The 57671-nt window shown below is 69.4% G+C and carries 50 protein-coding genes and 2 tRNA genes (1 of these 52 running past the window's edge); 20 read left to right on the top strand and 32 right to left on the bottom strand.

Annotated features, from left to right (window positions below):
- The 6 genes from fxsT to EIY87_RS25680 all read right to left on the bottom strand — a co-directional run.
- Positions 1–1629: the 5' portion of an FxSxx-COOH system tetratricopeptide repeat protein gene (fxsT, locus tag EIY87_RS25705; RefSeq protein ID WP_125312458.1), read on the bottom strand. Its footprint begins 894 nt before the window's first position; 1629 of the gene's 2523 nt are visible here — the first part of the coding sequence; its start codon is at positions 1627–1629; its stop codon lies off the left edge, out of view.
- A 216-nt stretch (positions 1630–1845) separates the two neighbouring features.
- A tRNA-Ala gene (locus EIY87_RS25700) sits at positions 1846–1918 on the bottom strand.
- A gap of 54 nt (positions 1919–1972) precedes the next feature.
- Entirely contained in the window at positions 1973–2818 is an 846-nt protein-coding gene (gene sepX / locus EIY87_RS25695; protein WP_125312457.1) for a divisome protein SepX/GlpR, read from the bottom strand.
- Between the two features lie 162 nt (positions 2819–2980).
- The gene (locus EIY87_RS25690; protein ID WP_125312456.1) at positions 2981–3649 is read right to left on the bottom strand and encodes a GNAT family N-acetyltransferase; all 669 of its coding nucleotides are present in this window, start codon (positions 3647–3649) and stop codon (positions 2981–2983) included.
- Entirely contained in the window at positions 3649–4926 is a 1278-nt protein-coding gene (glp, locus tag EIY87_RS25685; RefSeq protein WP_125312455.1) for a molybdotransferase-like divisome protein Glp, read from the bottom strand. The genes EIY87_RS25690 and glp overlap by 1 nt, the downstream gene beginning before the upstream one ends.
- Entirely contained in the window at positions 4923–5828 is a 906-nt protein-coding gene (locus EIY87_RS25680; protein ID WP_125312454.1) for a UTP--glucose-1-phosphate uridylyltransferase, read from the bottom strand. The genes glp and EIY87_RS25680 overlap by 4 nt, the downstream gene beginning before the upstream one ends.
- 24 nt (positions 5829–5852) lie before the next feature.
- Between EIY87_RS25680 and EIY87_RS25675 the strand changes: the two genes are divergently transcribed.
- The 4 genes from EIY87_RS25675 (at position 5853) to mscL (ending at position 8031) form a co-directional block, all read left to right on the top strand.
- Positions 5853–6443 carry a 5-formyltetrahydrofolate cyclo-ligase gene (locus EIY87_RS25675; protein ID WP_125312453.1) on the top strand — a complete coding sequence of 197 codons (591 nt, stop codon included), beginning with the start codon at positions 5853–5855 and terminating at the stop codon, positions 6441–6443.
- Between the two features lie 86 nt (positions 6444–6529).
- Positions 6530–6829 carry an FmdB family zinc ribbon protein gene (locus tag EIY87_RS25670; protein WP_125312452.1) on the top strand — a complete coding sequence of 100 codons (300 nt, stop codon included), beginning with the start codon at positions 6530–6532 and terminating at the stop codon, positions 6827–6829.
- A gap of 131 nt (positions 6830–6960) precedes the next feature.
- Positions 6961–7587 carry an SAF domain-containing protein gene (locus tag EIY87_RS25665; protein ID WP_125312451.1) on the top strand — a complete coding sequence of 209 codons (627 nt, stop codon included), beginning with the start codon at positions 6961–6963 and terminating at the stop codon, positions 7585–7587.
- 30 nt (positions 7588–7617) lie between these two features.
- Positions 7618–8031: a large-conductance mechanosensitive channel protein MscL gene (gene mscL / locus EIY87_RS25660; protein WP_125312450.1), complete on the top strand. Its 414-nt coding sequence runs from the start codon at positions 7618–7620 to the stop codon at positions 8029–8031.
- A 6-nt stretch (positions 8032–8037) separates the two neighbouring features.
- Here mscL and EIY87_RS48100 read toward each other — a convergent pair whose 3' ends face one another.
- On the bottom strand, positions 8038–8520 hold the full coding sequence (locus tag EIY87_RS48100; protein WP_191984347.1) for a hypothetical protein: 483 nt from the start codon (positions 8518–8520) through the stop codon (positions 8038–8040).
- Between the two features lie 7 nt (positions 8521–8527).
- Positions 8528–9028, bottom strand: a complete 501-nt coding sequence (locus tag EIY87_RS25645) for a MogA/MoaB family molybdenum cofactor biosynthesis protein (protein ID WP_072476233.1) — start codon at positions 9026–9028, stop codon at positions 8528–8530.
- A gap of 122 nt (positions 9029–9150) precedes the next feature.
- Here EIY87_RS25645 and EIY87_RS25640 point away from each other — a divergent pair, with 122 nt between their 5' ends.
- Positions 9151–10251 (top strand): NAD-dependent epimerase/dehydratase family protein, encoded by a 1101-nt coding sequence (locus tag EIY87_RS25640; protein ID WP_125312449.1) that lies wholly within the window; start codon positions 9151–9153, stop codon positions 10249–10251.
- A 98-nt stretch (positions 10252–10349) separates the two neighbouring features.
- Here the strand turns inward: EIY87_RS25640 and EIY87_RS25635 are convergent, their stop codons facing one another.
- Genes EIY87_RS25635 through EIY87_RS25625 form a run of 3 tightly spaced genes read right to left on the bottom strand, consistent with a single transcriptional unit; the run spans position 10350 to position 13502 of the window.
- Positions 10350–11399 (bottom strand): sensor histidine kinase, encoded by a 1050-nt coding sequence (locus tag EIY87_RS25635; protein ID WP_125312448.1) that lies wholly within the window; start codon positions 11397–11399, stop codon positions 10350–10352.
- Complete coding sequence (locus EIY87_RS25630; RefSeq protein ID WP_125312447.1) at positions 11396–12097, bottom strand: response regulator transcription factor; 702 nt, start codon at positions 12095–12097, stop codon at positions 11396–11398. The genes EIY87_RS25635 and EIY87_RS25630 overlap by 4 nt, the downstream gene beginning before the upstream one ends.
- 10 nt (positions 12098–12107) lie before the next feature.
- Complete coding sequence (locus EIY87_RS25625) at positions 12108–13502, bottom strand: hypothetical protein (protein ID WP_125312446.1); 1395 nt, start codon at positions 13500–13502, stop codon at positions 12108–12110.
- A gap of 160 nt (positions 13503–13662) precedes the next feature.
- On the opposite strand from EIY87_RS25625, the gene EIY87_RS25620 reads away from it, so the two are divergent.
- Genes EIY87_RS25620 through EIY87_RS25600 form a run of 5 tightly spaced genes read left to right on the top strand, consistent with a single transcriptional unit; the run spans position 13663 to position 17216 of the window.
- Positions 13663–14307 (top strand): glycosyltransferase family 2 protein, encoded by a 645-nt coding sequence (locus EIY87_RS25620; RefSeq protein WP_125313515.1) that lies wholly within the window; start codon positions 13663–13665, stop codon positions 14305–14307.
- Positions 14304–14987 (top strand): TIGR04282 family arsenosugar biosynthesis glycosyltransferase, encoded by a 684-nt coding sequence (locus EIY87_RS25615; RefSeq protein WP_125312445.1) that lies wholly within the window; start codon positions 14304–14306, stop codon positions 14985–14987. The genes EIY87_RS25620 and EIY87_RS25615 overlap by 4 nt, the downstream gene beginning before the upstream one ends.
- Positions 14987–15613, top strand: a complete 627-nt coding sequence (locus EIY87_RS25610; protein ID WP_125312444.1) for a methyltransferase domain-containing protein — start codon at positions 14987–14989, stop codon at positions 15611–15613. The genes EIY87_RS25615 and EIY87_RS25610 overlap by 1 nt, the downstream gene beginning before the upstream one ends.
- A complete protein-coding gene (locus tag EIY87_RS25605) occupies positions 15610–16728 on the top strand; it encodes a molybdopterin-dependent oxidoreductase (protein ID WP_125312443.1) in 1119 nt (372 codons plus the stop codon). Before EIY87_RS25610 ends, EIY87_RS25605 begins: the two co-directional genes overlap by 4 nt.
- On the top strand, positions 16725–17216 hold the full coding sequence (locus tag EIY87_RS25600) for a hypothetical protein (protein ID WP_125312442.1): 492 nt from the start codon (positions 16725–16727) through the stop codon (positions 17214–17216). Before EIY87_RS25605 ends, EIY87_RS25600 begins: the two co-directional genes overlap by 4 nt.
- Before the next feature lie 139 nt (positions 17217–17355).
- Here EIY87_RS25600 and EIY87_RS25595 read toward each other — a convergent pair whose 3' ends face one another.
- From EIY87_RS25595 to EIY87_RS25555, 9 genes are all read right to left on the bottom strand, one after another.
- The gene (locus EIY87_RS25595) at positions 17356–18774 is read right to left on the bottom strand and encodes a S1C family serine protease (RefSeq protein WP_125312441.1); all 1419 of its coding nucleotides are present in this window, start codon (positions 18772–18774) and stop codon (positions 17356–17358) included.
- Between the two features lie 73 nt (positions 18775–18847).
- Positions 18848–19930, bottom strand: a complete 1083-nt coding sequence (gene galT, locus EIY87_RS25590) for a galactose-1-phosphate uridylyltransferase (protein WP_125312440.1) — start codon at positions 19928–19930, stop codon at positions 18848–18850.
- Positions 19927–20727 (bottom strand): DeoR/GlpR family DNA-binding transcription regulator, encoded by an 801-nt coding sequence (locus tag EIY87_RS25585; protein ID WP_125312439.1) that lies wholly within the window; start codon positions 20725–20727, stop codon positions 19927–19929. The genes galT and EIY87_RS25585 overlap by 4 nt, the downstream gene beginning before the upstream one ends.
- 98 nt (positions 20728–20825) lie before the next feature.
- A complete protein-coding gene (locus EIY87_RS25580; RefSeq protein ID WP_125312438.1) occupies positions 20826–22235 on the bottom strand; it encodes a sensor histidine kinase in 1410 nt (469 codons plus the stop codon).
- Complete coding sequence (locus tag EIY87_RS25575) at positions 22232–22924, bottom strand: response regulator transcription factor (RefSeq protein ID WP_125312437.1); 693 nt, start codon at positions 22922–22924, stop codon at positions 22232–22234. Before EIY87_RS25575 ends, EIY87_RS25580 begins: the two co-directional genes overlap by 4 nt.
- Positions 22925–22991: 67 nt before the next feature.
- Positions 22992–23600: a trimeric intracellular cation channel family protein gene (locus tag EIY87_RS25570; RefSeq protein WP_125312436.1), complete on the bottom strand. Its 609-nt coding sequence runs from the start codon at positions 23598–23600 to the stop codon at positions 22992–22994.
- Positions 23601–24254, bottom strand: coding sequence for a response regulator (locus tag EIY87_RS25565; RefSeq protein ID WP_013230063.1), 654 nt, complete (start codon positions 24252–24254; stop codon positions 23601–23603). It abuts the gene before it with no gap.
- A 220-nt stretch (positions 24255–24474) separates the two neighbouring features.
- Positions 24475–24726, bottom strand: a complete 252-nt coding sequence (locus EIY87_RS25560; protein ID WP_125312435.1) for a hypothetical protein — start codon at positions 24724–24726, stop codon at positions 24475–24477.
- Between the two features lie 46 nt (positions 24727–24772).
- The gene (locus EIY87_RS25555; protein WP_125312434.1) at positions 24773–26791 is read right to left on the bottom strand and encodes a hypothetical protein; all 2019 of its coding nucleotides are present in this window, start codon (positions 26789–26791) and stop codon (positions 24773–24775) included.
- A 167-nt stretch (positions 26792–26958) separates the two neighbouring features.
- Here EIY87_RS25555 and EIY87_RS25550 point away from each other — a divergent pair.
- Positions 26959–27031, top strand: a tRNA-Arg gene (locus EIY87_RS25550).
- A 106-nt stretch (positions 27032–27137) separates the two neighbouring features.
- Here EIY87_RS25550 and EIY87_RS25545 read toward each other — a convergent pair.
- From EIY87_RS25545 to EIY87_RS25530, 4 genes are all read right to left on the bottom strand, one after another.
- Entirely contained in the window at positions 27138–29312 is a 2175-nt protein-coding gene (locus tag EIY87_RS25545; protein ID WP_125312433.1) for a GmrSD restriction endonuclease domain-containing protein, read from the bottom strand.
- 334 nt (positions 29313–29646) lie between these two features.
- Positions 29647–32784, bottom strand: a complete 3138-nt coding sequence (locus tag EIY87_RS25540; RefSeq protein WP_125312432.1) for a type I restriction endonuclease subunit R — start codon at positions 32782–32784, stop codon at positions 29647–29649.
- The gene (locus tag EIY87_RS25535) at positions 32784–34067 is read right to left on the bottom strand and encodes a restriction endonuclease subunit S (RefSeq protein ID WP_125312431.1); all 1284 of its coding nucleotides are present in this window, start codon (positions 34065–34067) and stop codon (positions 32784–32786) included. The genes EIY87_RS25540 and EIY87_RS25535 overlap by 1 nt, the downstream gene beginning before the upstream one ends.
- A complete protein-coding gene (locus EIY87_RS25530; protein ID WP_125312430.1) occupies positions 34064–35809 on the bottom strand; it encodes a type I restriction-modification system subunit M in 1746 nt (581 codons plus the stop codon). The genes EIY87_RS25535 and EIY87_RS25530 overlap by 4 nt, the downstream gene beginning before the upstream one ends.
- 325 nt (positions 35810–36134) lie before the next feature.
- On the opposite strand from EIY87_RS25530, the gene EIY87_RS25525 reads away from it, so the two are divergent.
- Positions 36135–37172 carry a transcriptional regulator gene (locus EIY87_RS25525; RefSeq protein WP_125312429.1) on the top strand — a complete coding sequence of 346 codons (1038 nt, stop codon included), beginning with the start codon at positions 36135–36137 and terminating at the stop codon, positions 37170–37172.
- 13 nt (positions 37173–37185) lie between these two features.
- The gene (locus tag EIY87_RS25520; RefSeq protein ID WP_148106214.1) at positions 37186–37926 is read left to right on the top strand and encodes a prevent-host-death protein; all 741 of its coding nucleotides are present in this window, start codon (positions 37186–37188) and stop codon (positions 37924–37926) included.
- A gap of 70 nt (positions 37927–37996) precedes the next feature.
- Here the strand turns inward: EIY87_RS25520 and EIY87_RS25515 are convergent, their stop codons facing one another.
- Positions 37997–38548, bottom strand: a complete 552-nt coding sequence (locus tag EIY87_RS25515; protein WP_125312427.1) for a DUF6907 domain-containing protein — start codon at positions 38546–38548, stop codon at positions 37997–37999.
- 158 nt (positions 38549–38706) lie between these two features.
- Between EIY87_RS25515 and EIY87_RS25510 the strand changes: the two genes are divergently transcribed.
- Both EIY87_RS25510 and EIY87_RS25505 read left to right on the top strand, forming a co-directional pair.
- On the top strand, positions 38707–39444 hold the full coding sequence (locus tag EIY87_RS25510; protein WP_125312426.1) for a sigma-70 RNA polymerase sigma factor region 4 domain-containing protein: 738 nt from the start codon (positions 38707–38709) through the stop codon (positions 39442–39444).
- A 197-nt stretch (positions 39445–39641) separates the two neighbouring features.
- Positions 39642–40112: a UPF0158 family protein gene (locus EIY87_RS25505; RefSeq protein WP_125312425.1), complete on the top strand. Its 471-nt coding sequence runs from the start codon at positions 39642–39644 to the stop codon at positions 40110–40112.
- Between the two features lie 15 nt (positions 40113–40127).
- On the opposite strand, the gene EIY87_RS25500 is transcribed toward EIY87_RS25505, so the two are convergent.
- The 3 genes from EIY87_RS25500 to EIY87_RS25490 all read right to left on the bottom strand — a co-directional run bounded on the left by EIY87_RS25500 (position 40128) and on the right by EIY87_RS25490 (position 45021).
- The gene (locus EIY87_RS25500; RefSeq protein WP_125312424.1) at positions 40128–43394 is read right to left on the bottom strand and encodes a DEAD/DEAH box helicase; all 3267 of its coding nucleotides are present in this window, start codon (positions 43392–43394) and stop codon (positions 40128–40130) included.
- Positions 43395–43461: 67 nt separating this feature from the next.
- Complete coding sequence (locus EIY87_RS25495; protein ID WP_225440046.1) at positions 43462–44385, bottom strand: hypothetical protein; 924 nt, start codon at positions 44383–44385, stop codon at positions 43462–43464.
- Positions 44386–44427: 42 nt separating this feature from the next.
- Entirely contained in the window at positions 44428–45021 is a 594-nt protein-coding gene (locus tag EIY87_RS25490) for a vWA domain-containing protein (RefSeq protein ID WP_125312423.1), read from the bottom strand.
- Between the two features lie 148 nt (positions 45022–45169).
- On the opposite strand from EIY87_RS25490, the gene EIY87_RS25485 reads away from it, so the two are divergent.
- Entirely contained in the window at positions 45170–48061 is a 2892-nt protein-coding gene (locus tag EIY87_RS25485; protein WP_225440045.1) for an AfsR/SARP family transcriptional regulator, read from the top strand.
- Between the two features lie 47 nt (positions 48062–48108).
- On the opposite strand, the gene EIY87_RS25480 is transcribed toward EIY87_RS25485, so the two are convergent.
- Both EIY87_RS25480 and EIY87_RS25475 read right to left on the bottom strand, forming a co-directional pair.
- Positions 48109–48291, bottom strand: coding sequence for a hypothetical protein (locus EIY87_RS25480; RefSeq protein WP_125312422.1), 183 nt, complete (start codon positions 48289–48291; stop codon positions 48109–48111).
- A gap of 89 nt (positions 48292–48380) precedes the next feature.
- A complete protein-coding gene (locus EIY87_RS25475; protein WP_125312421.1) occupies positions 48381–49625 on the bottom strand; it encodes an MFS transporter in 1245 nt (414 codons plus the stop codon).
- Positions 49626–49708: 83 nt separating this feature from the next.
- Between EIY87_RS25475 and EIY87_RS25470 the strand changes: the two genes are divergently transcribed.
- Positions 49709–50557: a LysR family transcriptional regulator gene (locus EIY87_RS25470; RefSeq protein WP_125312420.1), complete on the top strand. Its 849-nt coding sequence runs from the start codon at positions 49709–49711 to the stop codon at positions 50555–50557.
- Here the strand turns inward: EIY87_RS25470 and EIY87_RS25465 are convergent.
- Positions 50547–51752: an amidohydrolase family protein gene (locus EIY87_RS25465; RefSeq protein ID WP_125312419.1), complete on the bottom strand. Its 1206-nt coding sequence runs from the start codon at positions 51750–51752 to the stop codon at positions 50547–50549. The two genes, EIY87_RS25470 and EIY87_RS25465, sit on opposite strands and share 11 nt — an antisense overlap.
- Before the next feature lie 14 nt (positions 51753–51766).
- Positions 51767–52282, bottom strand: coding sequence for a GlcG/HbpS family heme-binding protein (locus EIY87_RS25460; RefSeq protein ID WP_125312418.1), 516 nt, complete (start codon positions 52280–52282; stop codon positions 51767–51769).
- A gap of 101 nt (positions 52283–52383) precedes the next feature.
- On the opposite strand from EIY87_RS25460, the gene EIY87_RS48470 reads away from it, so the two are divergent.
- The 3 genes from EIY87_RS48470 to EIY87_RS25450 all read left to right on the top strand — a co-directional run bounded on the left by EIY87_RS48470 (position 52384) and on the right by EIY87_RS25450 (position 57540).
- Entirely contained in the window at positions 52384–53529 is a 1146-nt protein-coding gene (locus EIY87_RS48470; protein ID WP_225440044.1) for a sensor histidine kinase, read from the top strand.
- Positions 53526–54149, top strand: coding sequence for a response regulator (locus EIY87_RS48465; protein ID WP_225440043.1), 624 nt, complete (start codon positions 53526–53528; stop codon positions 54147–54149). The genes EIY87_RS48470 and EIY87_RS48465 overlap by 4 nt, the downstream gene beginning before the upstream one ends.
- 148 nt (positions 54150–54297) lie before the next feature.
- Positions 54298–57540 carry a GH92 family glycosyl hydrolase gene (locus EIY87_RS25450; protein ID WP_125312417.1) on the top strand — a complete coding sequence of 1081 codons (3243 nt, stop codon included), beginning with the start codon at positions 54298–54300 and terminating at the stop codon, positions 57538–57540.
- Positions 57541–57671 lie beyond the last annotated feature (131 nt).

The following is a 57671-nucleotide window of genomic DNA, read 5'->3' as shown; positions in this document are numbered from 1 at the left end:
CGGCCAGCTCGGCGGGTTGCTCCAGGGGTTGTCGGGCAGGGCGGCGCAGAGCAGCCGGACTGCGGTGACCGGCCAGGTCGAGTCCGGGTCGCCCTCGGCGATGACGTCGTCGCGGGTGCGTGCCCGCAAGAGTGCGGCGGGGACCCGGTGGAGCTGGATCGTCGTGGTGGTGACTTCGGCCATCCCGCGCGTGCGCAGGGTGGTCGTGATGTCGGCGAAGGCCAGTGGATCTCGCGGAATCACCCTGGCGTCGCCGTTCTGGTGCGTGAGCAGGGTGAACGGAACCGGTTCGGGAGCCAGCCACGCGACCAACGTCAACGTGTGCAATGCGGCGGGGTGATCGCGGCCGAGCTGGTCGAACGACACCGTCCACGCCGCGGCCGGCGAGACGGGGTAGCTGCTGCCCTGCTCACGGCGAGCCATCAAGTCGTGGACGCGCTCGTCGAGTAGTTCGAGGTAGTCCTTGGCGGTCAAGCCGGTGGTCGCCATGAGGCGCGCTGCCTGGTTGACCGCCAGCGGCAAGTCACCGAGGGCCTCGGCGATGCGTCCGGCGTCGGAGTGGGCAAGCCCGGGACAGCGGGTACACAACAGCTCGACCGACTCGGAACGGATGAACTCCCGCACCGGGAGCGCGGTGCCGATGTCGTCCCAGTCGGGGTTGCGAGAGGTGATGATGACGTGCCCGTCGCCGCCGGGCAGCAGCGGCCGCAGGACGGCGGGATCCTCGGCGTTGTCGAAGACCAGCAGCCACCGCCCGCGCGACTGCAGTGCCCCGCGCAACCGAGCCAGCAGGACAGCGGGTGCGTCCTGGCCGGCAGCCAGGTCCAAGGCCCGGGCGAGGTCGGCCAGGTGGCCGGCGACGAGGTCGGGGTCTTCGGCGGGAATCCACCAGGCCACGTCGTAGTCCGCGGCGTGGCGATGAGCGTATTCGATGGCGGTGGTGGTCTTGCCGACCCCGCCCATCCCGTTCAGCGCGTGCACCACCGCCGGCTGCCCCGCGCACAACGACTCCCGCAGCCGCGTCAGCAATCCGTCTCGACCGGTGAACTTGACCCTGCGGGCAGGAATGTTCCAGATCCGCCCGACGAGCTTCGACTCCTGCCCGGGACGTCGCACCCGGGTCAGCGCCCGCTCCAGCTTGGTGGCCAGTTCGCCGGGCGAGGACACCATGGTGATCGTGAGACCGCTGTCCGGCAACCGTTTCCGAAACGCTTCCTGCCGGGCCCCGTACTGCAGATCCCGGAACAACTCCGACGGCCCCTCAGCCCCCTCGGCCACCACGAAAACGAGCCGCTCCATACCGGCGACGGTGGCGATCTCGAATTCCTGCTCGGTGTAGGAAACCTCCGGACGGCCACGCACCGGCATGCCGTACCGGAAACCCGCGATCAGCACGTAGATGTCAGCCTCGGCCAGCATCTCCCGGTCCAGCTGCTCCGGAGTCGCGTCCCGGGCGGTGAACGCGGACATGTCCACCACCGCATCCCCGGCCGCGGCCACCGCGTCCTTCGCCGCCGCCACGAACGACCGCGGCTTCGGCAACTCGTCCAGCTCACTGGTGTGACTGAGGAAAACCCGCCGCGCCGGCGGCTTCCCCGCGTGCCCCTCGGCAGACTCCCCGACCGCCACCACCCGCTCCTTCGCGTCGCCTCTCGGGAAAAGTCTCCCCGATCCGCACGGGCGTTACGGCGCCGGAAAGCAGCGGCGCGGAGGTGTACTCACGCGTTCGCTGCCGAACACCAATCAGATCAACGCAACCACGCGTGGGAGTTCGGGGGCTTGCCCCCACAAGACACGCGGAACAGAAAAGGCTCGCGCTCTCCGTGAGCACGAGCCTGCAATCTGTGGAGCTGAGGGGAATCGAACCCCTGACCTTCTCGATGCGAACGAGACGCGCTACCAACTGCGCTACAGCCCCTTGGTTGTGCTCGTAGAGCTTAGCAGTGCCCTACGAGCACCTTCCGCAGGGGGGTCACTCTCCCACCGCACGCCGATAAGGCCCGGTCCCGGGCTCGTCCAGCTCCTCGAACGCCGGGTCCTCGTCGTCGAGGTCCACGACCACCGCGCTGCGCCGGATCCGCGAAGTCGGGGACGGGCGCCGCTCGACGACCTCGCGGCGGACCGGCTCGACGACCTCGACGGCTTCGGCGCGGTCCTCCTCCTCTTCGACCGGCGCGGACTCCTCCACCGGAACCGAAGCCGAAGAAGCGCGACGAGGCGCACGAGTGCTGTTGAACCGCGCCAGGCGGCGCTGCCGGATCTCCTCCTCGATGCGCACCTGGCGGCGCAGGTACACGAGGTACCCGACGAGCGCGACGTCGACGAGCGCGTGGCCCCACCAGACCAGCGGGACGAGGAAGCCGGCCACCGCGGCCGTCACGACCGCGATCACGAGCAGGATGACGACGACCCGCTGCCGGAAGCCGTACTTCGCGCGGGCCGCGATCTCCGCCGCTTCGGGGTCGAAGCCGCCTCGGCCCGGGCGGTAGCCGGGCCGGTCGCGTTCCGGCCGCGAGCCGCGCTTCGGCTGCGGGAGCGGCTCGGGCTCGGGTTCCGGGTCCTCGAAGTCGTCCTCGAGCTCGAGGTCCGCTTCGAGTTCCGCGAGGTCGTCCTCGACCGACGGCCGGGACTTCTCGGGACTCTCGGACATGGCGAATTCCTCCCGGTCTTCGTTGCGTCCACCACCACTGCGCACGACCCTGGCCGCGAGCGCGGAGTCGGCCGTCCTCGCGACCTGCTGCCGCTTGCGCGCGACCATGGGCACGAGAACGACGAGCCATGCCGCGGCGAGCGCGACGATGATCACGGAGCTGGGCATCTCCCGTCACCTCCCCCGATCCTTCACCTGAAATCACGCTAGTCACAGGAGTAACAGATCGGGCGGAGGCTCGCCGGGTTCGATCACGGAAATGCCTCACCGGATTAGGTGAATCTCACAGCATGTGGTAACGCGGCCACTGACCCAGGTGGGTAATCACGGTCAGGCGTGGTCGGCGCGGCCCGCGGCAACCAGCCGGGACACCAGCCCTGGCCCGGTCTCCTCGCGCGTGACGGCAAAGCAGTAGTGGTCCCGCCAGGCGCCGGCGACGTCGAGGTAGCGCTCGAACAGGCCTTCTTGCCGGTAGCCCGCCTTGGTGAGCACCCGCAGGCTGGCCGTGTTTTCCGGCCGCACGGTGGCCTCCAGCCGGTGCAGCCCGGCCGGGCCGAAGGCATGGTCGGTGACGAGCGCGACGGCGGCTGTCGCGACCCCGCCGCGGACCACTTCGGACGACACCCAGTAGCCGATCCAGGCGGACCGCAGCGACGCCCGGATGACGTTACCCACAGTGATCTGACCGGCGAGTCGCCCGTCGAGGGTGATCGTGAACGGCAGGCACTGACCACGCCGAGCGAGCGAACGCAGCGCCGCCCACTGCGACGGCCATGACCAGAAGGCGTTGCGTTCCGGCCACGGGCCGACGCCGGTCGGCTCCCACATCTCGAGGTGCGCCCGGTCCCGGAGCCGGATCCGGCTCCACTCGCCCGCGTCGCGCAGCCGGACCGGCCGGATCGCGACCACCCCGGCCGGCACCCGCAGCGGGCCGAGCCGTGCCGGCCAGCCCGGGTGCCTGCTCTCGACCGGGTAGGACACGCCGGACACGGAGTTCATCAGGCCCGTTGCGCCAGGAAGGTGACCTGGACCTGCTCGCCGGCCGCGACCTCCGTCAGCTCCTCCGGCACGTTGATCAGGCAGTTCGCCTCGGCCAGCGACGCGAGCAGGTGCGCCCCGGACTGGCCGAGCGGCTGGACCAGGTACTCCCCGTTGGCCTCGTCGCGCAGCAGCTGGCCGCGCAGGAAACCGCGCCGTCCCTCGGTCGACGTGATCGGCGACAGCAGCCGCGCGCCGACGATCCGCCGGTGCGGGTTGCGGGTCCCGCGCGCCGCCCGGATCAGCGGCCGCACGAGCACCTCGAACACCACCAGCGCGCTCATCGGGTTGCCGGGCAGCAGGAAGGTCGGCACCGAATCGGGCCCCAGCCTGCCGAACCCCTGGACCGAGCCGGGGTGCATCGCGACGCGGGTCAGGTCGATCCGGCCGAGGTCGGACAGCGCGGCGTGGACCTCGTCGCCGGTGGTGCCCCCGGCACCGCCCGCGACCACCACGATCTCCGACATCAGGAGCCGTCCCTCGACGATCTCCCGCAGCCGCTTGGGCTCGCTCGACACGATGCCGACCCGGCTGACCTCGGCGCCCGCGTCCCGCGCGGCCGCGGCCAGCGCGTAGGAGTTGACGTCGTAGACCTGCCCGACCGACGGCGTCCGGTCGATGTCGACCAGCTCGTCGCCGACCGACACGATCGAGACGCGCGGCCGCGGGTAGACCAGCACCTTCGCCCGGCCGACCGCGGCGAGCAGGCCGACCTGCGCCGAGCCGATGGTGTCGCCGTTGCGCACCGCGACGTCGCCGATCTGGACGTCCTCCCCCGCCCGCCGGACGTACCCGGCGGAGGGCACCGAGCGGTGCACGGTGACCTTGGCCTGGTGCCCGTCGGTGTAGGCGAGCGGGACGACGGCGTCGGCGAGCGTCGGCAGCGGCGCGCCGGTGTCGACGCGCACGGCCTGGCCGGGCTGGAGCCGCCGCGGCTGGCGCGAGCCCGCCGCGATCTCCCCGACGACCGGCAGCTGCACCGGCTCCTGCCCGGCGGTGCGCACGTCGACGCTGCGCACCGCGTACCCGTCGATCGCGGCCTGGTCGAACCCGGGCAGCGCGTGCTCGGCGACGACCTCCTCGGCGCAGAGCAGGCCCTGGGCCTCGGAGATCGCCACCCGCACCGGCCGGGGCCGGACGGCGGCGTCCAGCGTCATGGAGATCTGCGCGTCGACCGAGCGGAACTCGGCCTCCTCCTCGGCCACTTCGGGCCGTGCCGCGTCGAGGGATTCCGTCATGGGCGATCTGTCCCGATCCGTTCCGTCAGCCACGCCCGTAAAGATGGACCGTACTCGGGCGTTTCAAGCGCGAAATCGACCGCGGCGCGCAGGAAACCACCCGGATTCCCCAGGTCGTGGCGCCCGCCGCGGTGAACGACGATGTGCACCGGGTGCCCCTCGGTGATCAGCAGCGCGACCGCGTCGGTCAGCTGCAGCTCGCCGCCGCTGCCCGGCGTGATCCGCTTCAGCGCGTCGAAGATCGCCCGGTCGAGCAGGTAGCGCCCGGCCGCGGCGTAGGTCGACGGCGCGTCCTCCGGCTTCGGCTTCTCGACCATCCCGTGCACGCGCTTGACGTCTTCGTCGTCGGTGTCGCTGACGTCGAACACGCCGTACGGCGAGATCTCCGCCTTCGGGATGTCGAACGCGCAGAGCACGCTGCCACCGTGCTCGGCGCGGACCGCGCTCATCCGCTCGAGGACACCGGTCGGCAGCACGAGGTCGTCCGGGAGCAGCACGGCGACGGCCTCGTCGTCGGGCGTCAGGTTCGGCTCGGCCTGCGCGACGGCGTGGCCGAGGCCGAGGGCCTGCTCCTGGATGGCGGTCTCGACGGCGAGCAACGCGGGTCCGCGGCGGACCTTTTCGAGCAGCTCGTCCTTGCCCTTGGCCTTGAGGTTCTCCTCCAGCTCGGGCTGCGCCTCGAAGTACTTGACGACGGCTTCCTTGCCCGGCGAGGTGACGATGACCAGGCGTTCCGCCCCGGCGGCGGCGGCCTCGGCCGCGACCAGCTCGATGCCCGGCGTGTCCACCACCGGCAGCAGTTCCTTGGGCACGGCCTTCGTCGCCGGGAGGAACCGGGTCCCGAGGCCGGCGGCCGGCACGATGGCGGTTCTGAACGTCTGGGTGGTTGCGGCGCCCGTCATGGGCGCAAAGCCTAACGTGAGGTCATGCACGCGCTGGGCAATGAGCACCTGAGCAAGGCGGAGTGGCGTGACCGGCTGACCCGCGCGCGGGCGGACCAGACCGCCGAATCGCACGCCCGGGAGGCATCGGCACTGGTCAGCGCGGTGTCGAAGGTCACATCCCACACGGTGTGCGCGTACCTGCCGTTCGGCACCGAACCGGGCACGGTGGCGCTCGTCGACGCGCTCGCGGCCGGAGGCGCGCGCGTGTTGCTGCCGGTCATCGTGTCGCGGACCGATCCGCTCGACTGGGCCGAGTACACGGGCGAGGCCGATCTGGTGCCGAGCCGGTTCCGCGGGATCCGCGAACCGGGCGGAAAACGCCTGGGCAGCGAGGCCGTAGGGGCGGCCGGGGTGATCTTGGTGCCCGCGCTGGCCGTCGACCGCCGGGGCATCCGGCTCGGCCGGGGCGCCGGCCACTACGATCGCTCGCTGGTGTTCGCGGCGCCCGGTGCGGCGCTGCTGGCCGTCGTCCGGGACGAAGAGCTGGTCGAACGGCTGCCGGGGGAACCCCACGACGTGCGCATGAGCGCGGCCTTGACGCCCGGTCGAGGCGTGCTCGAGCTGCCGATGTGAGCAACGAGGAATTGCCTTCGGGGAATGCTTTCAAGCACAATTGGGTTAGCACTCTGGTCGGATGAGTGCCAGCAAAGGAGCCGTCAGTGCCTACGTACCAGTACGCCTGCAAAGAATGCGACCACCGGTTCGAAGCCGTGCAGTCGTTCTCGGACCCCAGCCTGACCGTCTGCCCGCAGTGCTCCGGCACGCTGCGCAAGGTCTTCAGCTCGGTCGGCGTCGTCTTCAAGGGGAGCGGGTTCTACCGCACGGACTCGCGCGACTCGAAGAAGTCGAGCACCGCCGCGACGCCGGCGAAGTCCGAGACCAAGACGGAGTCGAAGTCGGACACGAGCTCGGCATCCTCCTCCTCGGGTACGACGAAAACGACCGCTGCGGCCTCCTGAGCCGCGGAGTTATCCACAACGCCCCGGTTGTCCACAGGTGCCGGACGAGGCCCTTCCGGCGGCCCGTCCGGCTTCCCTAACGTCGATCTCGTGCGGCAAGCCGCCGCACCCGATCCGACCGAGGGGGCACCGTGGACGCACTGGCGAGGTTCCACCCACCCGACTTGTCCCGGCTGCGAGGCCGGCGGACGCGGCTGATCCGCCGCTGGCTCGCCGCCTGCCTGCTGCTGGCCGGCGCGCTGCTGTGCGCCAGCCCCGGTTCCGCGCGGGGCGCGCCGACGAATCCGACCGTCGTCGCCGCGCACGACCTCCCGGCAGGCGCGTCCTTGCGCGCCGCCGACGTCCGGCTGGCCGACTTCCCCGACGACGCTCGTCCTTCGGGCGTGCTCAGCTCCCTCGACCTCGTCGACGGACGCTCGCTGGCGGGTGCTGTCCGCGCCGGCGAGCCGTTGACCGACCTCCGGCTGGCCACCATCCCCGCTCCGGGTGATCCCGGGACGTCGACCGTGCCGGTCCGGCTGGCCGACGCGGCGATCGCCGGCCTCCTGACGCCGGGCAGCCGCGTGGACGTCGTCGCGGCGCCGGAGGCGGGCGCACCCGCTTCTGTGCTGGCAGGCGGGGCCACGGTGGTCGCGATCGGGCACCAGGAACCGTCCGCGGCGAAGGGGCCACTGGTCCTGTTGCGGCTGCCGGAGGCGATCGCGACGAGGGTGGCGACGATTTCACTGGAGCGACCGGTAACGGTTACTCTCCGCTAGCCCCCACCAGCCCGTTCTCGAGGAGAGCAAGTGTTCAAGGGTTTCAAAGACTTCCTGATGCGCGGCAACGTCGTCGACCTCGCCGTCGCGGTGGTCATCGGCTCGGCGTTCACGGCGATCGTCACGGCCTTCACCAACGGCCTCATCAAGCCGCTGATCAGCACGATCGGTGGCACGAACGCCGCCAAGGGCCTCGGCTACCAGATCTTCGACAACAACGAAGCCACGTTCCTGGACTTCGGCGGCGTGATCAACGCGGCGATCAACTTCGTGCTGGTCGCTGCGGTCGTCTACTTCGTGATCGTGCTGCCGGTGAAGCACGTGCAGGAGCGGCGCAAGCGCGGCCAGGAGCCGGGCCCGTCCGAGCCCACCGACGTCGAGCTGCTCACCGAGATCCGCGACCTGCTGCGCGCCCAGGCCCAGCGCGACAACGGCCGCGACTGAGCCCGCTCAGCGGTCGTGGTGCGGTGGCCGGTTCTCCCGGTACCAGTCGTCCGGGAGACCGGTGCGCCGCTCGGGATCGCGCTCGTCGGAGGTCGTCTCGGGCAGGACGTCCCCGAAGATCTCGTCGACCCGGCGGCGCCGCTCGCTGCTGGTCTGGGGTTTCCGCTGTTCGCCCGGCATGACCCCAGTGTCCCACGCCCTGTTCTTTGACAACTCCAGAGCGAACGACAAGCGGCGCGCCCGCACCTCGTCCCGCCACCCGCGGATCTGTTCCTTGCTGTGCAGGAAGTCCGCACCCGGCCCGTGGGTGAGGTCGATGCCCCCGAGCAGGTCGAGCGCCCACAGCTGATGTTCGTCGAGATCGACCTGACCGCCGAAGTCGTCGCCGAGCCACTTCATGGCCCAGCGGTCAGCCGCGTCGCGGCTGATCCGCCCGGCGAGGACACCGTCGAACCAGGCCTCGATCTCGCCCAGGTCCGGCCCGGTCACCTGTGGATCAAACCTCTTCGAGGCCCGAAAGCTCGTCGATCACGTGCGGCACGAGCGAAGTCAGCGTCGCCATCCCGTCGCGCACCGCCGACCGCGACCCGGCGAGGTTGACCACCAGCGTGCTGCCGGACACCCCCGCGAGCCCCCGCGAGATCCCGGCGTCCACCGCGCCGGCGGCCAGGCCGGACGCGCGGATCGCCTCGCTGATGCCCGGGATCGGGCGGTCGAGCACACCGGCGGTCGCGTCGGGCGTCCGGTCGCGCGGCAGCACGCCGGTGCCGCCGACGGTGATCACCAGGTCGGCACCGCCGATCACGGCCGTGTTGAGCGCGTTGCGGATACCCGCGGTCTCGGCCTCGACGACCACGACACCGTCGACGATGAAGCCCGCTTCTTCGAGCAGCTCCGTGACCAGCGGGCCGCTGGTGTCCTCGTGCTCGCCGTGCGCCACGCGATCGTCCACGATGACCACGAGGGCCCGGCCCAGCCGTTGTGCACTCCGTTCCATGGCGCCCACCGTAGTCGGTTTCGGCCACCCGGCGGCGGGAGGTGCCGGGTGAGTTCTGACGATCCGGTGACGTGACCGCGCGGCCCTCGGCAAGCCCGCATGCGGCCCCCTAGCGTGGCCGTGTGCGCGTACTGGTCACCGGCGGAGCCGGGTTCATCGGATCACACATCGCCGACCTGCTCGCCGACGGCGGTGACGACGTCGTCGTGCTCGACAACCTGCTCCCGACGGCGCACGGCTCCCGGACGCCGCCGCCGTACACCGGGCGGCACCGGTTCCTGCGCGGCGACGTCACCGACACCGAGATCGTCGCGGAACTGCTGGACGGCGCCGACGCGGTGTGCCACCAGGCGGCGGTGGTCGGGCACGGCGTCGACCCGTCGGACGCGCCGTCCTACGCCCTGCACAACGACTACGGCACGGCGGTGCTGCTGGCCGCGATGCACGCGGCGGGCGTGCGGAAGCTGGTGCTGGCGTCGTCGATGGTCGTCTACGGCGAAGGCCGGTACGCCTGCCCGGACCACGGCGTGGTGCCGCCGTCGCCGCGCCGTGCGTCCGATGTGGACGCCGGCCGCTTCGAGCCGCGGTGCCCAACCTGTGAGGCCGAGCTGGCGTGGCAGCTGGTGCCCGAAGACGCGCCGCTGAACCCCCGCAGCACGTACGCGGCGACGAAGCTCGCGCAGGAACACCTGGCCGGCGCGTGGGCCCGGCAGACGGGCGGCAGCGTGTGGGCGATGCGCTACCACAACGTCTACGGCCCGCGGATGCCGCAGAACACCCCGTACGCCGGCGTGGCGTCGCTGTTCCGTTCGTCGCTGGTGCGCGGCGAAGCCCCGCGGGTGCTGGAGGACGGCCGCCAGCAGCGGGACTTCGTCCACGTCCACGACGTCGCCAGGGCGAACGTCCTGGCACTCAGGACGGACGGCCCGGCGGGCGACCTCACCCCGGTGAACGTCTGCTCCGGCACCCCGCACACGGTGGGCGAGCTGGCGATCGAGCTGGCCAGGGCGTGCGGCGGCCCGGCACCCCAGGTGGTCGGCGGCGCCCGCGCGGCCGACGTCCGCCACGTGGTGGCCGACCCCGCCCGCGCCCGCGAGCTGCTGGGCTTCACGGCGGAAATCGGCTTCGAGAAGGGCATGGCGGACTTCGCGACGGCGGAGCTGCGCGACCCGGTCCGGGCTCAACCGGCGAACGCCTCCGCGACGGAAAGGCTGTCCTCGTAGCCGAGACCACGGCCGGGCCGGACCCGACGGGCTGGACCGAGGTCGAGATCCCCATCGAGTCGGTCGAAGCCGCCGTGCCGGGACCGCACGGACGACCGCTAGGGCATCGCCAGCGGCAGCCGCACCTCGAACCGGCACCCCGGCCCGTGGTTGTGCACGCCGATCTTCCCGCGGTGGGCCTCGACCAGGCCCTTGGCGATGGCCAGCCCGAGCCCGCCGCCGCTGGTGGTCCCGCCGCGTTCCGGCGTCCGCGCCTGCGTCCCGCGGAAGGCGACGTCGAAAACGCGGGTGATCTCGTCGTCCGGGATGCCGCCGCACGAGTCGTCGACGGCGAGCAGGGCTTCGTCGCCGTCGACGCCGATCTGCACCGCGACCGTCCCGTCGGGCGGGGTGTGCCGGATGGCGTTGGAAACCAGGTTCCGCACGATCCGCGCCAGCTCCGGGTCGCTCCCGGTCACCACCGGCCAGGTCGACGCGTTGGCGAGCACCCGCACGCGCTTCCGCTCGGCCACCGGGGCCTGCGCGGCGACCGCGTCGCTGACGACGTCCTGCAGCGGTACCGCGGACATGGTGAGTTCGAGGGCGCCGGCCGTGATCCGCGAGAGCTCGAACAGGTCGCCGACCATCGCGGACAGCCGGGTGGTCTCGCCGGTGATCCGCTGGGCGTAGTCGGCGACCTCGTCGCGTTCGGACACCACGCCGTCGGCCAGCGCCTCGGCCATCGCCTGGATGCCCGCCAGCGGGCTGCGCAGGTCGTGGCTGATCCAGGCGACCAGCTCGCGGCGGGACGCCTCGGCCGCGCGTTCGCGTTCGCGCGCTTCCCGCTCCCACACGCTGCGGCGCGCGACGGCCCGGCCGAACACGATCGCCGCGGGCACGGTGACCAGGGCGACGAGCAGGCAGACCAGCAGCATCGTGGTCAGCGCCGGGGTGAACATGAACCCGCTGATGCCCAGCACGCCGACCAGCGTGGCGACCACCGGGATCAGCACCAGCACGGTGAGCGTGGTGGCCAGCGAGCCGCGGCGCAGCACGTAGAGCACCACTCCGCCGAGCACGGCCACCGGGAGCGCGAAGAGCAGCGCGAGCGGCAGGATGTGCCAGAGGTGGGCGACGATCTCGTCGAAGGACTCGCCGGGTTCGATCACGGCTGCTCCCGGTCGTAGCGGTAGCCGACACCCCAGACGGTCGCCACCCGGGCCGGCTTGGCCGGGTCGCGCTCGATCTTCTCGCGCAACCGTCGCACGTGGACGGTCACCGTGGACTGGTCGCCGAAGTCCCAGCCCCACACCTTCTCGAGCAGGTCCGCGCGCGAGAAGGCGACGCCGGGGTGGGCGAGGAAGAACGCCAGCAGGTCGAACTCCCGCGTGGTGAGCGGCAGTTCGACGCCGCCGAGCGTCGCGGTGCGCGCGTTCATCTGCAGGCGGAGGTCGCCGTCGGCCAGCACCGCGGCGGCCGGCTGCGGGCGGGGCATCCGCGCGCGGCGCAGCACGGAGGCGACGCGCAGCGCGAGTTCCTTGGGGCTGAACGGCTTCGTCACGTAGTCGTCGGCGCCGAGCTGGAGCCCGGCGATCCGGTTCTCCTCCTCGCCGAGCGCGGTGAGCATGACGATCGGCACCTGGCTGACCTGGCGCAGCCGCTTGCACACCTCGAGGCCGTTGATGCCCGGCATCATGACGTCGAGCACGACGAGGTCGGGCTCGTGGGCGGCGAACTTGGCCAGCCCGTCCGCGCCGTCGCCTGCCTGGTCGACGGTGAACCCGGCCACCTCCAGGTAGCGGCGGACGACGTCGCGGACCGTCTCGTCGTCGTCGACCACGAGCACCCGCCCGGCCTGATCGTTCATCACGTCTCCCTCACCAGCCGGTCAGCAGCAGGTGGTTGACCGCCAGCGCCGTCGCCGCTTGCGCGGCCAGCCACCACCGGCGTCCGGGCCGCGGCAGCAACGCCGTCAGCGGCAGCAACCACACCCCGAACGGTAGCCAGATCCGTTCGGTCTCGGCTTTCGACAGGCCCGAGACGTCGGCGAAGACGATCGCGAGCAGCGCGGCGGCGCCGAGGAGCAGCACCGGGTCGGAAAGCAGGCCGCGCCCCGCGCCGGCGACACCCCGGCGGAGGGCGGCCACCACCGCGGGGCCGAGAGCGACGGTCACCGCGGCCAGGTCCGCCCACACCCAGTACGAATAGGGCCGGACCAGCGCGACGCCTTGGTAGTAGCGCTCGACGACCAGGTGGTAGCCGTCGAGCCACCAGAAACCCGCCCAGGCGAAGAGGCCGACGACCGCCAGCGCCCCGGCGATCGCGAGGGCCGCCGCGCGCCACTGCCGCGCGAGGACGGCCACGGCCACCGCGAGCAGGCCGAGCAGCACCAGGCCGTAGGAGAGGAAGATGCCGAAGCCGAGCAGGAGCCCGGCGGCCACACCGGCCGGCACGGCGTACCGGCGGCCGTCGGCGAACCCGCGCCCGGACAGCGCGAGCAACGCCAGCCCGGTGGCGGTCACCCCGGCGAACAAGCCGTCCGCGGACACGCCGATCCACACCGCGCCGGGCGTGAGGACGGCGAACGGCAGCACCGCGCGGGCGGCCTCGGCCCGGCCGAGCAGGGCGACGGTGGCGGGCACGGCGACCGCGACCAGGCTGCCGGCGAGCACCACGGCAGTGGCCGCCCACGCGCCGCCGTGCAGGCCGATCCGGTCCAGCCAGACGAAGACGAGCGTCGCGCCCGGCGGGTGCCCGGAGACGTGCGTCGTCCACGAATTCGGCTGGAAGTCGAGGATGCGGGAGGAGAACTCGCGCAGCATCCGCGGGATGTCCGTGATCCCGGGTACCTCGTGGAGGTATTCCTGCGGAATGGTGAGGTGCCCGGCGAACCCGCGTTGCCAGCCGTCGACCATGGTCAGCGAGAAGATCCAGGCCAGCGAAGCCAGGTAGCCGGCGGCCAGCGCGCGGCGCCACGGCAGGCGGGCGGCCAGCGCCGGGCCGTGCAGCACCACCGCGACGGCGATGAGCACGGCGAACACCGAGCCCGGGCCGACGTGCGGCAGCCAGTCGGCGAACAGCGGCGGCGAGGAAACGAAGATGACCACGCCGGAACCCGGCCGGTTGTAGTACAAGCCGACCGCGGTGGCCGCGGCGACGAGCACCACCGCCGCCGCGACGGCGAGGAGGTCGGCGCGGCGCCCGGTGACCGGGGCTTCGGGTTCGCGGGCAGGCGACTCGGCGAGCCGGGCTGCCGATTTCGGCTCGCTCATCGCTGTCCACCATAGGTCCGCGAGCCGCGGCGCGCGCTCCCGCGGAAGCGGCCGTAACGACCCGGTAAGAACCTCGTCACCCGTCATGATTCAGTAAGGACCGCAAGGGTTTTCGGCCGTCCACCGCGGACTTACGGTCGGCGCCGTGACTGACTCAGGAGTGGACGTCGTCCTCCCTTGCCTCGACGAAGCCGGCGCGCTGCCCGGCGTACTGGCCGGCCTGCCGCCGGGCTACCGCGCGATCGTGGTCGACAACGGTTCCGCCGACGGCTCGCCCGAAGTGGCGGCCTCGCTCGGCGCGAAGGTCGTCCACGAACCGCGTCGCGGCTACGGCGCGGCGGTGCACGCCGGCCTCGAAGCCGCCACCGCGGACATCGTGTGCTTCGCCGACGCCGACGGGTCTCTCGACCTCGGCGATCTGCCGCGGCTCGTGGCCGAGGTCGGGCGCGGCGCCGACCTCGCCGTCGGGCGCCGGGTGCCGACCGGCCCCGGCGTGTGGCCGTGGCACGCGAGAGCGGGCAACGTCGTGCTGGCGCTGCTGTTGCGCACCCGGGGGCTGCCGGTGCGGGACATCGCGCCCCTGCGCGCCGCGGACCGGCGGGCCCTGCTCGGCTTGGACGTCACCGACCGGGCGTTCGGCTACCCGCTCGAGCTGCTGATCAAGGCCCGGCGCGCCGGCTGGCAGGTCCGCGAGTTCGACGTCCGCTACGGCGAGCGCGCCAAGGGCACGAAGTCGAAGGTGTCCGGTTCGGTGCGGGGCACGCTGCGCGCGGTCCGCGATTTCGGGCGGGTGCTGGCCCGATGACGTCGTCGTTCGTCCTGCTGGTCGTGGCCAAGGCGCCGGTGCCCGGCCTCGCCAAGACCCGGCTCTGCCCGCCGGCGACGCCGGCCCAGTCGGCGGAGATCGCCGCGGCGGCACTGCTCGACACGCTCGACGCCGTGTGCGCGGTGCCCGGCGCCGAGCCGGTCGTCGCGATGACCGGCGACCTCGGCGCCGCGGCCCGGTCCGCCGAGATCGGCCGGGCACTGCGGCGCGCCACCGTCGTCCCGCAGCGCGGCTGGGACTTCGGCGCCCGGCTGGCGAACGCCCACGCCGACGCCGCCGCGGTGCACGCGGGCCTGCCGATCCTGCAGATCGGCATGGACACCCCGCAGGTCACCCCGGCGTCGCTCGCCGCGGCCATCGCGCCGGTGCGGCACGGCGAGCACGACTCGGTGCTCGGCCCGGCCGAAGACGGCGGCTGGTGGGCGCTGGGGCTGGCCGAACCGCGGCACGCGCAAGTCCTCGCGGGGGTCCCGATGTCCCGCGACGACACCGGCGAACGCACGCTGCGCGCGCTCAGGAGATGCGGGCTGCGACCGGCATCGGCTGTCCGGCTGTCCGATGTGGACACCATGGCGGACGCCCGCGCGGTCGCGGCCGCGTGCCCGGACGGCCGGTTCGCCCACGCCGTCGCGGCCGTCGGCGGACGGGCGGTCGCGTGATGCCGACCCTCGCCGGCCACGAGTTCGACCTCGGACTGCTCGGCCACCGCTGCTGGCTCGAACTGGCGACCGGCGAGCGGATCGAGCTGCCGGTCGAACGCTGGACCGAGCCGTCCGAAGGTGACGACGTCCTGCTCGACGCCTGCTCCGGCCCGACCATCGACCTCGGCTGCGGTCCGGGCCGGCTCACCGCGGCGCTGGCCGGCCGCGGCGTCGTCGCGCTCGGCGTGGACAGCTCTCGCACCGCGGTCCGCCTGACCCGCCACCGCGGCGGAAGCGCGTTGCACCGCAACGTGTTCGACCGGCTGCCGGGCGAAGGCCGGTGGCGGCACGCCCTGCTCGCCGACGGCAACATCGGCATCGGCGGCGACCCGGCGGCCCTGCTGCGACGCACGGCACGGCTGATCGCACCGGACGGCGACGTCCTCGTCGAACTGGAGCCACCCGGCCACGGCCTGCGCCACGAGCGCGTCCGGCTGCGCCCGGGTCACGCCGACGTCGCGTGGTTCACCTGGGCGTGGGTCGGCGTGGACGCCATCGCCGAAGTCGCCGTGCGCGCCGGCCTGCGCGTCGACTGGACCACCCGCCACGGCCACCGCTGGTTCGCGCGATTGGAGCGCCGGTGAAACTGCCGATCCCGAAGGAAGAACAGTTCCGCGCGCCGGCGCACGACGAGCGCGTGACGTCGAAGATCGGCCTGGCGCTCGCGATCACGTTCACGACGTGCTTCGTGACCGGGTTGATCAGCCACCTGATCCAGCACCCGCCGGGCTGGTTCTGGTGGCCCAGCCGCCCGGTCGGCCTCTACCGCGTCACCCAGGGCCTGCACGTGATCTCCGGCGTGGCGTCGATCCCGTTGCTGCTGGCGAAACTGTGGAGCGTCTACCCGAAGCTGTTCGGCAGGCCGCTCGTCCGCTCGCTCCCGCACGCCTTGGAGCGGCTGTCGATCCTGGTGCTGTCGGGGGCGGCGTTCTTCGAGCTGAGCACCGGACTGCTGAACGTGGCGCAGAACTACCCGTGGGGGTTCTACTTCCCGCAGGTGCACTACGCGGTCGCGTGGCTGGCGATCGGCTCGATCCTGGTGCACGTGGCGGTGAAGCTGCCGATCATCCGCCGCGCGCTGACCCGCACCGCCACCGAGGAGCCCCCACCGCGGACCGGCCTCTCCCGCCGGGGCTTCCTCCTCACCACTGGCCTGGCGACGGGTACCGCGGTCGTCGCCACCGCGGGCGCGACGGTCCCGTTCCTGCGCGGGGTTTCCGGCTTGTCCTGGAAGACGGGCAAGGGCACCCAGAACCTCCCGGTGAACCGCACCGCGGCGGCCGCGGGCATCGCGTGGTCCCCGTCCTGGCGGCTCTCGGTGACAACCCCGCGCGGCACGACGAAGTTCTCCCTCGACGAGCTGCGCGCGTTGCCGCAGACGACGGCGGAACTCCCGATCGCGTGCGTGGAGGGCTGGAGCCAGTCGGCCACCTGGCGCGGCATCTCCCTGCCCACCCTCCTGAAAGTCACCGGCGCGCCACCCGGCACCGCGCTTCGAGTGTCCTCAATGGAGCGTTCCGGGCTCTACGGCGTCAGCACCCTCCCCGGCGAGCACACGGCCGACGAGCTGACCCTGCTGGCCCTGGAGCTGAACGGCGAAGTCCTCGACCTCGACCACGGCTTCCCGTGCCGGATCATCGCCCCGAACCGCCCGGGCGTGCTGCAGACGAAGTGGGTCACGAAGCTGGAGGCGCTGTGAAGACCGCCCGTGCGCTCCTCGCCCTCCCGGGCCTCGCGGCCTTGGCGTGGGGCGTGGTGCTGTTCGCCGAGTACGCGCTCCCGGTACGTCCGGACGTGCTCGCGACGGCCACCTGGATAGTCGGCGGCCCGGTCGTCAACGACGGCGTGATCGCGCCCCTCACCGCGGTACTCGGCATCGTGCTGGCCCGCGTCGTGCCGAGCCCGTGGAAAGCCCCCGTGGTAGCGGGCACGGTGATCACCGGCGTACTGGCGATCCTGGCGTTCCCCTTGCTCTGGCGCCCGTACGGAACCCCGCCGATGCCCGGTCTCCACGACGGCGATCCGGCCCTGGGCCTGGCCCTCACGGTGGCGGCGGTCTGGCTCGTGGTCATCGTGACCGGCTTGACGATCCGCATCGCCCGCACGAGATCACCTGCCGCACCGGCCGCGCCTCCCCACACCCCGGCCGACCGTCCCGGCACGCCGCCAGCTCCTCCCGGCAAGTGACCGCCCCCGCAAATGCGGCCACGCGCGACCGGCATCGGATGCCTGGGTCGCGCGTGGCCTTGTGGGTCCGGCCCCGGTTTCGGGAGTCGAGCCGAAGCTGGTCTCGGCCGCGCCAGGGCGGCCGAGCGTCTGGAAGGGATCAGTTGGGCTGGACGGGCTGCCCGCCGAGCGTGACCTCGACCGTGCGGCCGTCGGCGAGGGTGAAGGTCGCCTTCTCGTCCGGGGCGCGGGTGCGCACCGCCGCGACCAGCGTGTCGGCCGAGTCGATGGTGCGGTCGTCGATCTTCGTGACGACGTCGCCCTCCTTGAGGCCCGCCTTCTCCGCCGGGCTGCCCGCGGTGATCGCGCCGAGCTGCGCGCCGCCCTGCGGGGCGTCCTTGACCTGGGCGCCGATGTAGGTCTGCACCGCCTGGCCGGTCTTGATGATCGTGTCCGCGGTGCGGCGGGCCTGGTCGATCGGGATGGCGAAGCCGATGCCGACGTTGCCGCCCTCGGACGCGCCCTGGCCCTGGCCGCCCTGGCCGGACTGCGGGCTGTAGATCGCGGAGTTGATGCCGATGACCTGGCCCGCCATGTTCGCCAGCGGGCCGCCCGAGTTGCCGGGGTTGATCGCCGCGTCGGTCTGGACGGCGTCCATCACCGTCGTCTGGTCGCCGGTGCTGCCGCCCGCGCGCACCGGCCGGTGCAGCGAGCTGACGATGCCCGAGGTGACCGTGCCGGCCAGCTCGAACGGCGAGCCGATGGCGACGACCGACTGGCCGACCCGCAGGTCGTCGGAGCGGCCGAGCTCCACCGGGGTCAGGTTGTTCACGCCGGTGACCTTGACGACCGCGATGTCGGTCGTCGGGTCGCGGCCGACGACCTTGGCGGCCGCCTTCCGGCCGTCCTGGAGCACGGCCTGGATCTGACCGCCGTTCGCGGCGACCTCGACGACGTGGTTGTTGGTCAGGATGTAGCCGTCGGTGCTGATGACGAACCCGGAGCCCTCGCCTGCCCCCTGCTGCCCGCTCACCTGCAGCTCGACGACGCTCGGCGACAGCTTCTGCGCCACGGCCTCGACCGAGCCGGCGGGCGCGTTGCCCGTCTGCTGGGCCGGCTTCGGCGCGTCGAGGGCGTTGCTGCTCGGGCCGGACGAGCCGCCGGTCAGGTACCCGACCGCACCGCCCGCGATGCCGCCGACCAGCAGCGCCACCAGCGCGACACCGGCGAGCAGCTTCCCGCTGGATCGCTTCGGCTGCGGCGGGGCCGGCGTGCCGTACGCGGCTGTCCCGGGCGCCCCGTACGGGTTCGCCGGCGGGTAGACGCTCTGCTGGGTCTGGCCGGACGGCAGCTGCGCGCCCTGGGCGGACCAGGGGTTCGCGTTCTGCGCGCCGTACGACGGATCGGCCCCGGTCACCGCGTGGTAGGACGGCTCGGAGTACTGCGGCGCACCGCCGGACTCGGGCTTGGCCTGCTCACCGTACGGGTTCCCCGCCCAACCGCCCTGAGCCGCCTGCTGGCCGGTCTCGGGCTGCCGCGGCGCCGCGGGGTCGTGCGTGCTGGGGTCGTTCTCGGTCATGTCATCACCTTGCGGGACGGTCCTGAGAGGTTCCTGAGCCGAACCTGTGCATCGGAGATGAGTATGGCCGGGATCAGCCCGCCGCGCGGAGCCGTTCCGCGATCTGCTCGGGCGTCGCGTCGTTGATCCAGACCGCCATGCCCGATTCGGACCCCGCCAGGTACTTCAGCTTGTCCTTCGCGCGCAGCACGGAGAACAGTTCCAGGTGGAGCCAGCCGAGTTCGCGGTCCTGGCGCACCGGCGCCTGGTGCCACGCCGCGATGTACGGCAGCGGCCGGTCGTACAGCGCGTCGCAGCGGCGCAGCACGTCCAGGTAGACCTCGGCGAAGTCGTCGCGCTCGGCGTCGGTCAGCGCGGGGATGTCCGCGACCTGCCGGTGCGGCACCACGTGCACCTCGACCGGCCAGCGCGCGGCCGGCGGCACGTACGCCGTCCAGTGCTCGCCGGACGCCACCACGCGCGCACCGGACTTCTGTTCGGCGGCCAGCACGTCGCCGAGCACCGGGCGCCCGTGCTCGGCCTGGTAGGCGCGGGCGACGTCGAGCATGCGCGCGGTCTTCGGCGTGACGAACGGGTAGCCGTAGATCTGCCCGTGCGGGTGCGAAAGCGTTACGCCGATTTCCTCGCCGCGGTTCTCGAACGGGAAGACCTGTTCGACACCGGGCACTTCGGACAGCGCGGCCGTGCGATCGGCCCAGGCGTCCACCACGGCCCGCACCTGCTTCGCGCTCAGCCGCGCGAAAGAACCGTCGTGGTCGCTGGTGAAGCAGACGACCTCGCAGCGCCCGCGGCCGGGCGCCACCGGCACCAGCCCGAAACCATCCACAGTGGACGGTTCGCCGACGACGTCCTCGGCGAAGGACGGGAAGCGGTTCTCGAAGACGACGACGTCGTAGTCGCTTTCGGGGATCTCGCTCGGCTTGCCGGGCTTGGTCGGGCACAGCGGGCACAGGTCGGCCGGCGGCTTGTAGGTCCGCGTCTGCCGGTGCGCGGCCATCGCGACCCATTCGCCGGTCAGCGGGTCGCGCCGGATCTCCGACGTCGCCGAAACCGGCGGCAGGTCGCGGGCGTCCTCGGCGACGCGGTCGGGCGCGCCGGGCTGGTCGAAGTAGATGATCTCCCGGCCGTCGGCCAGGTGTCGTACGGTGCGCTTCACGCTTCTTGGGCCTCGTCCGTCTCCGCCGTCTCGGCGATCATGAGTTCTCCCGCCCGTTCGGCGAGCCTTTCCTTGGCCTCGTCCGGGATCCCGTCATCGGTGACGACGACGTCGGCCTCGTCCAGGTCGGCGATCGTGGAGATCCCGACGGTGCCCCACTTGGTGTGGTCGGCGAGCACGACCAGCTTGCGCCCGGCCTCGACCAGCGCGCGGTCGGTCTCGCTCTCGGTGAGGTTCGGCGTCGTGAACCCGGGCCCGTCCGCCATCCCGTGCACGCCGAGGAAGACGACGTCGAGGTGCAGCGACCGCAGGCTGTGCACGGCGACCGGCCCGACCAGCGCGTCCGACGGCGTCCGCACCCCGCCGGTCAGCACGACGGTGCGATCGGGCTGCGTCGAGCCGCGGAGCACGTCGGCGACCTGGATCGAGTTGGTCACGATGGTGAGCCCCGGGATGGCGTCGAGCGCCCGCGCCAGCGTCCACGTGGTGGTGCCGGCGGAGATGCCGATCGCGGTGCCGGGCCGGACGAGCGTCGCGGCGAGTTCGGCGATGGCTTCCTTCTGCGCGCGCTGGCGCACGGACTTGGCCTCGAACCCGGGTTCGTCGGTGCTCTTGCCGACGACCGAGGTGGCGCCGCCGTAGACCTTCTCGACCAGCCCGCGCCCGGCGAGCACGTCGAGGTCGCGGCGCACCGTCATGTCGGACACACCCAGCCTGGTCACGAGGTCGCTGACCCGGACCGCACCGGTCCGGCGTGCCTCTTCCAGGATCACCGCCTGTCGCTGACGCGCCAGCACCGTTCAACTCCGTCCCCGTCTAGCCCAACCACACAAAATCCTACACGATTCAACACAGGATCTGCTGGGTAGATCGGGGTGAACTTCGGAACCGCAGGTCAGCCGGGCGCCCCCGGCAGCCGAATCGTCATCAACGCGCCGCCTTCCGGCGCCCGCGAGGCGTACACCGCGCCACCGTGCCGCTCGGCCGCGTGCTTCACGATCGCCAGCCCGAGCCCCGAGCCGGGCAACGTCCGCGCCTCCGACGAGCGGTAGAAGCGGTCGAACACCTTGGGCAGGTCCTCTTCGGCGATGCCCGGGCCGGCGTCGGCCACCTCGACGACCGCCGTGCCGTCGCCGAGCGGGTACAGCCGCACCCAGACCGTCGACTCCGGCGGCGAGAACTTCACCGCGTTGTCGAGCAGGTTCAGCACCGCGCGCTCGATCGAGCTGTTGTCGCCGGTGAGCACCCACGGCTGCAGCGACACGTCGAAGTGGATCTCGCCGGCGCGCCGCCGCGCCCGGTCGAGCGCCCGCTCGACGACGTCCAGCAGCTCGACGCGCTCGAAGCGCTCACGCGGCTCGTCCTGGCGCGCGAGCTCGACGAGGTCGCCGATGAGCTGCGTCAGCTCGTCGAGCTGGCCGCTGATGTCGGCGACGATGTCGGCCCGGTCGGCGTCCGGCAGCGGCGGCGCGCCCGGCTTGCTGGCGGCGAGCAGCAGCTCGAGGTTGGTGCGCAGCGAGGTCAGCGGCGTCCGCAGCTCGTGGCCGGCGTCCGCGACGAGCTGACGCTGGCGTTCCTGCGAGTCCGCGACCGTGCCGAGCATGGTGTTGAAGCTCGTGGTGAGGCGCGCGAGCTCGTCGTCGCCGCTGACCGGGATCGGCCGCAGGTCGCCGGTCTTGGCGACGCGCTCGGCGGCCGACGTCAGCCGCTCGACCGGGCGCAGGCCGGTCCGCGCCACCGCGGTGCCCGCCGCGGCCGCGACCAGGATGCCGGCGCCGCCGATGAGGAACAGCACCAGCGCGAGCTCGTTCAGCGTGCGCTTGGTCGGCCCCATCGACTGCGCGAGCACGATGGCTTCGCCGTGCCCGGTCGGCAGCGCGACGACGCGGCTGTCGGTGCGGAAGTCCGTCCGCATCGACTCGGCCGAGTCGCCGTTCGCGACGGCCAGCTCGTCCTGGCCGAACGGCGGCGCCGAGCTCGACAGCGGGTACGTCATCACGGCGTGCGCGACGTCGGGCGCGGCGCTGAGCTGCCCGATCTGCAGGTCGGCGCTGGCGAGGAACGCGCCGGGCACCTGCCGCAGCTCGGTCTGCACCTGCGGCGAGTCGGCGGCGGCCTGCGCGCGGGCCATCAGGCTGTCGTCGAGCTGCTGGTAGAGGTTGCTGCGCACGACCATGTACGCGCCGATCGACACCAGCGCGACGGCACCGGCGACACAAGCGGCGGCCAGCAGCGTCACCCGGCCGCGCAGGGAGAACCGGCGCGTCCCCCAGCGCGTGCCCCGGGGATCGCCGGGCTCGATCACGGCGGGGTTTCCCTCAGGACGTACCCCACCCCCCGCACCGTGTGGATCAGCCTCGGCTCCCCCTCGGCTTCCGTCTTGCGGCGCAAGTAGCCGACGTAGACCTCCAGCGCGTTGCCCGACGTCGGGAAGTCGTAACCCCATACTTCCTCCAGGATCCGGCCACGCGTGAGGACGTGCTTCGGGTAGGACAGGAACAGTTCGAGCAGGGCGAACTCGGTCCGGGTCAGGCTGATCTCCCGGCCGCCGCGGCGGACCTCCCGGGTGCCCGGGTCCAGCGTCAGGTCCGCGAAGGACAGGATCTCCGAGGCCTGCCCGTTCTGGGCGTCCGGCGAAGCGCGGCGCAGCAGCGCCCGCAGCCGGGCCAGCAGCTCTTCCAGCGCGAACGGCTTCGGCAGGTAGTCGTCGGCGCCGGCGTCCAAGCCGGACACCCGGTCGGAGACGGTGTCGCGCGCGGTCAGCACGAGGATTGGCAGGTCATCACCGGTGCTGCGCAGCCGGCGGGCCACCTCGAGCCCGTCCAGCCGCGGCATCATGACGTCGAGGACCATCGCGTCCGGCCGGTCGGCGATGATCGCCTCCAGCGCCTGCGCACCGTCGCTGGCCAGCTCGACCTGGTAGCCGTTGAACTCCAGGGACCGCCGAAGCGACTCACGGACGGCGCGGTCGTCGTCCACCACAAGGATGCGCATGGCGATAGTTTTACTCAGCGTGCTGAGACTCGCCTAAGAACACACACAGAACACACAAAGAGAATGCTCACTCCGGCGCCCGCGCGACCGGCGCGTTCCAGTGCCGCCAGAGCGCGACCATCCGCACGGCGACCACGACGGCGGCCGACACCACGGTGACCGGCCCGGCCGGCAGTCGCAGAGCGTGGCCGACGGCAACGAGCACCGACCCGGCCAGCGCGGCCACGGCGTAGATCTCCTTCCGCAGGACGAGCGGTATTTCCCGGAGCAGGAGATCGCGCACGGCGCCGCCCCCGATCCCGGTCGTCATCCCGATCAGGCACGCGGCGTAAACGGTCGCGCCGGCGTCGATCGCGATGGTCGTCCCGGCGGTGGCGAAGACACCGAGCCCGAGCGCGTCCGCCAGGAGGACGCCCCGCCGCAACCGCGCGACCTGCGGGTGGAAGGCGAAGACGACGAGCGCGGTCCCGGCGCAGACGGCGAGGTAGGGCCAGTTCCGCAGCGTCGTCGGCGGGTGGATGCCGAGCAGCACGTCCCGGATGACCCCACCCCCGAGCGCGGTGGTCAGCCCGACCACGACCACCCCGAAGACGTCGAGCCGCGCCCGCACGGCGGCGAGCGCCCCGGACGCGGCGAAGGCGACGAGCCCGACGAACTCAAGCGCCGTGAGCAGCATCTACTGGTCGAGCAGCCCACCGCGGTAGGCCAGCAGCGCGGCCTGCACCCGGTTCGCGGCCCCGATCTTCGAGAGCACGGCGGAGACGTACCCCTTGACGGTGGCTTCGGAGAGGTGGAGCCGCCCCCCGATCTCGGCGTTGGAAAGCCCTTGCCCGATGAGCGCGACGACCTCACGCTCCCGTTCGGACAGCGAGGCGAGCAGCTTCCGCGCGGGCTGAGCAGCGCGTTGTTCGTCCCGGTGGGACTGAACCATCCGAGCGGCCACCCCCGGATCGAGAACGGCCCCACCCCGGCTCAGATCCCGGACGGCCCGGAGCAGCGCGGCGGGATCGATGTCCTTCAGGAGGAAGCCGTTGGCCCCGAGCCGCAGCGCGAGGCTGACGTACTCGTCGATGTCGAAAGTGGTCAGCATGGCCACGGTGGGCGGATCGGGCAGGGCGAGGATGGCCCGCAGCGCGCGAATGCCGTCGTCAGGGGCCCGCATCTTGATGTCGAGCAGGGCAACGTCCGGGTGGTACCGCCGCGCGACCTCCACCGCGGATCTCCCGTCGGAGGCTTCGCCCACGATCTCGATGTCCTGGGCCCCGGACATCATCGCGCGCAACCCCGAGCGCACCAGTTCCTCGTCGTCGGCGAACATGAGCTTGATCAACGAAGCCCTCCGCAACAGCCAGTAGGAGGCGGCTCCCCGCGTCCCGTTAACGAAGGTTACCTACTGTTGTTCAGCAGTTCGAAACCAGACACGACCAGGTGACCGACTGGTCCGTCCAGGTCAGGTGCGGTGGGCTGTCCGGCGGGGTGTACCGAGCTGGCTCGGGCGCGAGGAGAACCACTCACCTGGGTGACGACGAGAGTCGGGCCACCCGCCGGGATCACCGATGACGACGAGACGCGCCCCGCTCCCACCAGTCGATTGTCTCGCCCTCGTCAGCCATGAGCTCGATGGCATGTGCGGTGATCTCGGCGCGCGAACCGGACAGCTCGCAGAATGTCCACAGCTTCCGCGTGGCGCGGTGGTACTGGTGGATCACCTCGTCGACCCTCTCGACCAACTCGGCGAGCCGCGCCTCGTGGTAGGCGGCGACCTTCTCACGAGCTGCCCGCCGCTCGCTCTTCGTGCCCATGCCGGGCACGCCACCGAGACCGGTTGTGCCTCACCGGAAACCCGGCTCACCTACGGCGTTTCTTGCTCTTTCCCTTGGCACCGCCGGACCGCTTCAAACCACCCAGCGGGTGCACGGTGCGGACCGGCCGAACCTGCTCGAACACCTCGGCCAGTTCGGCGAGCCCCACGTGATCCGGGTGGCCCGAACCGAGGATCGCTTCCGCCAGGTGCGCGCGTTCGCCGTCGGGCACCTCGATCAGCGTCGCGGCGGTCGCTTCCGGTCCGGCCGTCTCCAGCAGGACGAGGAACTGCTCGGCCATCCCGAGCAAGGCCTCGCGCCCATCGAGGCCTTCAGGAGCCAGCTCGCCGCGCTCCACCAGCAGTTGTGTCGCGATCGGTCCCAAGGCCGGGTCGGCGCGTAGGCCGTGCATCACCGCGTCACCGTCAGGAAGGGAACCGGTGAGAATTTCGAGCATGACGGACGCCCGCGTGCGGAACGGGCACTCGCGGACCGCGTCCAGCAGCAACGGCAGTCCTGCATCCCGGCCGCCGTGCGCGGCAAGCCAGCCGGTGATCTCCGCCGCGGCGGCGTCTTCGGTGTAGTGCTCCGCGACCACGCCGAGCACGGCCGCAGCGGTTGCGCCGGAAAGCTCGCCCACCAGGGGCGCGAACCGGCCTTCCCGCAGCAGCCGGGCCCGGACGGCCCGGGTGGCCAGTGGGGTGAGGGTGACCAGATCGACCGACGGGGCCTCGAGCGCGACCCGCAGGCGCTCCTGGACGTCCGGTGGGATTTCGGGGTTCTCCGGCACCAGATCCATGCTGAACATCGGGTCGGGCGGCCCCACGGTCAGGTCGACAGCGCCGAACTCGGCCAGCTTCGTGAGCAACCGGCGAAATTGACCCGCGAGCCCGTCCCGCCAGAGCGGCTCCATCGACGGCTCGAGATCGAGGTAGTAGTCCTCGGTACAGGCCAGCCACACAGTTTCGGCAATCCGGACCACGGGAATCGGCTCCGGCATGCCGTAGATCGTGTTGAGCACGTCCGGCAGCACGATGTCGAGGTTCTCGTCGAGCAACAGGGCGTAGCCCGGGGCCACAACGCTGTCCTTCACCAGCAGACCCGGTTCGGCGACCGCGTCGAACGCGGCTGTCCACAAGGCGAGCGCGTCCTTGACCAGCGGCGCCGCCTTCGCCACGCGCACCAGCTTGCCCTTGACCACCCGCACGAGGCGCGCGCGTTTGGCCAGCTCGAACAGGATGGCGAGGCTGGGCAGATCGGCGCTGGTGCGCACCGTCTGGACCTCGCCGGCAAGGTCCCGTTCGAATTCGTCGCCGGTGTCCAGCAGCGACACGAGCTCACGGGCGTCGGCGAGCTTGAGGGCACCGGTCCCGGTCAGCGCCCGGCCCTCACCCACCCACTCGACGAACTTTCGGAGCTTGATCACGAGCGAAGAGCGCTCCGCCGCGGCTTCGAGCTCCGAGTCCGGCGGCAGCGAGACCGGCAGCTGGGGAAGAGCGCGTTCGGGCTGCTCGCCCGCCTGCCGGGCGGCGATTTCCGCGAGGAGTTGGGCGTCGTAGGCATGCTTCCCCTCGCGCACCTCGGCGAGGAACGTGTTCATAGCGTCCGAGTCCTCAGCGTCGACACCGTTCCGGAGGGCGGTCATGACCCAGTACTTGCCGACACCGAAGTTGCGTTCATCGGCCATCGCGGCCGGGAACTCGGCGGCCGCCTTGGCAACCGCCCCCTCGAGATCCGCCGGCGCCTCGCTCATGGGATCTTCCAGCCCGGCCTCGTGCAGGTAGCGGAGGAAGAGCTGCAGCGTTTCGGGCACGAGAACGGCGTCGTCTGCGGTGGCCGAGAGCGTGCGCGGTACGTACGTCAGCAGGAAGTCCCTGACCAGCTCGCCGGTCCAGTAGGCAAGCCGCCCGTCGATCGAGGTGTGCCGGAACTGGAGCGCAGAGATCACGGCGTAGGGGTCGATCTCCCGGCCCCTACCGGCGGCCCAGGTGCTGAAGCGGCGGACCAGGAGGTCCTGCCCCGCTTCGTAGCCTTCGTAGTCGTCCTCGTCGTAGTAGGTTCGCACTCCGGATCCCATCGTCGCTTACCGACAAGGTAGTGACGGAAGCCATACCGGGAGCAGCGGGGCAGCGACCCGACCGGCCAAGCGACTCACGGCGGCCCGGCGTTCACCCACCTGCGGGCCTTGCTGACCTCGTACCGCATGTCGGGTAGGCTGCCCGGGGTATGCAAGCCCTCGTAGCTCAGGGGATAGAGCACCGCTCTCCTAAAGCGGGTGTCGCAGGTTCGAATCCTGCCGGGGGCACTTTGACGGACGGACCTCCGCCGGTCACGGCACCTCCAACAGCCGACACATACGGAGCATAGCGAGGTCGAACCGGCCACCAGGCTGGCTCCCCACCATGGCGGGCTCAGCCGATTGGCAGCTGAGCCGACCGCTCCAGACTCCCCGACGCGAGGAGCTTGGCACGAAGGTCATGCAGCGTGCTTTGCCCGTCGCGGTTAAGACGCCAGAACGTCCATCCATTGCACGACTGGCGGTCCATAACGAACATCGCGGCACGAGACGGGTTCGGGAACAACTCCCCCGAGGGAACACTTATCCTGCCATCCCGTTCGATCGTCGCCGAGTAGTCATTTCCCTTGTTGCGCCCGACAAGCTTGTCGCCCGACCTAAGCAATCGAGCAGCAAGCAATTCCGCGATCGTAACATCGTACCGGGCACGGGTACGACGAGCTACTCGGCGCTGAGGACTAACCGTCTTAGGAACCGTGAAACCCAACGTTTCAGGACGCCAAATGATCTCACATAGCTTTATGTAGAGCAACTGTCTTTCTTCGATAGATTCTTTTGTGAACTGGTCATAGTGTTTCATGAATTTTCTAAGATTATACTTGTCAAGAAATCTGCGATAAGCGGGAAACTTTGAGTAACTATGTTTGCTTAGCGACTTGACCAGCATGTTCTGGCGAAAATAATAGGGCAACTTATCAGTGTAGCTATCAGCATTATAGCTAGCATTGTCAGACTTCGGCAGCAATAGCAGACCGCCCAACCTGTTCCGCGTCGCCTTGAACGCTTGCGGCGTCTTCACTTCGACCTGATGACGATCGAACTTATTAGCCCAAATGTGTTCGATTTCATAGGGGTGTTCGCGATCCACATATGCGGGAAAGTCATTGCTGCCGTCACATTCGGCCTCCACGAAGGCTGTTACCCTAGCAAGGAGATACCTCACTTGCCGCGAATTATCCGGCTGCAGCCCAAACTTCACCATACCGGTGAACTCGTCGTCGAGTTCTGCGATTCGTCTCGAAAGCAAGGTGCGCAGCTCGCCCACAGACTGCGTTTTTCGGGCCAGGGGCACCAACTCGTAAATATCTTCGTCGAGGTCAGCCGGCTTACTAACGGAGCCGTTTACCAGCTTTCTGATGTACGTCAGATCCAAGAAATACGCGACCAGATTTGCCTTTTCCCAGAAGATCGACTCGTTGTCTTCCGCCTTAACTGCAGCAATGATCAGCAGCAGCTGTTTTTCCATTCCGGTGACCGCGTTATAGTAAACCGGCCGCAATTCAGAAGTGAAATTCATTGTCGCCCAAACAAGCGACTGATAACGCTGGGACAGTTTAGCGACGGTAACCTTCAAGAACCTTCGGTAATCCTCAGCCGTATGCAGTCCCATCTTGCCAGAATTGACCCGCACCCATTCGTGCGCCGCATTGTCGACCTCGTCACGCTCGGAACGATCGTTAACATCGGCATACTTCGCGAGCAGCAGCGTGCTCAGGAATTCACCCGGAACCCGGGCCCCCAGCGTTGACAGGTTGCTGAGCATCTCGCGCCATTGCGTATTGAGGTCTGTGGCATCCAAGCGAGCCATCTCGATGAGATGGCCTTTAAGGAGGTCAATCGGCGCCAGCCGAACGCCCCGATCATTCATCGTGACGAAGATTTCCCATCCATGCCGCTCACTCTCTGCCTTGATGCCGACCAGGCAAACCCGATTCAGGAACCAGTCGGTAAACGGGAGCAGGCTTTCCCCGCGAAGATCTTCCGGAAAGTCTTCCACGAGGTCCCGCGCTCGTTGCGCAAGATTGCGAACAGACGGACTCGGATTAGCAGGCAGGTCGTAGTCACGCCCATGAACCAGCGCTTCGAGCAGTTCCCTCCGCTCGGACGCGTTGACGGTGAAAGTTGTCTCGCCGTAGTTGACAGTCCAGATTAGATTCGCGACCTTTGTGGCATCGACCCGCTCCTCGGCTTCGTCCAGCAGTCGGTACAGGTGAATTAGCAGCAGGTGCAGGGATGTCATCCGCTGCTGGCCGTCCACCAGGACGGTGTTGTCATCCGCTTCAACGTAGACGTAGGGACCAAGGAAGTACGGCTTATAAGTCGCAGTCTCCTTCCGGCCATCACCGGTCTTGCGCGACGACGAGAAGCTCTTATACAGATCGAGTACCAGCGTCGCGACGTCTTTGCGCTCCCACGTGAACTCACGCTGGTAGTTATCAACCCGGAAACTTGCGCCGGAAAAGAGCTGGTGGACGGTCTTCGAGAATCCCTGAATCGGCGCGTCCGGCATCTACAACCCCTCGATCAATTACGTCAGCGTCAAGACATAACACATCAACAGCTCATCACCCATCCGCTGTTCGGGTGACGTGCGACTCCGCAGATTGCCAGATCAAATCCGGTAACCAGGTTCTCGACCCGGACGGCCCGGCATGGACATCATGCACACAGATGGCATGCTTGGTGGCTTGAACTGGCTGCCTCTCCTGCCCGTCTCTGCCGAGCAGATCAACGCCTTCCTCCCCGGCGAAGAGCCGGCGCGCCTCGTTCGCTGGCGACGGCTACGTTGCAGTCGCCGTACCTCTCGACCTGTATCGCACGATCCCGTTCCGAACCCAAGCTGCTCACACGGCCGTCCCGTGATCGATGGCGGCCTCGTAGAAGGCGTCCGCGAGGGCCACGATGACAGCGCTGATGGCAGGCCCGTCGCTGAAGAAGTAGTCGGCCATGGTGTTGTGGGCCTCCTGGTTCTCAACCACGGCCTCAATGACTGCCGCCTGGAAGTCCTGCGACTCCATGAACTGCTTCTTCGAGTTCACCTTGGTCTGGTTGATCAAGTCCGGGTAGGCGAGCAGCCGCTGCACCAAGCCCTGCACAAACTCTCGGACCTGCGACCCAGTGAAGGACTCGGCGCCGAAGAGGTCATTCATCTTGTCGATGACGACCTGGAGTGCGACGTACTTCGGTTCCTTCCGGGTGCCGGTGCCCGCGGCGCTGATCCCCTTCAGCTCACCATCGCCGGTCAGCGAGATGTCGACCGCAGTCCCCTTGGTGTGCTTAACACCGACCAGGACCACATCGGACAGATCGACCTCCGCGGCCCAGGATGAGTCTGCGATGACCTTCTCCAGGAGCCGCAAGAAGATCGATAACATCTCCATGTAGGCATCGCCGTAGTCGACGATCTGGCTCATGAAGTCGTAGAGCCGGACGAGGGTGGAGACGTCCTTGCGGAACAGGTCCAGGGTGTTGATAGTGACCTTGTCGTCGGCCTCGATCGCGGCCGCGTAGCGGCGAGCGAACTCGTTCTTGGCTGGGCTGATCGCCGCCGAGAGCGCATTGTTGCCCTTCCGGGTGACCCACAGTTCGGCGACCTCGCGCACGTGCTCTGGTGCGTAGATCCCAGCCTGGGCGAGCTTATTGGAGAGGTGGAAGACGGCGTACGGGTCGGTCTCTGTTTCCAGGGTGGCGTTGGTGAAGTACGGCTCGAACGCAGTCCGGATCTCCTCGGGCTTGTTCACGAAGTCGATAACGAACGTCTTGCGCTTCTGCTCCCCGCCTGCAGTGCGATGGGTGCGGTTGAGCCGCGAGAGCGTCTGCACAGCAGTGACCCCGGAGAGCTTCTTGTCGACGTACATCGCCGAGAGCAGTGGCTGATCGAACCCTGTCTGGTACTTGTTGGCGACCAGCATGATCTTGTACGTCGCGCCTTTGAAGGCACCGGCCAAGTCCGAGCCGGCGCCGGGGTTCATGTTGGCTTCGGTGAACTCGTCCTCCTTGCTCGGCTGCGGCCCCCAATCCGAAACCCACTCCTCGTCCTCGGCCATCGTCACCGAGCCGGAGAAGGCGACCAGGGTGCGGTAGTTGTACGAGGCGTCCTTGGCGGCCCGCTTGGCGATGTAGGCGTCGATCGCCTTCTTGTACTTCACCGCGCTCTTGCGGGAGTCGGTCACGACCATCGCCTTAGCCTTGCCCTCCAGCAGATGGGCGACGTTGGCGTGGAAGTGCTCGACGATAATCTGCACTTTCTGGCTGATGTTGGTCGGGTGCAGCTTCACCCACCGCATCAGCCCCTTACGCGCCGCGGCCTCGTCCACCACCACGTCACCGTCGCCGCTCTCCGCCTGGCCGGCGATCTTCAGCGCGGTGTCGTAGGACTGGTAGCCCTTGAGCACGTCGAGGATGTAGCCCTCCTCGATCGCCTGCCGCATCGAGTAGAGGTGGAACTCGATCGGCTTGCCGTCCGGGCCCTTACGGCCGAAAAGCTCCAGAGTCTTGTTCTTCGGCGTCGCGGTGAACGCGAAGTAGGAGATGTTCTCCGACTCAGCCCGCTCGGTCATCTCCGAGGCCAGGACCGACTCGACAGCGACGGAGCCGCCCTCCTCGATCTCCTTGACCTCCTCAGCGGTCAGCACGGCCTTGAGCTTGGATGAGATCTGCCCGGATTGCGATGAGTGCGCCTCGTCTGCGATCACCGCGAATCGTTTCCCCTTTAGCCCCTTGTCGGCCCGGATCTCGTCGAGTGCGAACGGGAAGGTCTGCACCGTCACCGCGATGATCAGTTCCCCGTTCTTCAATGCGGTCGCCAGCAGCCCGGACTTCGACTTGGCCCCCGCCTTGCGCACGTCCTCCGGACTGATCGTGGCCACGATCTTCCCGGACCCGTCGATCTGCCGGATCGCCTCCTGCAGCTGCCCGTCGAGCACAGTGCGGTCGACGACCACGATCACCGAGTCGAAGACCTTCTCGTCGTTCACGTGTAGCCGTGCCAGCCGGTGCGCGGTCCAGGCAATGGTGTTCGTCTTCCCCGACCCTGCCGAGTGCTCGATCAGGTAGCGCTGACCCACCCCCTCCTCACGCACCGCGGCCACGATTTTCGTCACGGCCTCCCACTGGTGGAACCGGGGGAAGAGCATGCTCGTACGCCGCACGGACGTCCCAGTCGCGACGTCCCACTCTTCCTTGGTCTCCACAATCATCAGCCTGCCGATAATGTTGAGCCAGGCGTGCTTTTCCCAGACGCGCTCCCACAGGTACGCCGTCGCCGACCGCCCACCCTCGCCGGGCGGGTTCCCCGCGCCACTGTCGTGGCCCACGTTGAACGGCAGGAAATGCGTCTTCTCACCCTCCAACTTGGTGGTCATAGCAGCCAGGTCGTTGGAGACCGCGAAGTGCACCAGCGCCCGGTGCCCGAACGACAACAGCGGCTCCGGCCGCCCGTTGGTCAGTGGGTTCCGGTTCTTGCGGTACTGGTTGATCGCGTCATCGAGCGACTGGGTGAAGTCAGTCTTTAACTCGACGGTGGCGACCGGGAGCCCATTGATGAAGAAGGCTAGGTCGACGCTGCGCTGGTCAGCAGTGGAGAAGTGCACCTGCCGCATCACCCGCACCCGCATCGCAGCGAACTGCTCGTTGGTGGTCGCGTTGAGACTGGTCTCGGGGCGGAACTGCGCCATCTTCAGTCGGCCGCCACCGATATACTGCACGCCGTTGCGCAAGATGTTTAGCGTACCGCCACCGTGTTCGAGAGGCTTGTCGAGCGCAGTGGTCAGCACGTCGAGGAACTTCGCCTGCGACCCGGCAGCCTTCAAAGCCTTCTCGTACGCCGCCTTCTGTGTCCCCTCTATCCAGGCGAACAGGTCCTCGGAGAAGAGCGCCCGCTCCCGGTCGTACCCGGTGTCATCGGCCGAATAGAGCCACCCGTGGTCGGCCAGGGACTCGCAGATCTCGGTCTCGAAGACACCCTCATGGTGGTCCGCCATCACACCCTCTCCCGCACGTCGATCTGTCCTGTTACCGCCGCCGTGATCAGCGCTGACCTGCGCTCTCTCGAAAGCTCAATGAACCGCTCGGTCTCGGCGATAAGCGAGTCGATCTTCGCAGTCTGCTCGTCAAGATAGGCGACGATGCGCGCCTGCTCACTGAGAGGCGGCAGTGGCAAGACGATCGCCCGGACATCGCTAGCTGCCACCTTGTACGTGCCGACAGCTGTTCGGGCCCGAGTCCCGATCTGCGCACGAGTCGCTGCGGAGTTGAACGCCCACACGAAGAACTCGGGAAGCATCGAGGCACCAACCCGAAGGCGGATTAGCAGGTCAGGATAGATGTACTCCTTGTCATCGAACTCTGATCCGACCAGACCCGCGCGGCCAACAAGATTCACATTTCCGTTTCCCCGAACGAGCAGGACGTCACCGGCTCGCAGCCGAAGGTCGTTCAACCTTGGCACTGAGGCACGGTCGACGAACTTCGTTACGTTGGGTCCCATGCTGACTCGTCCGTCCCGGACCGCACCCAACGACAGCGTTCGTAGATCGCCGACTGAGCTGGCCTCTGGCGATATGCCATTCGAAGGACCGAAGGATAGCAACCGCTTAGTCGCGACAGCTAGCCAGCCGACAGGCAGAACAGGCAGCCAAGGGTCGCCCGTCTGAACCAGCTCGGCTTCTAGGCCATGGGAAAGCGCCCGATCGACGACAGCGTTGCGCCGCTCGCGGAGCAGCCCGATCAGGCGCTGCTGCTCCTCGATGAGCGTGTCGATGCGCGCGGTCTCACGATCGAGGTAGCCAGCGATGGCACGCTGCTTTTCCGGTGACGGCAGCATGACGGGGAGAGCGCGAATCGCCGACACGTTGATGCGGCGAAACGTACTTCCAATCATCGCCGACTCGATTGCGTGGACCGCTTCCGCCCCCACCAGTGCGTATCGGAGGAATGTAGGATCGACGTCCGAGGTTCTGCGAAGAAGGACCGTTTCCTGGCCGATAGCGAACTCAGGGACACCTGGTGCTACCTCTGATACAAGGCCCACCGACACGTTGCGAACGAAAAGCAAGTCGCCGACCCGCGGTGCACGGTCTCCCGCTCGCAGGTGATCAAAGAACTCCTGAGTCGTGTAGTTGCAATCGGACAGGTCCACATACGGACCTTGGCACTCTCGGATACTCGCGACCGGGAAACGGCGGTCGTCGTCGACGAACTTCGCAGTGACGTGAGCGCAATCGATGACGTCAACGAGTCGCCTGAGTGGAACCGTTTTGGTCATCCCTCCACCTCATGGAGCAGGTCGAGGATCTTGGTGATCTGCTTCTCCAGGTCGGCGTCGATCTCCGCGAGAGGACGCGGCGGAGCGTATTTGTGGAAGTGGCGGCTGAAGGGGATCTCGTAGCCGGTTTTGACCTTAGCCCAGTCGATCCAGGCGTCAGAGACATGGGGCGTCACCTCGGCGTCGATGTACGCCTGGATCACCTCGGCCTTACCAGCCGCACCAGCGGTCGAGTCGCCGTAGCTGAACGGGACGTTCTCGGTGTCACGCTTCTTGGGGTCCGGCTTGGGCTTGCCCTTGCGGTCGACGATGGGGTTACCGTCATCGTCGAGAAGGGGGCGTTCGACAGTGATAGTCCAGTAGCCAAACTCGTCGTTACGCAGCAGCTTGGAGTAGTCGGGGTCGGCGTCGGCGAAGTCGGCGTACATACGCACGATCTTTGCGCGGTCATCCTCGCTGAGCTCACGATTCTTAGAGCCGAGACTCTTGCGCATCTTGGTCCAGAACGCGGTGCCGTCGATGAGCTGAACCAGGTCCTTGCGGTCAGGGTGTTTGGTGTTGTCGAGAATCCAGATGTAGGTGGCGATGCCGGTATTGAAGAACATGTTGGTCGGCAACGCGACGATGGCATCGACCAGGTCGTTCTCCAACAGCCACTTGCGGATGTTGGAGGGGCCGGACTCGGCGGCGCCGTTGAAGAGCGGCGAGCCGTTCATCACGATGCCAGCCCGCCCGCCGCCGTCCTCGGGGGCACGCATCTTGTGGGCCAGGTGGAGCAGAAAAAGCATCTGCCCATCCGAGGTCGACGGGAGGCCGGGGGCGAACCGGCCGTAGGGGCCGGCTTCGTCGCGCTCGTTGGTGACCGCCTTGGCGTACTGCTTCCAGTCGACGCCGTACGGCGGGTTGGACATACAGAAGTCGAACTGGCGGCCCTTGAAGGCGTCATCTGTAAGCGTGTTGCCGAAGGCGATGTTGGTCGCATCGTGGCCCTTGGCTAGCAGGTCGGACTTGCAGATTGCATACGACTGCGGGTTGTATTCCTGGCCGTACAGGCTCAGCTTCGCGTCGGGGTTCTGTAGGAGTAGGTGCTCCTCTGCCAGGGCGAGCATGCCGCCGGTACCTGCGGTGGGGTCGTACAGCGTGCGGACGATGCCAGCCTCGCTCAGATCGACGTCCTTCTCAGCGAAGAGCAGATCGACCAGCAGCCGGATCGCGTCCCGCGGTGTGTAGTGGTCGCCGGAGGTCTCGTTCGCAGCCTCGTTGAACTTGCGGATGATGTACTCGAACGCATCACCCATGTCAGCGTTGGAGACGACGTCCGGATGTAGGTCGACGCGCTTGAAGGACATGATGACCTCGCGCAGGAGCTCTGCCTTCTCCAGAGCGAGGACCTCCTTCTTGAAGTCGAAGTACTCGAACACGTCGACATCGGGTGAGAACCGGTCGATGTAGTCGGTCAGGTTGTCAGCCAGTCCGTCGGCGTCAGCGAGGAGGTTGGCGAAGGAGTAGTTCGAGGTGTTGAAGAACGAGCGGCCAGTCGCCTTCTTGACCTCGATCCTGAGTCGGTTCGGGTTGTCGTACTTCGCCGCCAGTTCGCGCACTATGTCCCGGTCGGGTTCGAGGATGCAATCGAGGCGACGCAGGATCGTGAGCGGAAGGACCACGTTGCCATACTGGTTAGGGCGGTAGGGACCCCGAAGCTGGTCGGCGATCGACCAGATGAAACTACCGAGGGTGCTCACAAGGCTCCTTACGAGGCTCACTCGACGCTGAATGTCGGCCGCCCAGCGCGCGTCCGTGCACGCCGCCTGGGCAAGCGGTGCACAGTCTGCAGCTGCTGGCACGTCACACAAACATCATTGCGTATCCCAACTCTGCGCATGCCCATAGTTACATCTACGCAGGTCAAGGACGGAATGTTACTACTACACATGAACAGCTTCCTCGAGGCTGGCGACATACCGCAGGGTCACCCAAAGTAACTTATAGCATACTATTAGTTGATCACGGCGTTACTGTTCGGCGTTCTCGCTTGACCGAACACCGAACACCTGAGATGATCGAACCATGCCCGTCGATCGGCGCCGAGCCATCGATGCCGTGATCGCTGCGTTTACCGCTGTTGGCGTTACGGCAGCAAGTTCGGCGGAGGACCTCGCCGCCAGCCTCACGGTTGAGGTAAATGGTGTGCGCTTGAACATCGACGTCGAAGTTGCCGCGACCGTGACGCCGGAGTCTCTGACGAACCAGCTTCATCTGCATTCCGACTCGAGTCTTCAATCCGTCCCGGCTCGCCTGCTCGTCGCTGATCGGATCGTGGCAGCCGCCCGCGAAAGGCTCCGGGAGCACGGCTGGAGCTGGCTCGACTTGCGGGGCCACTTGCATCTTTCCGGCCCAGGTGTACTGGTCGATACCGCAGTCCCTCCAGCACCCGACCTCCCCCGCCCGGTCGATCTCTTCGCTGGCAAAGTCGCTCTGGAGGTCGCCTGCGCTTTGCTCCTCACCCCTGGACGTCCGGGGTCAGTACGCCAACTCGCGCGAGAACTAAACCGGTCCCCCAGCTCGGTCTCCGTCGTGATGAACTCGCTACGAGAAGCTCAGCTAATCGACTCCGAGGGGTTGCCGGTGGCGCCGGAGCTGTTCTGGGAAGCAGCGAGCGCCTGGCGACCAGCAAAGACAACGGTGGCGCGTGTGGCGCTCCTTGCCGACGCCACGATCGCAGGCGCGTTGCACACTGGCTGGGATGAGCCGCTGACCGGCGTCGGCTGGGCCTTGACAGACACGATGGCGGCTGCCGCCTACGGCGCTCCCGCCGGTGTCCGGGCCGGCTATCCACCGGACTTCTACGTCCCCGACACGACGACGGCACACAGGGCCGAAACCCTCCTGGGCGTGCCGACATCCGACGCCGCCCGCGGGGCGACCATCCGGATCGCGCCAGTACCCCAGGTGTGTTCCCTGAGGTTCCCGGCATCACCGGATGGGCCGCCGTGGCCCCTGGCACATCCACTGTTCGTGGCTCTCGATCTGGCCGCCGATCCCGGCCGCGGCCGGGAGATCCTCGAAGGATGGAATCCACCGCAAGAGGTAACGCGTGTCTGGTGATCGACCCGGGGTAGTGGAGCTCTTCGGTCCGGTCACGGCGTCCCTGGTCCAGGCACTCCCGGAGATCGAACGGCGACTCGCTCGAAGGATCACCGTGGTCGGCGGCCTCGCCGTCCTGTCCCGTCTCGGTTCGGCCGCGCATCGGGTGACCAGTGACGTCGACACGGTCAATCGGCGGCTCGGCGGGGAACCGGGTCAGCTCGATGTCCTGCTCGCCACCGGGGCTACCGCAATCGACGGAGCGGGCGCGATGGTCGCCACGCCCGCCGGCGATGTTCGGGTGGATGTGCTCGAAGTCAGCGAGGAGCAGCTCGACGATCTCCCCGAAGATCCGACCGATCGGCTCTACCTGCTCAGTCACGACTGGGCCCTACGTTCGGCGACACCACTGCATATCCGTGCCGTCGGCGGGGGCACCACAAGTGAACACACCGTCCAGGTCGCCGAGCCGGGACCGCTCGTCGCGACAAAGTTGCAGGCGCTACCGAACCGGGCACGCGACAAGGAAGCGACCGACCTGCTCGACATCGTCCGGCTCGCCCTCGACGACGAGACCGGACCGGTCGTCCGCGCGCAGCTCACAGCCGCCGATCTCGTGCTGAAACAGGACGCAGCGCTGCACGTCGACCGGTGGTTCCGGGCGGCCGCCGAGCGGAGCTTGCGCCTCATCAGGACAACACCCAGTGGCTCCGACACCACGCCGGACACGGTCGCCCTGGTCGGCGAACTTCTCCTCGCTTCAATCGCGCACTGAGGACATTCAGACGGTGCCGGCGTTGAGTTGGCTCGGGATGCCGCGCGACATGCCGAGCCAGCTCGTCGTCCTACGCCGCGACGATGCCGAACGGCAGTTGCAGCTGACCAGCCAGCTCACCCGCAGCCAAGTTAGCCGCGGCCGTCAACGTCACGGCGAGGCGACGGGCCTCGTCCTCGGTCAGGTGCCAGCCCTGATTGGTCGCTCCCTTGCCGCACCAGATCCGCGGCGCGTCCTCGCGGACGCCTTGGTCGAGGCTCACGACCGCGTACTCGGGCTGCCACCCCAACCCCGGCCCCATCTCCTGGGCATCCTCCAAGGTCAAGGGCACCTGCTCCTCCCAGCTGGAGAAGTGACGACGGTCCGGGCCGGCGTCGCGATCGTCGTGTAGACCGTTGCACCACTGTGGGCAGGGTGTCGCCAGCCAGAACACCGGCCGCGAGCAGATTGCGGCATCCTCGCCGGAGCAGGCGATCAGATCTGGCGCGCCGACCTGCGTCAGGTCAACTCGATGAAGCGGAACGCGTCCGCAGCGGACGCAAGTATGTCCTTCGCGCTGCGCCGCATCGAGCGCGCTCAGATCCACCTCGGGCACGTTGCCCAACAGGGCCTTGTTCTTCATACCGTTCTCCTTCAACGCGCTTGACGTAGACAGATGGTCGAGCAATGCAGCGGAGCGACACGCCGTACAGGCGTCGCACAATCGAGTGGTTCCTTTCATGATCGCGCCGCAGATTCCGTATTAGGGGGTGTCGACCTCCCCGACAAGGAAGGCAAGCAATGCCTGACCATCAGCGGTCGCTCACCTCGCTGGAGATCATCGAACGACGCTTCAACGAGCTGACCGCGCAGCCGACAGCACTGTCACTCGACGGACGCGTCATCGGATTCGGCCTCCCCGACCGGCCGATTCCCCTGGACGAGCTCCGGATCACCCTCCTCAAGCGCCAGACCAGCAACCACGTGAAGAACGCGGTCTGGAGCGAGGTCGTGCGACGCGCACAGGAACAGGGCGATCCCTGGACCACGGCGGCACTCGGGTTGATGATGCCGGGCCTGAAGAAGGTCGCCGGCAGCATCGCCCGCAACTTCCGCGGTGACATCGCCGACTTCGACGCCGAGATCGTCGAAGGTTTTCTCCAGGCACTGAACTCGCTGGACCCCGACAAGCCGATGCTCTACTCGTCACTGCGGTTCATGGCCCACCGCTACGGACTGGAGGCTCGCGGAAAGGAAGACCGGATCAACGGAACACGCTCCACGTACGACGAGAGCACGTTCGTCAGGTACCGAGCCCGGACAACCGGACATCCGGACCTCGTCCTGGCGCAAGCCGTCAAAGACGACACCCTGACCGAAGACGAAGCCAGCCTCATCGGACGAGTACGGCTCGACGGCGAGGGCGCCGCATCCGTCGCCCACGAACGCGGCGTCTCCTCCTACCAATTCCGGCAACAACTGTCACGAGCCGAGCGACGACTGACAGAATCCCTCACTCACCATTCCGCCGCGGCATGAACCCTCTGGTGGTGTCGGCGGCCAAGTCCGGCCGCCGATGCCACCAGCGATGAAGGCTTCTCGGCCTCTCATCCCAGAAGGCACCGCCACGAGTGATCGACCTGCGCGCACGGCGCCCACCGCCGTGGCACCCGGAAGATTCTTCGGTCGTCGCGGCCTGCCGGAACTGGAGTGCCGGCTCGGCGTAGGCTCTCCGCATGCTCGGCTTGGAGAAGTTCGACCTCGAAGAGATCGCGGGGGCTCTGGAGGACCAGACCGACTACGAGCACTTCCACCTGGTCGACCCGCGGACGGGTGAGATGGGGTACTGGACCCGGGAAGGCGGGATCGACGGCGAGCACCCGGTCGACCTCGACGAGCTGGACCTGATCCCGATCCGGCCCCTGCCGTCCTACGTCTGGTACGAGGACATGGCGGACTTCGCCGACGGGATCAGCGACGAGCGGGCAGGCCGTCGGCTGGAGCGGGCCATCCGCGGCCGGGGTGCGTTCCGCCGCTTCAAGGACGAGCTGCACGAGGAGTACCCGGAGCTTCTCGAGTCCTGGTACAAGTTCCGGGACACGCGCGCGCAGCGTCGCGCCGTCGAATGGCTTGCCGACAATGCGCTCGTCGACCGTGAAACCGCCGCCCGATTCGTCGCCGAGCTCCCCGACCCGGACCTTCCCTGAGCGCTACACACACGCTCAGCCGAACAGGCCGCGGATGTCGTCAGCGTCCAGGCTGCCTCCGAACGCGTTTCCCTCGTCCATGACGCCGGCGAACAGCGCGGCCTTGCGGGCTTTGAGTTCCATAACCTTCTCTTCGATGGTGCCCTTGGCGATCAGCCGGTAGACCATGACGTTGCGGGTCTGGCCGATCCGGTGCGTTCGGTCGATGGCCTGGGCCTCGGTCGCCGGGTTCCACCACGGGTCGAGGAGGAAGCAGTAGTCGGCCTCGGTGAGGTTGAGCCCGAAGCCGCCCGCCTTGAGGCTGATCAGGAACACCGGTGCGGTGCCGCTCCTGAACTTCTTCACCACTGCGGCCCGGTTCCGGGTTTTGCCGTCGAGATAACAATATTCGACGTCGGCGTTCTCCAGGTTTTGGCGCACGATGTCGAGGAAGCCGGTGAACTGGCTGAATACCAGGGCACGATGTCCGCCGTCGGCGACTTCCCGCAGCTGTTCGAGCAGGGCGTCGATCTTCGCGCTGGGGATGTTCGCGTGTTTCTCTTCGATCAGCCCGGGATGCAGGCTGAGCTGGCGCAACAAGGTCAGCGAACGCAGGATGGTGAAGCGGTTTCGGTTCAGGTCGTCGATCAGGCCGAGTACCTTTTGCCGCTCACGCTGCAGATGAGTCTGGTAGATCTTGCGGTGCCGCGGTGCGAGGTCGACTTCGAGCACCTGTTCCTGCTTCGCCGGCAGGTCCGCGGCGACCTGTTCTTTGGTGCGCCGTTTGACCAGCGGCTTGATCCGGCGGCGGAACCGGGCGAGCAGGTCGGTGTCGTCCTGCTTTTCGATCGGGCGGGCGTAGTACCCGGCGAATCGGGCCGGGTTGGGGAACAGTCCGGGCGCAGTGATCGACAGCAGCGACCACAGCTCCATCAGGTTGTTCTCCATCGGCGTTCCGGTGATGGCGAGTTTGAACGGCGTCGCGAGCCGGCGCACGCACTGGTAGATCTTCGACTGGTGGTTCTTGGCGAACTGGGCTTCGTCCATGATCAGGCCGGACCACGAAAGCTCGGCGTACTCGTCGAAATCGAGCCGGAAGAGCGTGTGTGAGGTGACGACGACGTCGGCGCCCGCGACCGTCTCCGCCAGGGTGCTGCCACGCCGCCGCATCGTGTCGCCGACCGTCACCACGGACAGTTCCGGCGCGAACCGGGCGGACTCGGCTGCCCAGTTCGAGACCACACTCGTCGGGGCGATGATGACAAAGGGCGCCGATGCCGGGTCGACCCGCTTCGCGTGGCAAATCAAAGCGAGGGACTGCAGGGTCTTGCCCAGGCCCATGTCGTCGGCGAGGATGCCGCCGAGCTGGAACTTCCAGAGGAAGGCCAGCCATTGGAAGCCTTCCAGCTGGTACGGGCGCAGCTGTGCGTCGAGGGTGGCAGGCGGCTCTGCCACATCGTCTTCGTCGATCGAGCGCAGTGCGGCGAGCTGGCGTTGCCAGGCCGTGGCCTGTCGGCCGACGACCCCGAGCGCGGCCAGCTCGTCCCACAGGCCGACCTGGTAGCGGCTGATCCGGAGTGAGTCGCCGTCCCGGTCCTGCAATTCGCGGGCTTCCTCGATCAGTTGACGCAGTGTCCGCAGTTCCGGCTTTTCGAGGGAGAAGTACGCGCCGTCGTCGAGGAGCAGATGCGACTGGCCGGTGGCCAACGCCGCGAAAACCGAGGTGAAAGGGACTTCCCTGCCCTCGACGCTGATCGTGATGCCGAGGTCGAACCAGTCCGTCTCGCCCGCGATGTCATCGGTCGAAATGCTGACCGACAGCGAGTCGCCGGCTTCGCGATAATCGGCGGGGCTGCCGCTGACCTCGACCGCGACATCGGGCAGGTCGGTCAGCAGGGGCAGCAGCTCGGTGGTGAATCGCATCGTTTCGATGCCGCGGAGCACGACGTCGGACGCGGTCGGCGTCAGGCCGAGCTGCTCCGCCGGGAAGTCGAGGCGGGCGAGAACGGCGCGTTCCCGCTCGGGGTCGCGGAAGCCGTCCTCCGGCCGGGCCGGCGTCAGTGGAGCCCGTACCCGGGACTCGCCGACCTGGTACGCCCACTCCCAGCCGAGTTCCAGGGCGTGACCGTCGTGATAGAACGCGTTCAGCGTCAACGTCGGCGCGGAGATCGCCGGCGGTACAAAGGTTTCGTCGGATGAGACGACCGGCGCGATGTGCCGCAGCCGCGGGTAGTACTCGTCCCGGAAACGGGAGACCTGGCCGGCGGGAATCTTCAGGCGCTCGTCGGCCAAGAGCATGCGTTGCAGCCGGGGCGCGGCCGGGGTCGCCAGCCGGGCGAGCCGGATGTGCCAGCGACTGGGATCGTTACCTGCCTCGGCATCCGCCCGATCGGTGTAGACGAGGCCGTGGCCGTCCGCACCGAGGAACCGCACCGGGACGACGCCGGTGTTGCCCTCGATGGTCAGCGTCGGAGCCACCGCGAGCGAACCAGGCTCGGTGTCTTCGGTGACGTCCAGGCACAGCTCGGCGGTCTTGTACGGTTTCACGTCGCCGAGTGCTTTCTTCGCGTGCACCAGGCGAATTCCGGCAGCTTCCACTTCGTCGAGGATCGGCCAGAGGCGGCTGCTCTGGTAGTCGGTGAGGTCGATCGACTTCACATCCGAATAGGAGTAGTAGCCGGTACTCCGGTCGTTCGACCGGTAGACCGCGTAGAGCTCGCTGAGCACCCGCACCTGGGCGGCGCGGTAGCCCTGGTAGGTCAGCGTACTCAGCTTGCTCCAGCTCAGGGCAGCGCCGACCCAGCCCGTCCGGCCCGGCTGCGCGAGCCGGGCGGACACCGCCGGCGTACGGGCGTCCGGGGACAGCGACAACTCGATCGCCAGCGGAATGGCTTCCTGGCTGTGCGACGCCCCGGCAGCAGGGGTTCCGAGGAGGGCACCAAGAGACTGTTCCCAGCTCGGCGTCTTCCCCGCGAGACTCGTCCTCGTGACCGGCGGCTGGTCGGCCCCGATGGCCGCGATCACCAGTGCCGCGACGTGTTTGCAGTTGAAGCCGACCGGGCAGCTGCATTCGCCGTGCTCGAACCCGTAGGGCAACCCGTCGACGGACTCGAAGTAGGCTGACGTCTCGTAGACTTCGCCCCGGCCCAGTACCTTTCCGTGCAGCGCGTTGTCCCGGGAACTCCATCGGCTGCGGAGGACCGCGTTCCGCCGCGCGTAGTCGAGGCCCCGGACGTAGAAAGTGCTGCCCACCACTGCTTCGAGCTCGTCGAGGTCGATGTCGAGCGTGGTGACTTTCTCCATGGTGGACAAAGTAACCGCAAGCACCGACAAGTTTCGGCCGACATGCCTGACGTCGAGCGCTGCCCTCTCATGCAGAGCTCCGATCGTCCCATCGCGCCCCGTACGCCAGCCCCGGTGTGAGGCGCTGGAACCTCAAATGGATCTCCCCCGACGGGTCGACCTCGTGCGGGCGCCCCCGATACCCCGGGTCCGACACATCCCGCTGGAACGCTCCCTCCAGCACCCGCACCTCCGGCTGCCCCTCGAACCGAACCCGCAGATCGAACGACTCGCACGGCTGCCGAGGCACGCACACCATGTGCGGCCGCAACGCCGCAACCGACGGCAGCCGGAACAGCAGAGCCGACTCCCAGGACTCGCCTCGGGACAATGGCCGGGGCAAGTCCAGACGAAAACCCCAGCGGTCGGTCGCCTCCATCCCGCGGTCCACCAGGCGGCCGCCGTAAAGCACCGTCGTCGACAACGACGAACGACCGGCCGGAAGCGAAACAGCCAGGTCCAAGGACCGCAGGCCGTCCCGGTCGGCCACGATCCGACGCTGCTCGAGGATCAACGGCGCTCCCTGGTCCAGCACCATCGACACCGCGAGCGAAGCCGTGTGCCAGCTGTCGGCCGACGGGGCAGCCGACGGCGAAGACGAAGCCAGCTCCGCCAGCACCTCGATCGCCTCGTCCACCCTCCGGCGGACCGTTCGGGGGTCTCGGTCCAGGAGGGAAGCCGCCCAGCGGACGCGGTCCTGGTACAGGGGCTGGCGGGCCTCGGACGAGATCGCGAAGGCCGCCAGCGCCGCTACCCGCAGGTCCTCCGGCAGGTGCGAGGCCAGCGACGACAGTCGGCCCGCGACCTTCTCGCGGATCGCCACCATGCCGTCGTCGGCCGCTACCGCGCAGGCCGTTCGCAGGTACGGGCCCACGCGGTCCTCCAGCCGGCCTGCCAGGCCGCGGCCCTTGCGCAGGGTCTTCAGCTCCTGGATCAGCTCCGCGCGCTCCACCATCGTTCTCCTTCAGTGCGTTTCCATGGGCCGGCACCCCCTTCAGGACAGCCTGCGATCGGCCGGTGGACGAGAAGTGGACAGAACGTGCATCACCGCGGCGGTCAGGGCCGTGCCCAGGCGGATGCCGTCGCGGCTGAGGTAGGTGCGGTACGTGCCGATTCGGCCCAACGCGGCTTCGTCCGCGTCGCCCACGCCGAACGCCACCATCCGGGGGCGGTCGGCCCACGAAGGATCGACGAGCGAAGAGAAGGCCGACGGCCAGGTGACCGGGTCCGTCGGCTGGCCGTCGGACAGGAAGAACACCAGCGGGCGGTGGACCCACAGGCGGTGGGCCGCCAGCACGCGCGTGTCGGACTCGATCGACTCGCGCAGGAACGTGAACACCGGGCCGAAGTCGGTGCCCGCGGAGACGCCGGGGGCGGGCAGGTCGGCCAGCGCGTCCATCGGCAGCAGGCGCTGGACCAGGGACGGCTCCGCGCCGAAGCCGATCACGCTGCAGAGGACCCGGTCGAGCAGCGACTCGTGGACCGCGCCGCGGAACTCGCGCAGGCCGGCGTTCAGTTCGTCGATGTGGTCGGCCATCGACAGCGAGAGGTCGCACGCCACGTAACACGGCAACACGTCGGACCCCATACCCGTTTCTCCTTCACCCCTGGTTCGACCGGGCGCAGCCTCGCAAGCGCGCGTGTATCGAACGTGGAAGAAATGCGGATTTTCGAAACCTTGACGGCCGTTTGCGCGATGTGAAAAGAGGACAGCAAGCTGACAGCGGGGAGGCCGCGTGGAGTTCCGGATGCTCGGCCCGCTCGAGGCGTGGCACGACGGCGCGCCGGTGCCGCTGGGTGACCAGCAGCAGCGGTTCGTCCTCGTCGTGCTGCTCCTGAACGCGAACAAGCCGGTGTCGAGCGCCCGCCTCGCCGAGATCGTCTGGACCGGCCGCGAAACCAAGCCCACCCTGGTGCGCAGCTACGTCAAGCGGCTGCGCGACATCGGCGTGAGCATCGAGACCACCCCCACCGGTTACCTCCTGCGGCTCGGCGACGACCAGCTCGACACCGCCCGGTTCGACCGGCTGCGCGCCGAGACCGGGCGGGCCGACGACCCGCGGCGGAAGATCGAGCTGCTGCGGGAGGCCGTCGGGCTGTGGCGGGGACGGTTCCTCGAGGACATCGACATCGACCGCGTCGGCGGGCCCGAAGCCGGCTTCCCGGAGGAGAGCCTCTCCGACGCCGTGGGCGACCTCGCCGAGCTGGAGCTGGGCATCGGCGACCACCGCCCGGCGCGCGACCGGCTGCGGCCGCTCGTGCGGACCGATCCGGCCAGCCAGAAGCACGCCGGGCTGCTCATGCGCGCCTTGCTCGCCGGGGGTGACCAGGTGGGCGCGCTGCGCGTGTTCGAGAGCACGCGGGCCGCGCTCGCCGAGCTGCGCATGGAACCCGGGCCCGTGCTGCGGAACCTCGCCGCGCGCGCCGAGCACGGTGATCCGCCGAGCTCGCTGCCGTCGCGGCCCGGGGCGTTCACGGGGCGGGACCGCGAGCTCGCCAAGATCGAGACGGCCGCCGCTTCCGGCAAGCGCGCGGTCTGGGTGAGCGGCGCGCCCGGTGTCGGCAAGACCGGCCTCGCCGTCGAAGCCGCGCACCGGCTGCGCGACCGGTACCCGGACGGCCAGCTCCTGGCCCGGCTCAACGGGTTCACCCCCGGCGTGCCCGAGACCAGCGTCGGCGACGCGCTCACCGAGCTGCTGCTCGAGCTGGGGGTGCCGGCCGAGCAGATCCCGGCCACCGTCGGCCGGAAGGTCACGCTCTACCAGACCACCCTGTACGGCACGCGCACGCTGGTCGTGCTGGACAACGCCGCGTCGGCGGAGCAGATCCGGCCGCTGCTGCCCGAAGACGGCGGCTGCCTCGCGATCGTCACCAGCAGGCGGATGGGCGACACCGGCGAGCCGGTCCGGCTGGCGCCGTTGCCGCCGGACGAGGCCGCCGAGCTGTTCACCGCGCTGACCGACGCGCCGCGGGTGCGCGGGCGTGCGGCCGAGGTCGCGCTGGTCGTCAAGCGGTGCGGGTTCCTGCCGATGCCGATCCGGGTGGCGGCGGCGCTGTTCCGGCGGCACGACAAGTGGCCGCTGGAGCACCTGCTCCACCTGCTCGAACAGGGCGGCCCGCTGGCCGAGGACGACGGCATCGCCGCCGTCCGGGTGTCCTACCAGCAGCTCGGCGAGCCGCAGCGAGCGATGTTCCGGCTGCTCGGCGGCCTGCCGGGGCCGGACGTCGACGTCGCAGGCGGCGCCGCGCTCGCCGGGTGCGACGTCGTCGAGGCCCGGCGGCTGCTCGACGAGCTGCACGAGGTCAGCCTGCTGGAGGAGGCCGCGCCCGAGCGGTACCAGATGCTGGACCCGCTCAAGGCGTACGCCGCCGCCGAACCGGCGCCCCGGCAGGCCCTGGTGCGCCTGCTCGACTTCTACCTGGTCACGCTCGCGGCCGCGGTCGGCGCCGCCTACCCGTTCGACCAGGCCCAGCAGCCGGCGTCGGACCGGTCCTGCCCGGTCGCGCCCGCCTTCGCCGACGAGGCGGCCGGCCTGCGGTGGATCGCCGCGGAGCGGGACAACCTCGTGGCCGCGATCCGCTACGCCGCCCGGCACGACCTGCCCGAGCACACGTGGCGGCTGGCCGTGCTGCTGTGGCGCTACTTCAACACCACCAACCAGTTCGAGGACTGGATCGGCACGCTCGAGCTGGCGTGGCGGACCGTGTCGGCCGATCCCGGCAACGACTACGGCCAGGCGCACGTGCTGCTCCGCCTGGCGACCGCGAACGACCGGCGCGGGCGGCTTGCGGAAGCGCTGGAATTCGCCGCCCAGGCACTGCCGAAGTGGCACCGGCTCGGCGACGTGCGTGGCGAAGCGGCGACGCTGTGCGCGCTCGCGATCCCCACGATGGAGCTGGGCAAGCACGCGCAGGCGATCGCCCACCTCGAGGCCGCGCTGGCGAAGTACGAACAGACCGACGACCGCCGGGGCGAAGCCCACGCGTTGAGCATGCTCGGCTACCTCAACGAACTGCACGGCAACCTCGAAGTGGCGCTGGGCCAGCACGGCGCCGCGGCGCGGATCCTGCGGGAAATCGGGCACGTCCAAGGCGTCGCGCACGCGCTCAACAACCTCGGTTCGGTGCAGGAGAACCTCGGCCGGCTCACCGAGGCGCTGGGCAGCTACACCGAGGCGCACGCCCACGCCGCCGAAATCGGCGACCACTGCGTCGAGGCCTACGCGCTGAACAACATCGGCAACGTGCACCGCGAGCTGGGGCGCTACCCCGAAGCCGTGCGCTACCACGACAAGGCCAAGGAGGTGGCGGCCAACGTGCCGGACGCCGACCTGCGCACGCAGCTCTACCTCGACCGCGGCGCGACCGCGCTCGCCAGGGGTGCGCACCGGGACGCGCTCGTCGCCGGCCGGGCCGCCCTGGACCTGGCCGCCGGCGACGGGAACCGCACCTACCAGGCCCGGGCGCACCAGCGGGTCGCGGAAACGCTGCACGCGATGGGCGAACACGGTGACGCCGTCGAGCATTGGGACGCTGCCGTCGAGGCGTTCACCGAACTCGGTTTGCCGGAGGCCGGGGAATTGCGCACCGAACGCGCGGAATGGGAATGCGCCTGCGCTTCCCGCTGAAAAGCGTTCCGGGCCGGCCGCCCCTGGCCCGGCCGGCCCGGTCCGCGTCAGCCGTGCCAGGGGTTGCCGTCGGTACCGGCCGGGGGCGGCGTGGTCGTGGTGACCGGCGGCGGCGTGCTGCCGTCGCCGTCCGCGAACGCCGTCGTGGAGCCGATCAGCGGCGCCGCCGCGACGATGCAGAGCGCGAGCACCGGGCCACCGATTCTGGCCAGCTTTCTGGGCAAGGACATGACGAGTCCCTCCTCGGGAATGGTTGTTTCAGGGGATTCCGGAGGATTTCCGGCCCTGCAACCAGGATTCGTCACGCGCCATTTCGCGACTAGGGGTTTCCCGTTTCACGCAGGAACAGGAAACAGGAAACACCGCCGGCGAACAGGAGCACGGCGGCCGTGGTCAGCGCGAAAGCCGTCGATGTCCCGGACGCCAGCACCCCGAGGACGGCGACCCCCAGCACCGCGCCGGTCTGGCGGGACGCGTTCAACGCGCCGCCCGCGATCCCCGCCAGTTCCGGCGGGGCCGAGCCGACGACCGCGGTCAGCAGGGACGGGATCGCGAGCGAGACGCCGAAGCCCAGCAACGCCAACGCCAGCACGGAAAGCACTGGCGAGCACGCCTCGATGAGCGTTCCCATTGCCATCAGGGAAAAGCCCGACACCGCGGGAATGCGCGGGCCGACGCGGGCGACCAGGCGGCCGGTGAAGATCGGGTTGAACGCCGTCGGGATGGTCAGCGGGAGGAACGCCAGGCCCGTCGCCGAAGGGGCGTAGCCGCGGGTTTGCTGGAAGTACAGCGACAGGACGAACAGAACGCCGGACAGGCCGAAGTTCACGATCGCGCCGGCCAAGAGACCCCAGGAAACGAGCCGTCGCGGGAGCATCGCGTCCGGGCGGCGCTGGGCCCGGAGGAACACCAGCGCGGCCACCGCGGCGGGGATCAGGGGCCAGAAGACGGCTTCCACCAGCGCATACGTCAATGTCGACAAAGCGATAACGGCGGACACCTGGCTGACCACGTCCAGCCGGCGCGGCTTGGGTGGCGTCGACGGCGCCGAGCGGGACAGCGCCAGCGCGAGCAGCGCCACCGGGACGTTCACCACGAAGATCGCGCGCCAGCCGAACGCCTCCGTCAGCACGCCGCCCAGCAGCGGGCCCGCCACCAGGCCCGTGCCACTCACCGCCGCCCACACCCCCATCGCCTTGGCACGCGCGGCAGGCACCGGGTAGGCCGTCGCGATCAGGGACAGCGACGACGGCACCAGCAGCGCTCCGGCCACGCCCAGGAGGGCGCGCAGGCCGATCAAGACCGTCGGCGACGCGAGCGCGGAAAGGCCCGACAGCAAAGCGAAGGAGACCAAGCCGGTGAAGAACACGCGGCGGGCGCCGAAGCGATCGGACCACGCGCCCGCCGTCAGGAGGAACGCCGCGAACGTCAGCGTGTAGCCGTTCGAAATCCATTGCTGGTCCACGAGTGCGGGCGACAGCGACGGGAGCGCCACCGTCACGATCGTCGTGTCCAGCATGACCAGGAAGTAGCCCAGCGAGAGGCCGGTGAGGAGTCTTGCCACACCGGAAACCCTGGACTCTCCGTGACACCGGCGGAAGCAGGGAGTTACGATGGCGGGTATCGGGAACTCCGATGGGGGATGCCATGGAACTGCGCCACCTGCGCACCTTCCGCGTGGTCGCGCGGACGCTCAACTTCACCCGCGCCGCCGCGGAACTGCACTACGCGCAGTCCAGCGTCACCGAGCAGATCCAGGCGCTGGAAGCGGAACTCGGCTCGAAGCTGTTCGACCGCGGGCGGCAGCTGCGGCTCACATCCGCCGGCGAACGCCTGCTCGGGTACGCCGACCGGATGCTTTCCCTCGCCGAGGAAGCCAAGGCCGCGGTCGAGGAGAACCGGGGTGAACCCGAAGGCGAACTGACCGCCGGCGCGCTGGAAACCCTGTGCGCGCAGTGGATCCCGGACGTCTTGAGCGAGTACCGGGCCAAGTGGCCGCGCGTGCGGCTGACGCTGAAAGAAGGCGGCCGCGGTGAGTTGTACCAGGCCGTGCGACAGTCCGAAGTGGACGTCTGCTTCACCTTCGGCAGCCCGCCGGACGACCCGGCGTTCGCGAGTGAAAGCCTCGGGGACGAGCCGCTCGTCGTCCTGGTTCCGCCCGGGCACCCGTTGTCGGGCAAGGAAACCCTCGAACCCGGCGATCTGCGGGGCGTCGGTTTCCTCGCCACGCCGAAGGGGTGCGGCTTCCGGGAAATGCTCGACCGGATCGACGGGCCCGTCGTCGACGCGGAAGTCGGCAGCATCGCCGCGCTCGGGCGGTGCGTGGCCGCCGGGATGGGGTGCGCGCTCGTGCCCGCGCTGGCCGATCACGGTGACGCGGTCGCCGTGCCCCTCGCCGGGGAGACGACCGCCGTCACCATGACCTGGCGCAGGCGGGACGAGCACAAGCCGAACGTCGCCGCGCTGCTCGCCACCGCGCGCCGCGTCAGGGCTTGAGCACCTCGAGCCCGTCGGCCACCACGACGCCGTCGTGCAGCACGGTCCGGTCGCGGCCGCGGTCCATCACCGCGCTGGTCGGGGTTTCGCCGTCGACCAGCACCAGGTCCGCGCGGTCGCCGGCGGCCAGGCCCGGCCGGTCGTCGAGGCCGGCCAGGCGGGGGACGTCGTGGCTCATGATCGACGCGCCGCCCATCGTGGCGACCGCCAGCGCCAGCTCGATGTCCGCGTCGCGGCGGAACCCGCGCGTGAACGCCAGCTGCCACGTCCGGTCCAGCAGATCGCAGTTGCCGTACGGGCTCCAGTAGTCGCGCTGGCCGTCCTCGCCGAGCCCGATCCGCACGCCGGCGGCCACGAGGTCCAAAAGGGACAGCTGCCCGGCGGCGGACGGCGCCACCGTGGTCATCGCGACGTCCAGGTCGGCGAAGTCGTCGATCACCCGGCGGCTGACCGACTCGGAGATCGAGCCGAGGTCGTAGGCGTGCGACATCGTGACCTTGCCCCGCATGTCGAGCGCGCGGACGCGGTCGAGCACCAAGTCCGTCGAGAACAGGCCGAGGTGGCCCGGCTCGTGCAGGTGGATGTCGATCTCCGCCTGGTGCTTCTCGGCCAGGCCGAACACGGCGTCCAGGTGCCCCTTCGGGTCCTTGTCCACAGTGCACGGATCGATGCCGCCGATCACAGTCGCACCGGACCGCATGGCCGCGTCGAGGACGTCCAGCGTGCCCGGCTCCCGCAGGATGCCCGCCTGCGCGAACGCCATGACGTGCACCTCCGCCTGGCTCGCGAACTTCTCGCGCGCGGCCAGCACGGCGTCGAGCTTCTCCAGTCCACAATCGACGTCGACCTGCGCGTAGCTGCGCACCCGCGTGGTGCCGTTGGCGATCATCCGCTCCAGCGTGCCCGCCACCCGTTCCGGCAGCGGGACCTCCGCCGAGCGCCAGTTCTCCCGGTCGTTCGTCATCATCGCCCAGACGCCCGGGCCGCCGGTGTGCGGCCGGAACGGCAGCCCGATGCGCGTCGAGTCGAGGTGCACGTGGACGTCGCTGAACGCCGGGAACAGCAGGCGGCCACGGCCTTCGACCGCACCGGGGACCGGCGCCGGATCGTGCGGGCGGACCGCCGCGATCCGGTCGCCGTTCAGCTCGACGTCACTGCGTTCGCCGCCCCATGGCCGGACATCTCGGATCCACATGGGAGCCACGGTAGTCACTTGCCGAGCGCGTCCACGCCGGCCTGGGCGAACGCCTCGTCCTGCGCGCCGGAGGGCGCGCCGGCGACGCCGATCGCGGCGATCGGGGCGTTGCCCGCGGTCACCGGGACGGCGCCGGCCAGGAACAGCGTGCCGTCGATGTCCTTCAGCGTCGGGGCCTGCTGGAGGCGGCCGGCCAGCTCGGACGTCTTCGCGTTCCACGAGACCGCCGTGAACGCCTTCTGCTGCGCCGAGCTGTAGGACTGCGGGCCCGCGCCGTCGCCGCGCAGGGTCAGGACGGTGTTGCCGTCGCGGTCCACCACGGCGACCGACACGCGCTGGCCGGCCTTGGTGGCGGCGTCCAGCGCGGCCTGGGCGGCCGTGGACGCGGCCGCGATCGTCAGGTGCGAGGTCTGGAAGGTGTTCTTGGGCGTGGCCGGGGCCGCGGTGGCCGAGACGGCGCCGACGGTGGTGGCGCCGACCGCGGCGAGGCCGGCGACGGCGGCGGCGATGCGGGTGCGGGTCGAGATCATGGCGTGCTCCTCAGGTCGGGGTTCGATGGCTCCAGCTTCACCCCGCGACCAGGGGGTTCTCATCGGCGTCCCGGCCGACACCGGGGTCATCCGATCGGCTGATGCGCGGCCCGCCGGCCGGGTCGACGCTGGTGCCGGACGAGGAAGGAGCCAGCATGGAGGGCATGGCCGAAGCCGATACGCGGTGGCTCGCCGCCGTCATGCACTCGGCGTTCCTCCTGCTGGTGCTCGCGTCGGCGGTGCGGTTCCTGACCCGCCACGAAGGCACGCCCCTGCAGCCGTGGGTGATCGGGTTCACCGCGGCGCTGGTCGTCGCGTACGGCGCCGGCCTGGTCGCCGGGCGGCACCTGCTCTGGCTGACCGTCGTCCTGGCGCTCTGGATCGTCCTGGTGGTGCTCGCCCCCAGCTTCGCCTGGTCGGCGATCCCGCTGCTGGTCACCGGCCTGCGGACGCTGCCGACCGGGCAGGCGCTCGCGCTCGTCGGCGTGATCACCGCGCTGGTCGTCGTGTCGCAGAACCGGCTGGCCGACGGCTTCGACCCGAACCTGACCATCGTGCCGATCGCCATCGCCGCGGTCACCGCCGCGGTGATCACCTTCATGCGGCGGCAGGCCGAGCGGCTGCGCGAGTCCGAGCGCCGCGCCGGCGTGCTCGCCGAGCGCCACCGCGTGTCGCGGGAGCTCCACGACGCCCTCGCGCAGGGCCTGTCCAGCCAGGCGATGCTGCTGCAGGCCGCCGACCAGGCGTGGGACCGGCCCGAGCTGGCCCGCGAGCACCTGCGCGCCGCCCAGCGCGTCGGCGCGGGCAACCTCTCGGAAGCCCGGCGGCTGGTGCAGGACCTGGCGCCCGCCGACCTCGCCGACGCCACGCTCGAAGAAGCGTTGCGTGCGGTCGCCGGCCGGGCCGGGCTGCCGGTGGACGTCCGCATCGACGGCGACGAGCGGCCGCTGCCGGAACGCGTCCAGTCCACTGTGGTCCGGATCGCCCAGGGCGCGCTGGCCAACGCGCGCGAGCACGCCGAGGCCGGCAGCGTCGTGCTCACCCTCACCTACCTCGACGACCAGGTCGTCTTGGACGTCGCCGACGACGGGCGCGGGTTCGTCGAGCGGGCGCCCGAAGGCGACCGCGGACACGGGCTGCCCGCCATGCGCGTCCGGGCCCAGCAGCTCGGTGGCAGGCTGACCGTGGAGTCCGAGCCCGGCCAGGGCACGGTCATTTCGGCTGCGATCCCGCTGGAGGCCCCGTGACCATCCGCGTCCTCGTCTGCGACGACCACACGGTCGTCCGCGCCGGCCTGCGCGCTTTGCTGGCGGGCGCCGACGGCATCGAGGTCGTCGCCGAGGCGGCGAGCGGGGAAGAAGCCGTCGCGACCGCCGCCGCCGTGCACCCCGACGTCGTCCTGATGGACATCCAGCTCGGCAGCGGCATCGACGGGATCGAGGCCACCCGCCGGATCCGGAGCACCGCCGGCGCGCCCCGGATCCTCGTGCTGACGACGTACGACACCGACGCGGACATCAGCCGCGCGATCGCCGCCGGCGCCACCGGCTACCTGCTGAAAGCCGGGTCGGCGAACGAGCTGTACGCGGCGATCGAGGCCGCCGCGGCCGGGCGGACCGCGGTGTCCCCGCCGGTCGCCGACCGGATGATGGCGCAGCTGCGCGCCCCGCGGCCCGCGTTGACCGCCCGGGAGCTGGACATCCTGCGCCGGCTGGCCGAAGGGCTCGGCAACCGCGAGATCGCCCGCGCGCTGTTCATCAGCGAGGCAACGGTCAAGACGCACCTGAGCCGGATCTACAGCAAGCTCGAAGTCGACACGCGGTCCGGGGCCGTCGCGGTCGCCAAGGAACAGCGGCTGCTGGACTGATCGGGCTTTGTCCACAAGGGACAGATGCGCGAAGCGGCCGGTTGAGGTCTTCCAAAAGCCGCATCCAGGTGGCAAGGTGGCTCACCGACCGCGGGCCTGACCGTCGGTCGACGTTTGACAACGTTGTCATCTCCTGGGAGGTGCGCCCATGTGGTCGCAGAGCAGACGGCTGGCCGCCGCGGTGGCCGCGGGGGTGGTGGTCGCCGGCCTGGCCCCCGCCGCGGCGCAGGCCGCGCCCGCCGCCGCGGACCCGGTCAGCCTGGTCAACCCGTTCGTCGGCACGCAGAACTTCGGGAACACGTTCCCCGGCGCGAGCGCGCCCTTCGGCATGGTGCAGGTCAGCCCGGACACCGGCGGGCAGGGCGGCTACGACTACCTGCAGAACGCGATCTACGGCTTCAGCCAGACGCACCTGTCCGGCGTCGGCTGCGGCGTGATGGGCGAGCTGCCGATCATGCCGACCACGGGCGCCGTCGACAGCGTCGACAAGAACGCCTACAAGTCCGAGTACAGCCACGACGACGAGCACGCCGAGCCCGGCTACTACCGCGTCGGCCTGAAGAAGTACGGCGTGAACGCCGAGCTGACGGCCACCCCGCGCACCGGCTGGCAGCGCTACACGTTCCCCTCGACCGGCCAGGCGAACGTCCTGTTGAACACCGGCCAGGCCAACCAGTCCGTCAAGGACTCCGAAATCCACGTCGTCGGTGACCGGACGCTCGAAGGGCGTGTCAAGGCGGGCGGGTTCTGCGCCGGGCACGACGAGCACACCGTCTACTTCACCGCCACCTTCGACCGGCCGTTCAGCTCGTTCGGCACCTGGCGCGGTTCGACGCGCACCGCCGGCAGCCGCGACGCCGCGGGCACCGGGAGCAACGGCGCGTGGGCGAGCTTCGACGCGACCACCGACCACGACGTCGTCCTCAAGGTCGGCCTGTCCTACACCGGGCTCGACGGCGCGCGGAAGAACCTCGCCGCCGAGACGTCGGACTACGACTTCGACGCGACGCGCGCTGCCCTGCACCAACAGTGGGCCGACCGCCTCGGCGCGATCAAGATCGCGGGCGGCACGACCGAGCGGCAGACGGCGTTCTACACCGCGCTCTACCACGCGCAACTGCACCCGAACCTGGCCGGTGACACCGACGGCGCGTACACCGGCTTCGACGGCAAGGTGCACACCGCGAGCGGCTACACGCCGTACCAGAACTTCTCGCTGTGGGACACCTACCGGCCGCAGAACCAGCTGCTTGAAATGCTGGAACCGCAGGTCGCGCGGGACGTCGCGCTGTCGATCGTGGCCATCGGGCGGGACGGCGGGTGGCTGCCGCGCTGGGCGCTGGCCGAGAGCGAAACCAACATCATGACCGGCGACCCGGTGACGCCGTTCCTCGTCGAGGCGTGGTCGAAGGGCCTGCTCGCCGGGCACGAAGAAGAGGCGTACGCACTGCTCAAGAAGAACGCGACGAGCACGCCGCCCGCCGATTCGCCGTACAACGGGCGCTCCGGCGTCGACTACTACAACGACCGCGGGTACCTCCCGGGCGGCCTCGAACTGGGCAAGGACTGCGCGGCCAAGGGCGGCGACAACGACTGCGAGCACCCGGCGTCGGCGACCATGGAGTACGCCGCGGCGGACGCGTCGCTCGCGCTGATGGCCCGCGGGCTCGGCCACGACGCCGACGCGAAGCTGTTCACCGACCGCGGCCAGTGGTACAAGAACCTTTGGGACTCCTCGATCCAGCAGTTCCGGCCGCGCACGACCGAGGGCACGTTCCTCACGCCGTACAACCCGGTCGACGCCGACCACCAGTTCCACGAAGGCGGCGCCTACCAGTACCAGTGGCTGGTGCCGCAGGACCCGGCCGGGCTGGTCTCGCTGATGGGCGGCCGGACGTCGACGGAGAAGCGGCTTGACTCGTTCTTCGCGTACGGCAACCTGCTTTCGGACCCCGCCGGTACCGCGCGGAAGGACTGGATCGCCAGCCCGTACGACTACTACGGCAAGGCGACCTACAACCCGAACAACGAACCCGACCTGCTCGCGCCCTACATGTACAACTGGGTCGGCGCGCCGGCGAAGACGGCGACCGTCGTCCGCGCGGCGATGACGCTGTTCACCACCGGTCCCGACGGCATGACCGGCAACGACGACCTCGGCACGATGTCCGCGTGGTACGTCTTCTCGTCGCTCGGCCTGTACCCGACTATGAGCGGCGCGAACTTCCTCGCGCTGTCGAGCCCGCAGTTCGAGTCGGCGACCGTCCGGATCGGACAGTACGGGCGGTCGCAGGGCGGCACGCTGACCGTGAACGCGCCGGGGGCTTCCGACGCGAACCGGTACATCCAGAGCGTGTCGCTCAACGGCCGCGACGTCCGGCAGACGTCCCTGGACTGGTCCGCGGTCGCCCACGGCGGGACGCTCTCGCACAAGCTCGGGTCTCGGCCTTCTTCGTGGGGGACGTCGCCGAGCGCGACACCGCCGTCGGTGAACACCGCGGCCGGTGACGCGCGGCGGCACGTCGACGCGTCGCTGCGGCAGACGTCGGTGGTGATCCCGGCGGGGGCGGCGCAGCAGGTGCACCTCGACCTGGACGTGCTGGCCCAGAACCCGGCGCTGCAGCCGGTGACGGTCTCGGTGTCCGCACCTGGCTGGAAGGCTCAGGTCCAGCCAGTGCAGCTGATCTGGTCGGGACGGCTCCCGATGCAGAAGACGGTGCCGATCACGGTTTCGGTGCCGGCCGGGACCGCGACCGGGACGTACCCGGTGGAGGTCGCTGTCGCCGGGCTGGGCGCGAACAGCGTTTCGCGCTCGGCGACGGTCGAGGTCCGGACGCCGTCGGCGTGCGCGTCTTCCGGCGCGCAGTGCGCGGTGGACCTTTCCCGCGACCTCAACCACGACGGAACGGCGACGGTGTCGGCGTCCACGGAGGGCAACTTCGACGGCAGCGGCTGGAGCTACGACGCCGCCCTCCTCCCGGCGGCGGGCCCAGTGGTGTGGGACGGCGTCACGTACGCGGCTCCGGACGCTTCGGGCACTTCGCCCAACTTCGTGGAGGCCCGCGGGCAGTCGCTGCTGCTGCCGGCGGGTCAGCACGGCGCGTTGAAGCTGGTGGGGGCGTCGCACAACGGGCCGGTTTCGACGACGGTGACCGCGCACTACACCGACGGCACGAGCGCCGACTTGGCCGTGACCTTCGGTGACTGGGCTGGGTCGGGGTCGCCGGTGGTGCTCGAGATGCCGCACCGGATCAAGGCGGGTAGCGGGGTCGACGGGCCGCCGGTGCGGTTGTTCGGGATTTCGGCCGCGCTGGACGGCGGGAAGACCGTGCAGTCGGTGAGCCTGCCGAACGACCCGAGGGTGGAGATCTACGCGCTCACCCTGGCATGACGACCGGTCGTGAGTGTTCAGTCGGGTTAGAACCCGGTGTTGAGTCTCAGGACATCGCCGACAGTTGATGTCTCAGGACATCGCGGACACTGACCGGCCTGTCAGCATGGTGACCGAGGCTTGAGTGGTGA

It is taken from the genome of Amycolatopsis eburnea (assembly GCF_003937945.1).
GTDB lineage: Bacteria > Actinomycetota > Actinomycetes > Mycobacteriales > Pseudonocardiaceae > Amycolatopsis > Amycolatopsis eburnea.
This window is presented reverse-complemented; position numbering and strand designations above follow the sequence as displayed.

Coding starts and splice junctions, on each gene's coding strand:
- sepX (WP_125312457.1), bottom strand. CDS start 2,818: ATGCCCAGCTCCGTGATCATCGTCGCGCTCGCCGCGGCATGGCTCGTC.
- EIY87_RS25690 (WP_125312456.1), bottom strand. CDS start 3,649: ATGAACTCCGTGTCCGGCGTGTCCTACCCGGTCGAGAGCAGGCACCCG.
- glp (WP_125312455.1), bottom strand. CDS start 4,926: ATGACGGAATCCCTCGACGCGGCACGGCCCGAAGTGGCCGAGGAGGAG.
- EIY87_RS25680 (WP_125312454.1), bottom strand. CDS start 5,828: ATGACGGGCGCCGCAACCACCCAGACGTTCAGAACCGCCATCGTGCCG.
- EIY87_RS25675 (WP_125312453.1), top strand. CDS start 5,853: ATGCACGCGCTGGGCAATGAGCACCTGAGCAAGGCGGAGTGGCGTGAC.
- EIY87_RS25645 (WP_072476233.1), bottom strand. CDS start 9,028: ATGGAACGGAGTGCACAACGGCTGGGCCGGGCCCTCGTGGTCATCGTG.
- EIY87_RS25630 (WP_125312447.1), bottom strand. CDS start 12,097: ATGAACGATCAGGCCGGGCGGGTGCTCGTGGTCGACGACGACGAGACG.
- EIY87_RS25625 (WP_125312446.1), bottom strand. CDS start 13,502: ATGAGCGAGCCGAAATCGGCAGCCCGGCTCGCCGAGTCGCCTGCCCGC.
- EIY87_RS25615 (WP_125312445.1), top strand. CDS start 14,304: ATGACGTCGTCGTTCGTCCTGCTGGTCGTGGCCAAGGCGCCGGTGCCC.
- EIY87_RS25610 (WP_125312444.1), top strand. CDS start 14,987: ATGCCGACCCTCGCCGGCCACGAGTTCGACCTCGGACTGCTCGGCCAC.
- EIY87_RS25595 (WP_125312441.1), bottom strand. CDS start 18,774: ATGACCGAGAACGACCCCAGCACGCACGACCCCGCGGCGCCGCGGCAG.
- EIY87_RS25575 (WP_125312437.1), bottom strand. CDS start 22,924: ATGCGCATCCTTGTGGTGGACGACGACCGCGCCGTCCGTGAGTCGCTT.
- EIY87_RS25570 (WP_125312436.1), bottom strand. CDS start 23,600: ATGCTGCTCACGGCGCTTGAGTTCGTCGGGCTCGTCGCCTTCGCCGCG.
- EIY87_RS25560 (WP_125312435.1), bottom strand. CDS start 24,726: ATGGGCACGAAGAGCGAGCGGCGGGCAGCTCGTGAGAAGGTCGCCGCC.
- EIY87_RS25545 (WP_125312433.1), bottom strand. CDS start 29,312: ATGCCGGACGCGCCGATTCAGGGATTCTCGAAGACCGTCCACCAGCTC.
- EIY87_RS25540 (WP_125312432.1), bottom strand. CDS start 32,784: ATGGCGGACCACCATGAGGGTGTCTTCGAGACCGAGATCTGCGAGTCC.
- EIY87_RS25535 (WP_125312431.1), bottom strand. CDS start 34,067: ATGACCAAAACGGTTCCACTCAGGCGACTCGTTGACGTCATCGATTGC.
- EIY87_RS25525 (WP_125312429.1), top strand. CDS start 36,135: ATGCCCGTCGATCGGCGCCGAGCCATCGATGCCGTGATCGCTGCGTTT.
- EIY87_RS25515 (WP_125312427.1), bottom strand. CDS start 38,548: ATGAAGAACAAGGCCCTGTTGGGCAACGTGCCCGAGGTGGATCTGAGC.
- EIY87_RS25510 (WP_125312426.1), top strand. CDS start 38,707: ATGCCTGACCATCAGCGGTCGCTCACCTCGCTGGAGATCATCGAACGA.
- EIY87_RS25505 (WP_125312425.1), top strand. CDS start 39,642: ATGCTCGGCTTGGAGAAGTTCGACCTCGAAGAGATCGCGGGGGCTCTG.
- EIY87_RS25500 (WP_125312424.1), bottom strand. CDS start 43,394: ATGGAGAAAGTCACCACGCTCGACATCGACCTCGACGAGCTCGAAGCA.
- EIY87_RS25490 (WP_125312423.1), bottom strand. CDS start 45,021: ATGGGGTCCGACGTGTTGCCGTGTTACGTGGCGTGCGACCTCTCGCTG.
- EIY87_RS25480 (WP_125312422.1), bottom strand. CDS start 48,291: ATGTCCTTGCCCAGAAAGCTGGCCAGAATCGGTGGCCCGGTGCTCGCG.
- EIY87_RS25470 (WP_125312420.1), top strand. CDS start 49,709: ATGGAACTGCGCCACCTGCGCACCTTCCGCGTGGTCGCGCGGACGCTC.
- EIY87_RS25465 (WP_125312419.1), bottom strand. CDS start 51,752: ATGTGGATCCGAGATGTCCGGCCATGGGGCGGCGAACGCAGTGACGTC.
- EIY87_RS25460 (WP_125312418.1), bottom strand. CDS start 52,282: ATGATCTCGACCCGCACCCGCATCGCCGCCGCCGTCGCCGGCCTCGCC.
- EIY87_RS48470 (WP_225440044.1), top strand. CDS start 52,384: ATGCGCGGCCCGCCGGCCGGGTCGACGCTGGTGCCGGACGAGGAAGGA.
- EIY87_RS25450 (WP_125312417.1), top strand. CDS start 54,298: ATGTGGTCGCAGAGCAGACGGCTGGCCGCCGCGGTGGCCGCGGGGGTG.